This window comes from Bradyrhizobium sp. WSM2254, from assembly GCF_000472645.1.
GTDB lineage: Bacteria > Pseudomonadota > Alphaproteobacteria > Rhizobiales > Xanthobacteraceae > Bradyrhizobium > Bradyrhizobium niftali.
This window is the reverse complement of the sequence record NZ_AXAB01000062.1, coordinates 1-40,995: the sequence shown is the minus strand read 5'-3', so window position 1 is coordinate 40,995 and position 40,995 is coordinate 1. Positions and strand designations below refer to the sequence as shown.

At 65.2% G+C, this 40,995-nt stretch carries 42 protein-coding genes; 20 read left to right on the top strand and 22 right to left on the bottom strand.

What is annotated here, in order from left to right; genetic code table 11:
• Window positions 1-165 (bottom strand): helix-turn-helix domain-containing protein (locus A3M7_RS47600; RefSeq protein ID WP_156937067.1); only part of this gene is annotated, 165 nt, incomplete at its 3' end.
• 532 nt (window positions 166-697) lie between these two features.
• On the opposite strand from A3M7_RS47600, the gene A3M7_RS0134690 reads away from it, so the two are divergent.
• From A3M7_RS0134690 to modC, 4 genes are all read left to right on the top strand, one after another.
• The gene (locus tag A3M7_RS0134690; protein ID WP_027548032.1) at window positions 698-1,201 is read left to right on the top strand and encodes a hypothetical protein; all 504 of its coding nucleotides are present in this window, start codon (window positions 698-700) and stop codon (window positions 1,199-1,201) included.
• A gap of 210 nt (window positions 1,202-1,411) precedes the next feature.
• Window positions 1,412-2,194, top strand: coding sequence for a molybdate ABC transporter substrate-binding protein (modA, locus tag A3M7_RS0134685; protein ID WP_027548031.1), 783 nt, complete (start codon window positions 1,412-1,414; stop codon window positions 2,192-2,194).
• A gap of 13 nt (window positions 2,195-2,207) precedes the next feature.
• Window positions 2,208-2,903, top strand: a complete 696-nt coding sequence (gene modB, locus A3M7_RS0134680; RefSeq protein ID WP_027548030.1) for a molybdate ABC transporter permease subunit — start codon at window positions 2,208-2,210, stop codon at window positions 2,901-2,903.
• A gap of 2 nt (window positions 2,904-2,905) precedes the next feature.
• A complete protein-coding gene (modC, locus tag A3M7_RS0134675; protein WP_027548029.1) occupies window positions 2,906-3,568 on the top strand; it encodes a molybdenum ABC transporter ATP-binding protein in 663 nt (220 codons plus the stop codon).
• 146 nt (window positions 3,569-3,714) lie between these two features.
• Here the strand turns inward: modC and A3M7_RS0134670 are convergent, their stop codons facing one another.
• Complete coding sequence (locus A3M7_RS0134670) at window positions 3,715-4,443, bottom strand: GntR family transcriptional regulator (protein ID WP_027548028.1); 729 nt, start codon at window positions 4,441-4,443, stop codon at window positions 3,715-3,717.
• Between the two features lie 196 nt (window positions 4,444-4,639).
• Between A3M7_RS0134670 and A3M7_RS0134665 the strand changes: the two genes are divergently transcribed.
• The 5 genes from A3M7_RS0134665 to A3M7_RS0134645 are packed head-to-tail and all read left to right on the top strand — an operon-like array spanning window position 4,640 to window position 9,322.
• Complete coding sequence (locus tag A3M7_RS0134665; protein ID WP_027548027.1) at window positions 4,640-5,674, top strand: extracellular solute-binding protein; 1,035 nt, start codon at window positions 4,640-4,642, stop codon at window positions 5,672-5,674.
• The gene (locus A3M7_RS0134660; protein ID WP_027548026.1) at window positions 5,671-6,750 is read left to right on the top strand and encodes an ABC transporter ATP-binding protein; all 1,080 of its coding nucleotides are present in this window, start codon (window positions 5,671-5,673) and stop codon (window positions 6,748-6,750) included. Before A3M7_RS0134665 ends, A3M7_RS0134660 begins: the two co-directional genes overlap by 4 nt.
• Window positions 6,747-7,610: an ABC transporter permease gene (locus tag A3M7_RS0134655; RefSeq protein WP_027548025.1), complete on the top strand. Its 864-nt coding sequence runs from the start codon at window positions 6,747-6,749 to the stop codon at window positions 7,608-7,610. Before A3M7_RS0134660 ends, A3M7_RS0134655 begins: the two co-directional genes overlap by 4 nt.
• Window positions 7,607-8,407 (top strand): ABC transporter permease, encoded by an 801-nt coding sequence (locus tag A3M7_RS0134650; protein WP_245284385.1) that lies wholly within the window; start codon window positions 7,607-7,609, stop codon window positions 8,405-8,407. The genes A3M7_RS0134655 and A3M7_RS0134650 overlap by 4 nt, the downstream gene beginning before the upstream one ends.
• Window positions 8,408-8,410: 3 nt before the next feature.
• The gene (locus A3M7_RS0134645; protein WP_027548023.1) at window positions 8,411-9,322 is read left to right on the top strand and encodes a polysaccharide deacetylase family protein; all 912 of its coding nucleotides are present in this window, start codon (window positions 8,411-8,413) and stop codon (window positions 9,320-9,322) included.
• 170 nt (window positions 9,323-9,492) lie between these two features.
• On the opposite strand, the gene A3M7_RS0134640 is transcribed toward A3M7_RS0134645, so the two are convergent.
• On the bottom strand, window positions 9,493-11,286 hold the full coding sequence (locus tag A3M7_RS0134640; RefSeq protein WP_027548022.1) for a potassium/proton antiporter: 1,794 nt from the start codon (window positions 11,284-11,286) through the stop codon (window positions 9,493-9,495).
• A 215-nt stretch (window positions 11,287-11,501) separates the two neighbouring features.
• Between A3M7_RS0134640 and A3M7_RS0134635 the strand changes: the two genes are divergently transcribed.
• Window positions 11,502-12,818 carry a mechanosensitive ion channel family protein gene (locus A3M7_RS0134635; RefSeq protein ID WP_027548021.1) on the top strand — a complete coding sequence of 439 codons (1,317 nt, stop codon included), beginning with the start codon at window positions 11,502-11,504 and terminating at the stop codon, window positions 12,816-12,818.
• 107 nt (window positions 12,819-12,925) lie between these two features.
• A complete protein-coding gene (gene map, locus A3M7_RS0134630) occupies window positions 12,926-13,744 on the top strand; it encodes a type I methionyl aminopeptidase (protein WP_027548020.1) in 819 nt (272 codons plus the stop codon).
• A 97-nt stretch (window positions 13,745-13,841) separates the two neighbouring features.
• Here the strand turns inward: map and A3M7_RS0134625 are convergent, their stop codons facing one another.
• Both A3M7_RS0134625 and A3M7_RS47595 read right to left on the bottom strand, forming a co-directional pair.
• Window positions 13,842-14,975, bottom strand: a complete 1,134-nt coding sequence (locus A3M7_RS0134625) for a helix-turn-helix transcriptional regulator (protein ID WP_027548019.1) — start codon at window positions 14,973-14,975, stop codon at window positions 13,842-13,844.
• A 262-nt stretch (window positions 14,976-15,237) separates the two neighbouring features.
• Window positions 15,238-15,351 carry a hypothetical protein gene (locus A3M7_RS47595; RefSeq protein WP_371090233.1) on the bottom strand — a complete coding sequence of 38 codons (114 nt, stop codon included), beginning with the start codon at window positions 15,349-15,351 and terminating at the stop codon, window positions 15,238-15,240.
• On the opposite strand from A3M7_RS47595, the gene A3M7_RS47590 reads away from it, so the two are divergent.
• On the top strand, window positions 15,345-15,551 hold the full coding sequence (locus tag A3M7_RS47590) for a hypothetical protein (RefSeq protein ID WP_084302782.1): 207 nt from the start codon (window positions 15,345-15,347) through the stop codon (window positions 15,549-15,551). The two genes, A3M7_RS47595 and A3M7_RS47590, sit on opposite strands and share 7 nt — an antisense overlap.
• A 51-nt stretch (window positions 15,552-15,602) precedes the next feature.
• Here A3M7_RS47590 and A3M7_RS47585 read toward each other — a convergent pair whose 3' ends face one another.
• The gene (locus A3M7_RS47585; RefSeq protein ID WP_198033868.1) at window positions 15,603-16,043 is read right to left on the bottom strand and encodes an antibiotic biosynthesis monooxygenase family protein; all 441 of its coding nucleotides are present in this window, start codon (window positions 16,041-16,043) and stop codon (window positions 15,603-15,605) included.
• 281 nt (window positions 16,044-16,324) lie between these two features.
• Here A3M7_RS47585 and radC point away from each other — a divergent pair, with 281 nt between their 5' ends.
• Window positions 16,325-17,038, top strand: a complete 714-nt coding sequence (radC, locus tag A3M7_RS0134600; protein ID WP_027548018.1) for a DNA repair protein RadC — start codon at window positions 16,325-16,327, stop codon at window positions 17,036-17,038.
• Window positions 17,039-17,060: 22 nt separating this feature from the next.
• On the opposite strand, the gene A3M7_RS0134595 is transcribed toward radC, so the two are convergent.
• The 3 genes from A3M7_RS0134595 to A3M7_RS0134585 are packed head-to-tail and all read right to left on the bottom strand — an operon-like array spanning window position 17,061 to window position 18,627.
• Window positions 17,061-17,789: an alpha/beta fold hydrolase gene (locus A3M7_RS0134595; RefSeq protein ID WP_027548017.1), complete on the bottom strand. Its 729-nt coding sequence runs from the start codon at window positions 17,787-17,789 to the stop codon at window positions 17,061-17,063.
• Window positions 17,790-17,791: 2 nt separating this feature from the next.
• Window positions 17,792-18,127, bottom strand: coding sequence for a helix-turn-helix transcriptional regulator (locus A3M7_RS0134590; RefSeq protein WP_198033867.1), 336 nt, complete (start codon window positions 18,125-18,127; stop codon window positions 17,792-17,794).
• 32 nt (window positions 18,128-18,159) lie between these two features.
• Window positions 18,160-18,627, bottom strand: a complete 468-nt coding sequence (locus A3M7_RS0134585) for an SRPBCC family protein (protein WP_027548015.1) — start codon at window positions 18,625-18,627, stop codon at window positions 18,160-18,162.
• Between the two features lie 169 nt (window positions 18,628-18,796).
• Here A3M7_RS0134585 and A3M7_RS0134575 point away from each other — a divergent pair, with 169 nt between their 5' ends.
• Window positions 18,797-19,582, top strand: a complete 786-nt coding sequence (locus A3M7_RS0134575; protein WP_027548014.1) for a DUF4239 domain-containing protein — start codon at window positions 18,797-18,799, stop codon at window positions 19,580-19,582.
• A gap of 22 nt (window positions 19,583-19,604) precedes the next feature.
• On the opposite strand, the gene A3M7_RS0134570 is transcribed toward A3M7_RS0134575, so the two are convergent.
• Together A3M7_RS0134570 and A3M7_RS0134565 are read right to left on the bottom strand one after the other, a co-directional pair.
• Window positions 19,605-19,925: a YMGG-like glycine zipper-containing protein gene (locus tag A3M7_RS0134570; protein ID WP_027548013.1), complete on the bottom strand. Its 321-nt coding sequence runs from the start codon at window positions 19,923-19,925 to the stop codon at window positions 19,605-19,607.
• Between the two features lie 164 nt (window positions 19,926-20,089).
• A complete protein-coding gene (locus A3M7_RS0134565) occupies window positions 20,090-20,464 on the bottom strand; it encodes a hypothetical protein (protein ID WP_027548012.1) in 375 nt (124 codons plus the stop codon).
• 261 nt (window positions 20,465-20,725) lie between these two features.
• On the opposite strand from A3M7_RS0134565, the gene A3M7_RS0134560 reads away from it, so the two are divergent.
• Window positions 20,726-22,114 (top strand): peptidoglycan-binding protein, encoded by a 1,389-nt coding sequence (locus A3M7_RS0134560; RefSeq protein ID WP_027548011.1) that lies wholly within the window; start codon window positions 20,726-20,728, stop codon window positions 22,112-22,114.
• A 130-nt stretch (window positions 22,115-22,244) separates the two neighbouring features.
• Here A3M7_RS0134560 and A3M7_RS0134555 read toward each other — a convergent pair whose 3' ends face one another.
• The 7 genes from A3M7_RS0134555 to A3M7_RS0134525 all read right to left on the bottom strand — a co-directional run bounded on the left by A3M7_RS0134555 (window position 22,245) and on the right by A3M7_RS0134525 (window position 28,629).
• Window positions 22,245-23,531, bottom strand: coding sequence for an RNA polymerase sigma factor (locus tag A3M7_RS0134555; protein WP_027548010.1), 1,287 nt, complete (start codon window positions 23,529-23,531; stop codon window positions 22,245-22,247).
• Window positions 23,532-23,664: 133 nt separating this feature from the next.
• Entirely contained in the window at window positions 23,665-24,072 is a 408-nt protein-coding gene (locus tag A3M7_RS0134550) for a YciI family protein (protein WP_027548009.1), read from the bottom strand.
• 118 nt (window positions 24,073-24,190) lie between these two features.
• Window positions 24,191-24,883, bottom strand: coding sequence for an AprI/Inh family metalloprotease inhibitor (locus A3M7_RS0134545; protein WP_027548008.1), 693 nt, complete (start codon window positions 24,881-24,883; stop codon window positions 24,191-24,193).
• Entirely contained in the window at window positions 24,883-25,872 is a 990-nt protein-coding gene (locus A3M7_RS0134540) for a 2-hydroxyacid dehydrogenase (protein ID WP_027548007.1), read from the bottom strand. The genes A3M7_RS0134545 and A3M7_RS0134540 overlap by 1 nt, the downstream gene beginning before the upstream one ends.
• Window positions 25,872-26,690 carry an ABC transporter permease gene (locus tag A3M7_RS0134535; RefSeq protein WP_027548006.1) on the bottom strand — a complete coding sequence of 273 codons (819 nt, stop codon included), beginning with the start codon at window positions 26,688-26,690 and terminating at the stop codon, window positions 25,872-25,874. Before A3M7_RS0134535 ends, A3M7_RS0134540 begins: the two co-directional genes overlap by 1 nt.
• Window positions 26,687-27,502, bottom strand: a complete 816-nt coding sequence (locus A3M7_RS0134530) for an ABC transporter ATP-binding protein (RefSeq protein ID WP_027548005.1) — start codon at window positions 27,500-27,502, stop codon at window positions 26,687-26,689. Before A3M7_RS0134530 ends, A3M7_RS0134535 begins: the two co-directional genes overlap by 4 nt.
• 104 nt (window positions 27,503-27,606) lie before the next feature.
• Complete coding sequence (locus A3M7_RS0134525) at window positions 27,607-28,629, bottom strand: ABC transporter substrate-binding protein (RefSeq protein ID WP_027548004.1); 1,023 nt, start codon at window positions 28,627-28,629, stop codon at window positions 27,607-27,609.
• 150 nt (window positions 28,630-28,779) lie between these two features.
• Here A3M7_RS0134525 and A3M7_RS0134520 point away from each other — a divergent pair, with 150 nt between their 5' ends.
• From A3M7_RS0134520 to A3M7_RS0134510, 3 genes are all read left to right on the top strand, one after another.
• Window positions 28,780-29,586: a creatininase family protein gene (locus A3M7_RS0134520; protein WP_027548003.1), complete on the top strand. Its 807-nt coding sequence runs from the start codon at window positions 28,780-28,782 to the stop codon at window positions 29,584-29,586.
• A 139-nt stretch (window positions 29,587-29,725) separates the two neighbouring features.
• A complete protein-coding gene (locus tag A3M7_RS0134515; protein WP_027548002.1) occupies window positions 29,726-29,989 on the top strand; it encodes a hypothetical protein in 264 nt (87 codons plus the stop codon).
• A 405-nt stretch (window positions 29,990-30,394) separates the two neighbouring features.
• Window positions 30,395-32,365, top strand: coding sequence for a carbohydrate porin (locus A3M7_RS0134510; RefSeq protein WP_027548001.1), 1,971 nt, complete (start codon window positions 30,395-30,397; stop codon window positions 32,363-32,365).
• Window positions 32,366-32,573: 208 nt separating this feature from the next.
• Here the strand turns inward: A3M7_RS0134510 and A3M7_RS0134505 are convergent, their stop codons facing one another.
• Window positions 32,574-34,649: a methyl-accepting chemotaxis protein gene (locus A3M7_RS0134505; protein WP_027548000.1), complete on the bottom strand. Its 2,076-nt coding sequence runs from the start codon at window positions 34,647-34,649 to the stop codon at window positions 32,574-32,576.
• Window positions 34,650-34,893: 244 nt separating this feature from the next.
• Here A3M7_RS0134505 and A3M7_RS0134500 point away from each other — a divergent pair, with 244 nt between their 5' ends.
• Window positions 34,894-36,192, top strand: a complete 1,299-nt coding sequence (locus A3M7_RS0134500; protein ID WP_027547999.1) for a hemolysin family protein — start codon at window positions 34,894-34,896, stop codon at window positions 36,190-36,192.
• A gap of 134 nt (window positions 36,193-36,326) precedes the next feature.
• Here the strand turns inward: A3M7_RS0134500 and A3M7_RS0134495 are convergent, their stop codons facing one another.
• From A3M7_RS0134495 to A3M7_RS0134485, 3 genes are all read right to left on the bottom strand, one after another.
• A complete protein-coding gene (locus A3M7_RS0134495; RefSeq protein WP_027547998.1) occupies window positions 36,327-36,566 on the bottom strand; it encodes a PilZ domain-containing protein in 240 nt (79 codons plus the stop codon).
• Window positions 36,567-36,668: 102 nt separating this feature from the next.
• Entirely contained in the window at window positions 36,669-38,294 is a 1,626-nt protein-coding gene (locus tag A3M7_RS0134490; RefSeq protein ID WP_049823871.1) for an FMN-binding glutamate synthase family protein, read from the bottom strand.
• A 443-nt stretch (window positions 38,295-38,737) separates the two neighbouring features.
• The gene (locus tag A3M7_RS0134485; protein WP_027547996.1) at window positions 38,738-39,511 is read right to left on the bottom strand and encodes a ferredoxin--NADP reductase; all 774 of its coding nucleotides are present in this window, start codon (window positions 39,509-39,511) and stop codon (window positions 38,738-38,740) included.
• Window positions 39,512-39,885: 374 nt separating this feature from the next.
• Between A3M7_RS0134485 and A3M7_RS0134480 the strand changes: the two genes are divergently transcribed.
• Window positions 39,886-40,686 carry a RimK family alpha-L-glutamate ligase gene (locus A3M7_RS0134480; RefSeq protein ID WP_027547995.1) on the top strand — a complete coding sequence of 267 codons (801 nt, stop codon included), beginning with the start codon at window positions 39,886-39,888 and terminating at the stop codon, window positions 40,684-40,686.
• The last annotated feature ends 309 nt before the right edge of the window (window positions 40,687-40,995 follow it).

The window sequence follows — 40,995 nt, the reverse complement described above, 5'->3', positions numbered from 1 at the left end:
CTTGTAGCCGACCTGCCTGCCACGGTTCCGCCTCAGCTCCCGAGAGATCGTTGATGGCGGGCGATCCAAAGCTGCCGCGATTTGCCCGACCGAGTTGCCATTGGCCGAAAGGCGGGCAATCTCGCATCGATCGTCAAGGGAGAGCTGTTTGTAAGTCCGCCCCATGGCAACACCTCCAGTTGGAAGTGTTGCACTTCGTTTGTGAACTCAGGGGACCCATTACCCCAGGGAGCAGTTGTTGGGCGAAGCGGCGACTGCGAGTCTTCGCCAAACACAATCCTGGGGGTATGGGTCCTGGATCAGCGCTCGCTCTTGGACAACGCTACGCGTTGCCAAGCGCTCGCTTGTCCAGGACGACGGGCGGAGATTGACGCTGCCGCCTCACCCACCGCTGTCGTCCCGGGGCGCGAAGCGAGCCCGGGACCCATAACCACAGGGAGCTGTGGTTAGGCGAAGTGGTAACTCCGAGTCTTCGCCAAATTCCTCCCTGTGGCTATGGATCCCGAATCTGCGCTCCGCTTCGCTACGCTTGTCCGGGATGACGAATCAGGTGGTTGGTTCGCACCAGCCAAATGCGCTAGGATCGCCTTGCCGCCGTGCCGTAAGCCGCGCGGCCTCGTCGGGATGCGCATCCCGCCCTTCAACAAGCCTGTCTGCAAGCCCCGCATCTTTTACGTGGCCAACGATGAGATTTGACATGCGCACCCTCACCTTCCTCGCCGCGCTCATGCTCGGCGCGACCTCCGCTCTGGCTGCCGACGAGCCCAGCGGCTGCGACAAGTTCAAATGGCCGATCGAACGCGAGCGCGCCGCGCTGACGGCGCCGAACCGAGCGAAACTCGCCTCGGGGAGCGAACAGCCGGCCCTTCCCTCGACAGCCGTCACGCTGGGCCTCGTCGCGCCGGCGGATGCCAGGCTGCCCACGCCGCCGGAGCGCGCCCCGAAGGACGGCAGCTTCGCCGGCTTTGCGAGCTTCAAGACCGCGAAAGCCGGGCTCTACACGATCAGCCTGTCGGCCGGCGCCTGGATTGACGTGGTGCAGGACGGGCATGTCCTCAAGCCCGTGGCCTTCAGCGGCGCGACCGATTGCGACGGCATCCGCAAGACCGTGAAATACGAGTTGTCCGCACAGCCCTTGGTACTCCAAATCAGCGGCGCCAGGGAGAACTCGCTCTCGATCGCGATCCTCCCCAGCGAGTAGGCAAGGGTCGGACCAAAGGTCGCCTTTGACCTCAAAGGTCGCCTTTGACCTGTTCCCCCAGCCTGTTATGGTCGCGCCCAGCGATATCCCGAGGGACCGTAAGTCGATCGGGCTCACCGGAACAGCGCGTCCGCCGATCGCACCCCTGACTCAACCAACGCCGTCTTGCGTGCGCGATTGGCGCGCGCATGCGCGCATGGAGCGCTCCCGATGTCCCGCCTTTCCGTACTTTTTTCCGCCTTCGTCGTTCTGCTCGCGGCCTTCGCGCCCGCCGCCGCCGAGGACAAGACCATCACCGTGTTCGCCGCCGCCTCGATGAAGAACGCGCTCGACGAGATCGACGCGGCCTACACCGCGAAGACCGGCGTCAAGTTCAGCGTCAGCTATGCCGCAAGCTCGGTGCTCGCCAAGCAGATCGAGCAGGGCGCACCAGCTGACGTGTTCGTCTCCGCCGACACCGACTGGATGGACTACGCGATCTCCAGGAAGACCATCAATGAGCCTTCCAGAGTCAACCTGCTCGGCAACAACATCGTGCTGATCGCGCCGAAGGATTCGGCGATCGACAACGTCGCCATCGCGCAGGGTTTCGACCTCGCAAAACTCGCCGGCGACGGCAGGATCGCGACCGGCGACGTCAAGTCGGTGCCCGTCGGAAAGTATGCGAAAGCGGCGCTGGAGAAGCTCGGCGCGTGGCAGGCGGCCGAGCCGAAATTCGCCATGGCCGAGAGCGTGCGCGCCGCGCTGACGCTGGTCGCCCGCGGCGAGGCCAATCTCGGCATCGTCTACTCGACCGACGCCAAGGTCGAGCCCGGCGTCAAGATCGTCGGCACTTTCCCGGCCGACTCGCATCCCGCAATCATCTATCCGGTCGCGGCGACCACGACCGCGAAGGGCGAGACCAGCGACTATCTCGCCTTCCTGCGCTCGACGGCGGCCAAGACGATTCTGGAAAAATACGGCTTCAAGTTCCTGATCAGCCCCACGACGTGATATCTGCGACTTGATGTTCGAGATCTCACCCGCCGAATGGACCGCGATCCTGCTCTCGCTCAGGGTCGCCGTCGTCGCAACGCTGGTGGCGACGCCGTTCGGCATTGCGCTGGCATGGCTGCTTGCCCGCCATGACTTCTGGGGCAAGTCGTTTCTCGACGCGGTGGTGCATCTGCCGCTGGTGCTGCCGCCTGTCGTCACCGGCTATCTCCTGCTGCTCACCTTCGGCCGCAAGGGACTCGTCGGTGGATTCCTGGCTGACACGCTCGGCATCGTCTTCGCGTTCCGCTGGACTGGTGCTGCGCTCGCATGTGGCCTGATGTCGTTCCCATTGCTGGTGCGCCCGATGCGGCTGTCGATCGAGGCGATCGACCGCAAGCTCGAGCAGGCCGCTGAGACGCTTGGCGCGGCGCCGTGGAAAGTGTTCTTCACGGTAACGCTGCCGCTGGCGCTGCCCGGCGTGCTCGCCGGCATGGTGCTCGGCTTTGCGAAGGCGATCGGCGAGTTCGGCGCCACCATCACCTTCGTCTCCAACATTCCCGGCGAGACGCAGACGATTTCCTCCGCGATCTATTCGCTGATCCAGACGCCGGATGGCGACGCCGCCGCGGGCCGGCTTGTGATCGTCTCGATCATCCTGGCGCTGGGTGCGCTGATCGCCGCCGAATGGTTCGCCCGCCGCGCCACTGCGCGCCTGCACGGGAATTGACCATGCTGCGGGTCGATATCGAAAAACAGCTCGGCGAGTTCTCGCTGTCCGCATCCTTCACCAGCGAAGGCCGCGTCATCGGCCTGTTCGGCGCATCGGGCGCCGGCAAGAGCTCGCTGGTCAACATGATCGCAGGGCTGTTGCGGCCCGACCGCGGCACCATCGTGATCGACGGCGAGACCGTGGACGACACCGCGGCCGGCATCCATGTGCCGGCCTGGCGCCGCCGCATCGGCTATGTGTTCCAGGACGCCCGGCTGTTTCCTCATCTCAACGTCGCGCAGAATCTCGACTACGGAAGGCGGATGAACGGCCTGCCGTCAGATCCGGCGCAGCACAAGCGCATCATCGACCTGCTCGACATCGGCGCGCTGCAGGGTCGCCGCCCCGGAAAGCTCTCCGGCGGCGAGCGCCAGCGCGTTGCGCTCGGGCGCGCGCTGCTGTCCAAGCCGCGCCTGCTATTACTCGACGAGCCGCTCGGCGCGCTCGACGAGGGCCGCAAGCTCGAGATCCTGCCCTATCTGGTGCGGCTGCGGGACGAAGCCAACGTCCCCATGGTCTATGTCAGCCACGACGTCGCCGAACTGCGCCAGCTCGCCACGCAGATCGTGATGCTGAAAGAGGGGCGGGTGACGTCGTTCGGCGGGGTGAAGGTGCTGACGTAGGTCCGTCCGGGCTACGAACTTTCTCGTCACCACCACCGTCATGCCCCGCGAAGGCGGGGCATCCAGTACGCCGCGGCTTCTCGGTTCAATCGCTGGCGCCTCTGGAATACGGGATTGCCCGCCTTCGCGGGCAATGACAGCGGAGACTACCGCGCCTTCCGCCGCTTCGGCTTCACCGCGGCGAACACCGCGGTCAAATCCTCGCTCGCCGGCACCGCATCCTCGAGATGCAACCGGCTCTCCACGTGCAGGAAATGCTCGCGCGAGACCGCAATCGCGCGCGCGACGTCGCGGGCGCGCAGGGCTTCGACGATGGCGCCGTGCTCGTCGACGGCGCAGATCGAATCCGTCGCCGGCTCGTAGACCGAGACCATCACCGAGGACCGGCTGAGCAGGTCGGCGAGGAAGCGCGACAGCTCGGCATTGCCGAGCGCCTCGACCAGATGGACGTGGAAGGCGCCTGACAGCCGCACCGACGCGGCGCGATCGCCGCGCGTCGCGGCGGCGCGCTCCTCGGCGAGATGCGCGGTCAGCTTTTCGATCAGGGCATCGTCGACATGGCGGACGAGCTGCGTCAGCACGCCGGCCTCGAGCACACGGTGCGCCTCGTAGACGCTGCGGACGTCGTCGAGCGTCGGGCGCGGCACGCGGGCGCCGCGGTTGGGGATCATCTCCAGCCGCCGCTCCGCCCCCAGCCGGTGCAGCACTTTCCGGATGCGCTCGCGCGACACGCCAAAGATGTCGGCGAGCGGCGGCTCGGCGAGCTTGGTGCCGGCCTTCAGCTTGCCCTCCAGCAGCGCGTGCAGGATGGCCTGATAGACCGCCTCGTCCTCCGCCGGATTCGCCTTGCCGTTTCGCCTGCGCTGCGTCGCCATGGCGATAGCTAGGCCCAAAGGATGCGCAGCGTCACCTCCAAAAAATGTGCACATTTGCTGCGCGGCTGCGCAGGCCCCAAACTCGATCTTCTATCAAGATATTGAAATTATTATACTTTATAAAAATGTGCACATTTGGCATGGCGCTTGCTGCTGCCTCGATGCAAGCCTTACGCACAACCAACGGGACATGCCCATGCACACCCCCTCCCGACGCAGCGTTTTGAAGTGCGGCGCGGCCCTCGCCGCGGTTCTGGCGGCCCCGGGGCGCTTGCGCGCCGCGACCAAGGAGATCGTCATCGGCGGCCCGGCGGGCGCCGCAAAATATTTCAACGCCGATCTGTTTCCGGTGCTGGAGAAGAAGCTCGACTGCAAGGTGCTCTACGAGGGCACCAACTCGCTGACCAATCTCCAGAAGATGCAGGCCGACAAGGCCGCGCCGAAGATCTCGGTCGTCATCATGGACGATCCCGTGATGCTGCCGGCGTCCGCCGAAGGGCTGATCACGAAGATGTCGGCCTCTTCCATCGCGAACCTCGGCAAGCTCGTGGACGGCTCGGTGCACCAGGACGGCATGTGGGCGAACTATCAGCGGCCCTGGGCCGGCATCGCCTATTCGACCAAGCGGATGAAGGCGGCGCCGAGCAAGTGGTCGGACCTGTGGGACGCGAAATATGCCTCGCGGGTGATCGTGCCGTCGCTCTCGAATACCGAAGGATTCTGGACGCTGCTCGCGGCCGCGCATCTCGAAACCGGCAAGCCCTACAAGGAGGCACAGTACGAGATCGAGGCGGCCTTCAAGAAGGTGAAGGAGCTGAAGGCGAACCTGCTGAACGTCTATACCAACGCGCCGCAGGCCATCAATCTGATGGAGCAGGGCGAGGCCTGGATGATCGGCGGCCAGTTCTCGGCCTACACTCTGATCCGCAAGGCCGAGGGCTCACCGGTCGAACTCGCCGTGCCGCAGGACGGCGGTTTTGCGATGCCCTCCGGCATCGCGAAGGTGGCCGGCGCGCCTGGCGGCGATCTTGCCGACGCCGTGATCGACTTCTTCCTGAGCCCGGAGGCGCAGACCATCCTCGCCGACAAGGCTTTCGTCGCACCGACCAACAAGGGCACGCCGACGCCGGCGGGCTTCCCCGATCCCGGCTCGCTGTTCGCGCCGGACTGGGCGTTCGTCGCCAAGAACCGCGCCGCGTGGGTCGATCGCTGGAGCAAGGAGATGACATGAGCGAAGCCGCGCCGCATCTCGTCGTCCGCAGCGTCTCCAAGCGGTACGGGCCGACGACGGTCCTCGACCATATCGACCTGACCATCCGCCGCGGCGAGCTGGTGACGCTGCTCGGCCCCTCCGGCTGCGGCAAGACCACGCTGCTCCGCGCCATCGCCGGGCTGGCGCAGCCCGACTCCGGCAAGGTCGAGCTCGCCGGGCGCGACATCACCCACGTGCCGCCGCACAAGCGCAATGTCGGCGTCGTGTTCCAGAGCTACGCGCTGTTTCCGCATCTCACCGTCGCCGGCAATGTCGCATTCGGGCTGAAGGTGCGCGGCACGGCCAGGCGCGAGATCGACGCGGCGGTCGAGCGCGCGCTGTCGCTGGTCAAGCTCGGGCATCTCGCCGGCCGCCGCATCTCGGCGCTGTCGGGCGGGCAACAGCAGCGGGTGGCGCTGGCGCGCGCCATCGCGGTCGAGCCTGACGTGCTGCTGTTCGACGAGGCGCTTTCCGCGCTCGATCGCAAGCTGCGCGAGGAGATGCAGGTCGAGCTGCGCCGCCTGCTCCAGGACGTGAAGGCGACCGCGATCTTCGTGACGCATGACCAGGACGAGGCGCTGACCATGTCCGACCGCGTTGCAGTCATGAACAAGGGGCGGATCGAGCAGCTCGCCGAGCCGCGCGAGCTTTATTTGCGCCCCGCGAGCTTGTTCGCGCTCAACTTCGTCGGGCTGTCGACGCGGATTTCCGGCACCGTGCTGACGGCCGACAACGGCAAGGTCGATGTCGAGACCAAGGTCGGCCGCCTGTCGGCGCTCGGCAATTTCCAGGCGGGCTCCCCCGTGATCGTCGCGGCGCGTCCCGAACAGCTTCGCCTGGGCGAGCAAAGCGAGGCCAATTCCGCGGCAGGCCGCGTCCGCTCGGTGGTGTTCCAGGGCTCGCGCACATTGGTCGAGGTCGATGCCGGCGCGGGCGAGAGCCTGCTCGCCGAACTCTCTGGGCGTGACGGCGCGATCCCGCGCGTGCATGACGAGATCCGCCTGAGCTGGCCTGTGACCGAGACCTTTGCGTTTCCGATGGAGGCGCAGGCATGACCGAAGCCGCCCTTCCCGCGCCCGTCGCGGCGCCAGCGGTCGATCGCGAACGGCTCACCGCGATCGGCTTCCTGCTGCCCTCCTTCGTCATCATCGCCGGCGTGTTCGCGCTGCCACTGGTGCTGCTGCTCGGCGTCAGCGTCATCGACGCCAACGGGCTGACCTTCGCCAACTACAGGCGCCTGCTCGGCACGCCCTATTATCTCGGGGTGATCTGGAATTCGCTGAGGCTGGGGCTGCTGACGACCATCATCGCCTTCCTGATCAGCTATCCCGCCGCCTTCGCGCTGGCGCGCGCCCGCGGCGCCTTGCGCTCCGTGCTGCTGGCGACGCTGTTCCTGCCGCTCGCCGCCAGTGTCATCGTCAAGGCCTTCGCCTGGACGATCCTGCTGCGCAGCGACGGCATCGTCAACGAGACGCTGATGGCGCTCGGCATCATCGAAGATCCGATCCGGATGATCTTCACCGAGACCGCGCTGATCGTCGGCGCCGTGAACATCTTCCTGCCCTTCATGATCCTGCCGATCTACGCCATCGTGGCCCAGCTCGATCCGCGCTATGCGGAAGCGGCCTCCACGCTCGGCGCCTCGCCGATCGTGACCTTCCTTCACGTCATCCTGCCGCTGACGCTGCCGGGCATCATCGCCGGCGTCGCATTGGTGTTCTCGCTGTCGGTTTCCGCCTATGTGGTGCCGACGCTGCTGATCGGGGAAAAATATCCGACGCTGGCAACCACGATCGCAAAGGCCTATCTGCTGGCGCGCGAGCCCGGCTTCGGTGCCGCCGCCGGCGTCGTCCTGCTGGGACTCGCGATTGCCGTCGTCGCGCTGAGCGCGCGCCTGTCGCGGGAGCCGAAATGATGATTCGGGCCGCAATCGTCGTCTGCTGGGTCATGGCCATCGGCCTCGCGCTGTTCCTCATCGTACCACTGCTGGTGATTGCGGGCGCGAGCTTCTCGCCGACGCCGGTGTTCGATTTGCCGCTGACGGGCGCATCGACGCGCTGGTATGGCCGAATCGGCCGGCTCGACGGCTTCTGGCCGTCGCTGCTGCTGTCGCTCCAGATCGCGCTGCTGTCGACCGCGATCTCGCTGGTCTGCGGTACGCTCGCGGCCATCGCGATCGCGCGTGGAAAACTGCCGGGCGCGGGCATCTTTGCGACCGCGCTGGTGTCGCCGCTGATGATGCCGGGCCTCGTGCTCGGCATCGCGCTGCTGCAGGGCTTTCGCGCCGTCGGCTTCACCGCGCCCTGGGCGACGCTGCTGGTCGCGCATCTCGTGATCACGCTGCCTTACGTCGCCCGCACGATGATCGCGGGACTTGCGCGGTTCGACTTCACCCTGATCGAGGCGGCGCGGACGCTCGGCTGCACCTATGCCGGCAGCGTGCTGCGCGTGATGGTGCCGGCGCTGGCGCCCTCGTTCCTGATCGCGGGGATTTTCTCGTTCCTGGCCTCGTTCGACAATTATCCGGTCTCGATCTTCCTCGCCGACGTCCGCACCAAGACGCTGCCGATCCGGATGCTGCAATATATCGAGGAGGCGCCCGACCCGACGCTGGCGGCGCTCTCCACCCTCATCCTCGCCGGCACGGTGATCCTGCTGTTCGTCAGCGACCGCGTCGTCGGCCTGCACCGCATGGCCGGAACCTCGGACTGAACCATGAGCGAAGCAAAGCAAGCCCTCTCACATCGCGACTTCACTGGCTATCGCGGCAAGCCGCCAAATCCGCGCTGGCCGGACGGCGCGCGCGTCGCGGTGTCGCTGGTGGTGAATTTCGAGGAAGGCTCGGAATTCTCCGTAAACGACGGCGACGCCAGCAACGAAGCAATCTACGAGGTGGTCCACAAGCTCGACGGGCCTGATAGCTGCATCGACAGCCATTTCGAATACGGCACGCGCGCCGCGTGGTGGCGCATCATGGACCTGTTCGACGCGCACGGCGTCAAGGTGACGGTGAGCTCCTGCGGCCGCGCGGTCGAGCGCTCGCCGGAGCTGGCGCGCGATGCGATTGCCCGAGGACACGAAGTGTCTGCGCATGGCTGGCGCTGGCAGAGCCATGCCGACATGGACGAAGCCAGCGAGCGCGAGGTCATCGCGAACACGGTGGCGGCAATCGAGCGCGTCACCGGACAGCGCCCGGTCGGCTGGCACACGCGTTCGGCAACCTCGCCGAACACGCGGCGCCTGCTGGTCGAGCACGGCGGCTTTCTCTACGACAGCGACGCCTATAATGACGACCTGCCTTATTACCGGGAGGTTGCCGGCAAGCAGCATCTGGTGCTGCCCTATGCCTTCGACACCAACGACATGCAGTACTACAACGCCTCGCGCTTCAACGGCGCCGACTTTTCCGACTACGTCATCGATGCGTTCGAATGGCTGAAGCGCGAGGGCGAGACGGCGCCGAAGATGATGTCGGTCGGATTGCATCTGCGCATGATCGGCCGGCCGGGCCGGATCGGCGCGCTGGAGCGGATCCTGGCGCATATCACAGGAAGCGGCGCCGCGTGGATCGCGCCGCGCGCGGCAATTGCGCGGCATTGGATGACGGCGGTGCCGGCGGGGGTGTGAGTTGCGCCGGCCTGCGCCACATAGAAGGTGTCATGCCCCGGCTTGACCGGGGCATCCAGTACGCCGCGGCGTCTCGGCTTGGTCATGACCGCCTCTGGAATACTGGATCGCCCGCCTTCGCGGGCGATGACAGCGGAATTGAGGAAACGGCCCCCAACTCTCGCGAGCCCCTAAACCCCCGCCACCGAGGTCCATAGCTCCGCCAGCTTGCGCCGCAGCGCCTGCCGGCGCGTCAGCGGCGGCGGTGTCTCGTCGTCTTCCGGCAGACGCAGGCCCACGACATTGACGCGGCCGCCGGAGATGCTGCGGGCGACCAGCACGATCTCGTCCAGCGCAAGCTCAGCGCCCTCTTTCGGCGCGCGGTCAAGATGAACGTCGAAATAGTCGGCGAGCGTCAGCTTGGCTTCGTCCTCGCTCACCTTCACGCCGTAGATCTCGGCAAGCTCGGCCAGCGTGTGCTCGCCGGAGACCATGAAGTCGCCGAGCAGATGCGGGTCCGGCGCGGTGCTCGGCTGCATGTCGACGAAGAAGCGGTCGAGTGACTCGGCCTTTTCCGGCGGCGCCAGCAGATAGATGTAGTCGCCGGGCGCGATCGGATCGGCCTCCGTCGGCGTCAGGATGTTCTCGTTGCGGATCACCAGCGTCGGCTTCGACCAGGACGGGATCAGGCCGCGGCGGAAGTACAGGCTCTTGGGCCGCACCGAATAGCCGACGAGCTGCTGCTCGAGCTGGCCGGGCAGATCCAGTTCGACACGCCGCGGGCCGCGCTCGGCGCGCGGCAGCGCGACGTGCAGCTTGCGCGCGGCCGGCGCCAGGGTCCAGCCTTGCAGCAGCAGCGAGATGATGACGACGACGAAGGCGACGTCGAAATAGAGATAGGCCTTGGACAGGCCGACCAGCATCGGGATCGACGCCAGGAAGATCGCGACCGCACCGCGCAGGCCGGTCCAGGCGATGAAGATCCTTTCGCGCCAGTTGAAGCGAAACGGCGCCAGGCACACGAACACCGCGATCGGCCGCGCGACCAGCATCAGGACGAATGCGACCCCGATTGCCGGCAGCGCACTGGCGCCAAGCCGGCTCGGCGAGACCAGGAGGCCGAGCAGGACGAACATCACGATCTGCGCCAGCCAGGTCGCCGCATCCAGGAAGGCGACCACCGAATTGTGTGCGCGCGTCGGCCGGTTGCCGATGATGATGCCGGCGAGATAGACCGCGAGAAAGCCGGAGGCGTGCACGATCTGCGAGCCGCCGAAGATCACGAGCGCGGCGGTTGTGACAAACGGCGCATGCAGACCCTGCGGCAACGCCACCTGGTTGAGTGATATGACGACCAGGCGTCCGCCGATCACGCCGATGATGGCGCCCAGCACGGCCTCCTGGACGAACTCCATCAGCACGTGCCCCGCCGTGCCTGTTCCCAGCGAGATGTATTCGACCAGCATCAAGGTGAGGAAGATCGCGAAGGGATCGTTGGTGCCGGATTCCGCCTCCAGCGTCGCACCGACTCGCGGGCGCAGGCGCAGGCCCTGGGTATGCACGAGCAGGAACACGGCGGCCGCATCGGTCGAGGCCACCACGGCGCCGACCAGCAGCGACTCCGTCCAGTTGAGGTCGAGCGCGTATTTCGCGAACGGCGCCGTGATCAGCGCGGTCAGGAGCACGCCGACGGTGGCCAGCACCACGGACGGCGCAAGCACGGTGCGGATGCTGGCAAAGCGCGTCCGCAGGCCGCCGTCGAACAGGATCAAGGCGAGCGCCACCGACCCGACCAGATAGGTGGTGCGGACGTCGTCGAACTGGAGCTGCCCGGGGCCGGAATCGCCGGCGAGCATGCCGATCACGAGAAAGACGAGCAGCAAGGGCGCGCCGAAGCGCAGCGCAAGCAGGCTCGACAGGATACCCGCCATCACCAGGACGGCGCCGAGCAATATGGCGAGGCTGACAGAGTCGAGGGAGGCCATCCACCTTCCGGGTAAAAATCGCTGGATTTGCATCCTTATCGTCGCTGTACCGGCGCGCCAACCCATTTTCTCCCGCTCGCGGCAATCTGCCCGCATTTTGCGGCCTTAACGCACTTCACTTAGCGGTGTATCGATGGTCCAGCCGCGCCCTTTGTGGGATTCTGCGGCGCCCTCGAATCAAACCCTCCCGCCCGCTTCCCGACGAGACCGCCCCGATGGACATGGACCTCAAGGACTTCATGGAGTTCGTGCAGACCACCGCGCGCAGCGTCGGGGCGGAAGTCTCCTCACCCTGGTTCTATCTGCAATTCGGCCTCATTCTGGCCGCGGCCGGAATCGCCTATGCCGCGGAAGCCGGCGTGCGCAACCGCGTCGACATGACCTCGCTGGCGATGGGCTGGCCGCTGCCGCTCCGGCACTTCGCCCGCGTCATGGTCTCCAGTGCCTCGACGGCGGTGTTCACCCTGTTCGTGATCATCTCCCGCTTCGCGATGTACCATGCGACCTGGCCGAGCCGCAGCTATCTCCTGATGGTCGCCGCCAAGATGGGGCTGGCCTGGCTTGCGATCCGGCTGGTGACCTCGGTGCTGCGCAACGCCTTCATCGTCAAGCTGGTGTCGATCACGGCGTGGTTCGTCGCAGCGCTGTCCATCATCGGACAGCTCGACACGACGGTCGACCTGCTCGATTCCTTCGCGATCGTGCTCGGCGGCCTGCGGCTGACGCCGCTGCTGGTGATCAAGGCCGGTGCGCTCCTGCTGATCGCGCTGTGGGCCACCAACATCGCCAGCAATTTCGCCGAGAGCCGGATCAACTCGACCACCGATCTGACCCCGTCGGTGCAGGTGCTGCTGGTCAAGATCATCCGCATCGGGCTCCTGGCCATCGCAATCGTCATTGCGCTCGGCGCGGTCGGCATCGATCTCTCGGCGCTCGCGGTGTTCTCCGGCGCGGTCGGCGTCGGCATCGGTATCGGCCTGCAGAAGATCGTGGCCAATTTCATCTCGGGCATCATCCTGCTCGCGGACAAGTCCGTGAAGCCGGGCGACCTCGTCACCATCGGCGACAATACCGGGCGCATCAGCGCGATGAAGACGCGCTATATTTCCGTCGCCGCCGGCGACGGCCGCGAGTTCCTGGTCCCGAACGAGGATCTGGTGACGCAGAAGGTCGTCAACTGGACCTATACCGACAAGAACACGCTGGTGAAGATCGCGTTCGGCACCAATTACGACGCCGACCCCAGGCTGGTCTGCAAGCTCGCCATCGAGACGGCCATAGCCCATCCCCGCGCGCAGAAAGCCAAGCCGCCGAACTGCATCCTGACCGAGTTCGCGGAGGCCGGGATGAAGTTCTCGCTGACCCTCTGGCTGGCCGACCCCGACGGCATGGACAATGTCAAAAGCGACGTGATGCTGGCGCTGTGGGAGGCCTTCAAGCGCGAGGGCATCCGGGTTCCCTATCCGGTCCGCGAAATCCGCGTCCGCGGCGGCGCCCTGCCGGTGGAAACCACCGTAGAAGTCCCGAATTAGGCCCTGTTTCGGGCGCAAGAGCCACGCCCGACTTGCATGAAGGCCCATGATCATTAGATTATGGCCCTGAAATCAAGCCCTTCCGCCGACATCGAGACCAGCCCCGCATGAGCTACGTCGAAGCCACCGATACCTCCCTGCGCAAGACCGGACAGATCAAGCTGCATGGGCCGAGCGCCTTTGCCGGCATGCGCAAAGCGGGCGCGCTGGTGGCCAAGTGCCTCGACGAGCTCACCGACATCGTCGGGCCGGGCGTGCCGACCGAGCGCATCGACCAGTTCGTCCGCGACTTTGCCTTCAGCCATGGCGCCTATCCGGCGACGCTGATGTATCGCGGCTACCGCTACTCGACCTGCACCTCGCTGAACCACGTGGTCTGCCACGGCATGCCCGGCGACCGTCCGCTGAAGGAGGGTGACATCGTCAACATCGACGTCACCTTCATCGTCGACGGCTGGTACGGCGATTCCAGCCGGATGTATGCGGTCGGCCCGATCGCGCGCAAGGCCGAGCGGCTGATCGAGGTGACGTATGAAGCCATGATGCGCGGCATCGCGGCGGTGAAGCCCGGCGCCACCACCGGCGACATCGGCCACGCCATCCAGAGTTTCGTGGAGCCGCAGGGCATGAGCGTGGTGCGCGATTTCTGCGGCCATGGTCTCGGCCGCATGTTCCACGACGAGCCGAACATCATCCATATCGGCCGGCCCGGCGAAGGCGTCCAGCTCAAGCCCGGCATGTTCTTCACCATCGAGCCGATGATCAATCTCGGCAAGCCGCATGTGAAGATCCTCTCCGACGGCTGGACCGCGGTGACCCGCGACCGCTCGTTGTCGGCGCAGTTCGAGCACTCGGTGGGCGTGACCGCGACCGGCGTCGAGATCTTCACGCTGTCGGAAAGACACGGCGAGAAGCAGATCGGGTGATTTCAGGCTCGATCAAGACGTTCGAGCTTGCCGACCACGCGCCGCCATCCGACGGCGCCGTCGCTTGATGACACATCAGATGCCGAGGCGGAACGATTCAGGAGCGAAACGGATCCGCATGCGCCGCAACCAGTTTCACCAGATCGGCCTGGCGGTGCACGCCCGTCTTGGCGAACAGATGTTGCAGATGGGTTTTGACCGTGGTTTCGGCGATCCCGAGCGCCGCTGCGGTCTTCGACACGCCCGTGACACTCATCATGGCCTGAAGAACGCGAACCTCGCCGGGTGAGAGCTTGTAGCGCCTGGCGACCGTTTCGAGCGGCGGCGGTGCGTAGGCCGAGACCTTGCGAACGAAGATAGCGGCCACGGCCGAATGAACCCTTCCTTCCCGACGGCGGGCGCCCGAGGTGAGCGGCAGCACGTGGGCAAACCAGCCATGGTCCGACTGCTCCAACAGCGGCACCGCGATCCCGCTGACCCCGATCGCGCTGTCGCCGTCGTTCGCGGCAACCAGGAGGTCCCGCAGGATGCGGGCTGCGTGCGGATCGACGGCGGTCAGCACGTTTCGCGGGCGGCTCAAGACCGTTCCGCTGTCGCACAGCGCCTGGCCGGCCTCGTTGACGAACACGATCCGGCCAGAGCGATCGACGAGATAGACGCAGGAGCCGATCGCATCGAAGGCATCCGACAGGGCTGACGACCCGGCCCGGTGAACGTCGATCACGTTCCCGATCAGCACGGCGCGACGCATATGGGGGACCAACAGCCGCATCCGATGGCGCATGCCATCGTCGACCAGCCCCTGCCTCTCGTTGCGAAACACCCCGAAGAGGGCGAAGCCGTTGGCCGATTTGTCGAGGGTCGCGGCAAGATGATCGACCCAGCCATTGGGTTTCGCCCACTTCTGGTAGACCGGCGTGGCGACGAATTCCTCGTAGGGCATGAGATCAGCGATGCTGTAGATGTCCCCGACCTCGAAAAAGAACTGGCTGACGGTGACGGGATCGAAGCGCACATGATCGTTGAAATACGCGGTGAGGGCGTCCGCGGGCATGTTCCAATTGTATCGGGCCGCCCCTTGCCGCGCGACGACCTCCTTAGAGTAGAGCGATGCTGCCGTTCCGCCGACGAACTGACATGTCTGCTCGAGGACGTCGGTCCACAATGCTGAATCGAGGGCGGCATCGTAGATGTCCCCGATCAGGTGCGATACCCGATCTACGTCAACCATCGTCCGGCAGCTCCATCATCCGATCGGTTGATAGCGGTATCTTGGACGATCGACATCCTCCGAATGGAGGATGACATGGGCGACGAGACCTTCACGCTGTCCGAGCGGCACGGCGAGAAGCAGGTCGAGTGATCCCCAAAGTGTCATTCCGGGGCGCTCGCATCAGCGAGCGAACCCGGAATCTCGAGATTCTCAGGTGCGCAAATGCGCACCATTGTTCGGTGCTTCGCGCCGCCCCGGAATGACAGCGAAGTAGCGCCTCCTATCGCCGGCGGCGGAATGGCGAAGGCGGCCGCTTGTAGGTCGCGACAAATGCATCGTTGAATCTGCGAACGCTGCCGAAACCGGCGGCGAAGCCGATCTCCGTCAATGTCATGCTGGTCTGGTCGATCAGACGCTTGGCTTCCTGCACACGGCGGCAGCTATCTGCGCGCCGGCTTCGCCGTGGCGCTCGGCACGGCATGGCTCGGCGAACGCTTCACCTGGTCGGCCCTTACAGGCATGACGCTCATTCTCGCCGGGGTCATCGCAATCACGATGCCCCTGCCGGCGCAGCAGCGTGTTCTCGAACAGTGACGGCGCCCGCGGGGCGGTCTTTTGGACCGCCCCGCGGGCCGCCTTTGCCGATCAGGCGTGATTGACCTCGACGACCTCGCACAGGATCGTCTCGGCCTTCGCCAGCGCCGCAAGGCGCTGGACGTACGGCGCAAATCTCGGATCCTTGCGAAAATTCTCGATGTCCCCTGCACTTGCCCATTGCGAGTAGTTGATCGCGCGCTGGCCCTCCTTGCTGGCGTGGACGCTGGACGAGATGAATCCGGGCTGCTTGCTGAAGAAGCTCTCGGTGCCTTCCTTCAGGAGTAGCACCAGCTTGTGCTGGTTGTCCGGCTCGACCGTGAAGACATTGACGAGGGTCGTGACGTCGCTGCCGGTACGAATGGTCGCTTCCATTTTCGAGCTCCTGTTCTGGCCGTGGGACGGCGCTGCTTGCGCCGCGAGCAAGACGCCGGCTCCGAGGCCGGTGGCAACGAAGGTACGACGCGACGGCTCAGGTCTGGTCCGGGACATTGATGTTCTCCTGTTGCGGAAGATCGGCTGGCCACTCGACCGGCCAACAGCGCTGAGACGAACGAGGCAGGAGAACGACGACAGCTGGTGTGAGATTTTTTTCTTCCCGACCGTAGACGGCGCCGGGAATCCGGGCGGCAACATCCTGAGCGGCTCCCGGCGTTGCCGATGCGCGAACTCTGCTGGCCAGAGCGCGCCGAAAATGCCTGGCCGGATTGGTCAGCCCGGGGCCAGACACTTCGTGGTTGCAAAACGCGCGCCGTCCGGCATGGTTATGCCTGATGCCCGCCAAGACCGACCACGACAAGAGCAAGCCTGAGGACGCGCCGCACTATCACGGCCATCGCGAGCGGCTGCGCGAGCGCTTCTACAGCGCGGGGGCGGATGCGCTCAGCGACTACGAGCTGTTGGAGATGGCGCTGTTTCCGGCGCTGCCGCGGCGCGACACCAAGCCGCTTGCGAAGACGCTGATCAAGATTTTCGGCTCGTTCGCCGAGGTCGTGCACGCGCCGGTGGCGCGCTTGCGCGAGATCGACGGCATCGGCGAATCCGCGATCCACCAGCTCAAGCTGATCGCAGCCGCCGCGCATCGCGTCGCCAAGGGCGAGGTCAACAGCCGCAACGCGCTGTCGTCCTGGAACGAGGTGATCGACTACTGCCGCACCAGCATGGCCTTTGCCGACAAGGAGCAATTCCGCCTGCTCTTCCTCGACAAGCGCAACCAGCTGATCGCCGACGAGGTGCAGCAGACCGGCACCGTCGACCACACCCCGGTCTACCCGCGCGAGGTGATCAAGCGCGCGCTGGAGCTGTCGGCAACCGCGCTCATCCTGGTCCACAATCATCCCAGCGGCGATCCCTCGCCGTCGCAGGCCGACATCCAGATGACCAAGGCGATCATCGACATCGCCAAGCCGCTGGGGATTGCCGTGCATGACCACATCATTGTCGGTAGGAACGGGCACGCGAGTTTGCGGGGGATGAAGCTGATATAGTCGTTCGCGAAGCGAACGTCCCTCAGTGGAAGAAAGCTCGGGCAGCTTCCGAAATAGCTTCGGACGCCTGACGATCGTCGATCGAAGGCCGGCCATCGCCAGACTGAGGTCCGTAGTTCCCGAACTGGCTATGGACCATGCCTGCGACTCGAACAATTTGCGCATCGGCCGGCAATTCCACCGCGTGCTGCTCGATCGTCTCAGGTGCCATGATGCCATCCCGATCCGCCACGATAGCAAGCGTCGCAAGTCGGGACTTCGAAATATCGGAGCCACAATAGGTACCGAACAACACAATCCCCTGAAGATCGTCGCGGTGTTTGCTCGCATAGTAACAAGCTGCCGCGCCTCCAAGTGAATGCCCGCCCACATACCAACGCTCGATCCCGGTCAACTCCTTGCGCATATCGTCGGCTTGCCCGATCGAGAAGGCTGCGATGTTGAGTCTCGGCCGGCCAATGACGATATTCACCCGGGCTTTGCTGGATAGCGCGACAAGCTTTGAGAGATATGCCCTCGGCTCGATCCGGAGGCCCGGATAAAACAAGAGTCCAATCGCTGACCGGGCAGCGGACGGGCGAATGACAATGAAACCATCACGCTCGCTGATCACAACGCGAGAATCGTTCAGGGCGCGGGCCTGCGCCAGAGGGTCGGCTCTGTACGCATCGAGCGCCCATGCGATGAAACCGCCCCCCAGGAGCGTGGCAAGTCCTGTGCCCACGCCGATCGCAATCAGCAGCTTCTTCACGTCTAATCCTCCTCCAGGAGGCTGCCGAGTCGATCGAGACGACGCTCCCACGACGTCCGGTGTTCTCTGATCCAGTGCTCCAGGGTCTCGAATCCCGACGTATCCAGGCTGCACATACGTACGCGCCCCTTCTTGTGGGACTTGAGCAAGGCACAGGACTGAAGAATGCGCAGATGCTGGGTCACGGCCGTGACGGTGATACCGAGCGGCCTGGAAAGGTCCGACACGGACATTGGACCGGCACTCAAAAGACGAATGATCCGACGGCGCGTAGAATCACCAAGGGCATCCAGGATTCGATCGACCCTGCCGATGCGCAAGGCCATGGACGTGGCCATTGACACGGTCCTCCGGTTTTCTGTGCAGGTGTCTAGACAACCGGCTCAAGTCGATCGAGCAGAGCGCGCCATCCGGCCTCGCGAATTTTGGGACCGTCCGCACCCTCGAAGAAGACGGCCTGATGGGTCAGGACCAACAGTGTCCCCGAGTTCTTTGGACGGAATTCCGCGGTCACGAGGGATGCGGATATGCGCCGCTCTCCTAACGTCATCGTGGACGCCGTAACAACGCGGCGATCGGCAACTACATCCAGAAAGTGCCCGTCGTAGGTGAGCGCGACCGGGGCGAAAGGCGTGCCCTTCTTGAAGCGGTATTGGGCGCGCTCTCGCCCTCCAACGGCAAAATCCATGCTGAAATGCTCGACGTCATGGTCAGGGCCTTCAGCAAACCAGCGCCGCTTCTTGGACGCGTCGGAAAAAGCCGCGAACACCTGGATCGGCGGCCTGAGATACATGCGCTCGATGACAAACGTGTTGTCGACGATGGATTGATCGGTCATTGCCACCCCGCTCATTAGTGAAGTCTATACTTCAGTATAAGCGTGCGGCGCGATAGTCAAGTGGCGACTTCAGTATCAGAACCGTCCGCATGGAGAAGCCGGCGATTTGCGCACGCTGAAGCGCGGGATGCGGTTGATCTGAAGCTTCGAATCGAGCGACAAGAACAGCATGAGCGACTGGCTGCACAATCTGCCGCTGCCCTTGATGGCGCTGGTGATCTTTGGCTTCACCTATCTTCTGGCCGTTGCCATCTTCGCGGGCATCGCGCTTGTCGCGACCGGCGAGCGCGCCAAATCGCTGAAGGCGATCTCGCCGGGCATGCTGCCGGTGCTCGGCATCATCTTCGGCCTGTTCGTCGCCTTCACCGCGGCGCAGGTCTGGGGTGACAGCGACCGCGCCAGCGCCGCGGTGAGCCGCGAGGCCAGCGCGCTGCGAAGCGCCGTGCTGCTGGCCGCAGGTCTGCCGGCGGAGCAGGAGACGCGACTGCGGGGCCTCGTCCGCGACTATGTCGGACAGGCCGTCACGGTGGAATGGCCGATGATGGCGCATCAGGCGGTCTCGTTGAAAGTCACGCCGCCTGCGCTTGCGGAAGCCTTGCAGCTCGTCGTCGCGATGACGCCGCAAGGCACGGGGCAGGCGAATGTGCAGCGCGAGCTCATCGCAGCGCTGGAGCAGGCGCTGGATGCGCGGCGGCAGCGGATCATCGTCAGCCTCGCCGCAGTGAACCCGGTCAAGTGGTGGTGCCTGTACCTCCAGGCCGTCTGCGCGCTGCTGGTGATCGGCCTCGTTCATTGCGACAACCGCCTGGGATCGGCGATCGCGATGGGCCTGTTCGCGACGGGAGTAGCCACCTCCGTCCTGCTCATCGCCGCACATGACCGGCCGTTCGCCGGCCAGATCTCGATCCAGCCCGAGCCGCTGCTCCAGATCATGCCGGCGGCAGCAAAGAGCTAGCGCGCGAGCGCTCCGTCAGGCCTCAATAGCAATATCGGGGATCGACCGGGACGTAGCGGCCGTCGGGGCGCTGCATGTAGCAGCCGCGCTGATAGGCGTAGTAGCCGGAGCGGCGGCGCTCGCCCTCGGAGGCGATCGCGGCGCCCGTGCCGGCGCCGACGACGGCGCCGATTGCTGCACCGCGGCCTCCACCGATCGCGCCGCCGAGGATCGCCCCGCCAACACCGCCGATGATCGCGCCGCCGACGGCGTCCTGTGCTGCCGCCTCATGCGCCGGCATCGCCATCGCAACCGTCAGACACGCGGCGATCCCAAGACTTCCAATGCGAAGACCTCGAAGCATGCTCGACCTCCCCTGTGGTGAGCTGTGTCATAGCGCCGGAAGCGAATTCGAGCCAGACAAATTGCCGGCGACGCAGCCTAGGACGCTCCGCGATTGCGCCGGAGGCACTGCGCGACGGCAGCCGGATCATACCGCGTGCGATGCACATGCAGGCCGTCCAAAGGTCAGGGCTCCATCCAGCGCTGCACGGCCTCGGCCGTGTCGGCGGGCGTGGTGTTGAAGCAGATCGCCGCATTGGGTGCCAGGCGGTGGACGAGGTTGAGCACCTTCTCGAACAGCAGCAGGCGCTCCTTCGGCTCGCGCAGGCCCGCGCCGATCACGATGCAGTCGAAGCTCTCGTCGCGCAACGCCGCCGTCACCGCGGCTTCCGCTGCCGCATCGACATCGATCAGGCAGCTCGTGACCTGGTAGCCGACATCGCGCAGACGCAAGAACTGCGCCTCGATATAGCTGCGCACGAGTTCCGGCGTGATCTGCGGGAATGCGCTGTAGTCCGCAACGCCGGGTTCGATGCCGATCGCGAGGACGCGCTTGGCCATGCAAGCCTCCTGGGCAAGCCTCCTGACCGTGTGCGTTGCTAACGGGCGGAGGACCCCGCGGGTTCCCGCATTGTCGGACGCCCTGCGATGCCGGTCCCGCCGCTGATTTTCCCGCTGGAGCTGTAAGCCATTTCACATGCGCCTAGCCGGCAACCTGCCACATTTGCGCCGATCACGCTGGAGTCACGCCCCGATCACGGGGCCTGGTTCATTCTGACTTTCATACAATTTCGATAATTCATATTTTTTCGGGAGCGGGAAATGGTCTCATTCGAGAATCTGAAAAGCGAATACGAGCGAAACTGGTCCAGTCTTGAGATCCGGCCTTCACGCGTTGCCGACGCCAATGCCGTCGCACGCAAGGCGATCAACGGCAAGGCGACCTATCAGCAGATCGAGCGGCTGACCGGTGTTCCCTGGTATTTTGCCGCCCTCTGCCACTATCGCGAGTCCAATTTCGATTTCGACACCTATCTCGGCAACGGCGAGTCGATCCATCGCGTGACGACCATCGTTCCGAAAGGGCGCGGCCCGTTCGCCACGTTCGTGGACGGCGCCGTGGACGCATTCAGAATCGAAAATTTCATCGGCGCCCAGGACTGGGGCATCGAGCGGATGCTGTTCCGGCTCGAGGCGTTCAACGGCTTCGGCTATCACGCCAAGGGCTGCAATTCGCCCTATCTCTATGGCGGCTCGACACTGTACGGCCCGCCCGAGGCGAAGGGCGGCAAATTCGTCCGCGACCACGTGTTCGACTCGAACCACGTCGATTCCCAGCTCGGCACCGCCGTGATCCTGCATGCGATGATGTCGCTCGATTCCTCGATCACCCTCGACGGCAGCCCGCAATTCGTGGGCCGGGCCGAGCCCGAGGACGACATCGCCTCGACGGTCGTTCTCATGCAGCAGGCGCTCAACAAGCTCGGCGCCAATCCGCCGCTTGCGGAGGACGGCATCAGCGGACCGAAGACCAGGGCTGCGGTCTCCCAGTTTCAGCAGCAGAACGGCCTGAGGGATAGCGGGCTTCTCGACGGAGCCACGGTCGCCGCCATCACGCGCGCGGCGCAGTCGGGCACCGCCGGGCAGACCCGCGATCTGTCCCACGCCCTGAAGCGGCTGGAAGACCTCGCGCAATTGCTGCGACCGTCCGCCGGCGGCGTAACGCCGGGGACGACGACACCGGGCAACACGCTGCCCGCCACCAACGACCCGATCAGCCTGTTCGAACGGCTCTTCTCCCTCATCAACAAGACGGCGCCCATGCCAGGACCAGTCACCCCGACCAATCCCGCCCCCGTCGATCAGCTGAAGCAGGTCGTCGACCTGCTCAGCGCCCTGCTCAACAAGGACGGCAAGCCCGTGCTCGGCCAGGTCAATGGCGCGCTCGGCGAGACCATCGGCAAGCTGCTCGACGGCAAGAAGACCGCACTCGGCATCGGCGGCTCGGTGCTCACCGCGCTGCTCTCGTCGGTGACGGCGACCCCCAACGCAGGCGGCATTGCCGGATTGCTCGGAACGATCGTGTCGGCGGTGCCGGGGCTCGGCCAGTTCGCGATGCCGATCTCGCTGGCACTCACGGCCTGGGGCGTGCTCGGCAAGCTGGAGAAGTGGGCGCAGGGCACTGCGCCGCCGCCGAAGCCGACGACGTAATCTGCGGCCATCCTTCGAGACGCCCGCCTACGGCGGGCCCTCAGCATGAGGTCGCGTTTCGCGGCAAGATATCGGCCCCTCATGGTGAGGAGCCCGCCAAAGCGGGCGTCTCGAACCGTTTCAGCGCGCCTCAAGCCATGCCGCCGGCATCGGCAATGTCTGCCGCACGTCGTTCCATCAACCCGCGCTCGCGCGCATTGGTGGCAAGACGGGCGGCGGTCTCGAACGATACCCGTGCCTCGGCGAAGCGGCCGAGCTTTTGCAGAAGGTCGCCGCGCACGGCCTGGAGATGGTGATAAGTCCTCAGCGCCGGCTCGTCGGCGATCAGTTCGACGAGATCGAGCCCGGCCTGCGGCCCTTCGGCCATGCCGAGCGCGACCGCGCGGTTGAGTTCGATCACAGGCGAGCGCACCAGCGTCGCAAGCTGGCCATAGAGCTCCGCGATGCGCCGCCAGTCGGTGCTTGCGGCCGTCTCCGCGGTGGCATGACACGCGACGATGGCGGCCTGCAGCGTGTAGAACCGGCCGGCGCCGCCGAGCTCGCGCGCGCGATCCAGCGCCCGAAGGCCGCGGGTGATCTGGAGCCGATCCCACAGTCCGCGATTCTGGTCCATGAGCAGGATGGGCTCGCCATCTTGGTCGGTGCGGGCATGCATCCGCGCGGCATTCAGGTCCATCAGCGCCATGAGGCCGTGCACCTCGGGCTCGAGCGGCGCGAGCCCGACCAGCACCCGTCCCATGCGCAGAGCCTCGTCGCAGAGCTGCGGCCGCAGCCACTCCTCGCCGCGAGAGGCCAAATAGCCCTCGTTGAAAATGAGATAGACGACCTCGAGCACCGAGGCGAGGCGCTCGGAAAGCGCCTCGCCGCCCGGCGTTTCGTAGGTGAGGCCCGACCGCGAAAGCGTACGCTTGGCGCGGACGATGCGCTGGGCGATGGTTGCCTCCGTGACCAGGAAGGCGCGCGCGATCTCCTCGGTGGTCAGGCCGCAGATCATACGCAACGCCAGCGCTGCGCGGGCCTGCCGCGGCAGCAGCGGGTGGCAGGCCGTGAAAATCAGCCGCAGCCATTCGTCACCGATGTCGTCGTCGAGGGCGGTGTCGAAATCGGGCATCGCGTCCTGTTTCTGCATCAGGTCGTGCGTCAGCAGGTCCTGCTTGCGGGAGAGCATTTTCGCACGGCGCAGATGATCGAACGCGCGGCGCTTGGCTGTCGCAACCAGCCAGGCGCCGGGATTATCCGGCACCCCGCTGAGCGGCCAGGCTTCCAGCGCGGCGACCAGTGCGTCCTGGGTCAATTCCTCCGCGAGCGTCACGTCCCGCAGCATGCGCGACAGCGTCGCGATCAGCCGCGGCTGCACAACGCGCCAGGCTGCATGAATCGCGGCGCGGATCGCGTGATCGATGTCGGCGGCCGTCATCGCCGCCGACCAGAGCCCTTTCCGTTCCGACGGAATCGGAACGGGGCTCTAGATTCTAGTTTTGACGCGTTTTCTTTACGCGAACCGGTATCCACTTCGCTCGAAAACACTCTAGGACAAGCGGTGGTGTTCATCAGCCGTGGGCGGCGACCCTGGAACGCGCGTCGATCTCGCACGCCACGTCCACGCCCGGCGTCGCAAATGCCCGCAATTCGCAGGTACCGTCCCATCCCGGCATGTGATCGAGATGCAACTGCATGAATTCCTTCGCCATGGCCAGGGCTTCCGCCTTGTCGCGCAGCTCGAAAATGGCGTAGCCGCCGATCACTTCCTTGGCCTCGACGAAGGGGCCGTCGATGACGCTGAGCTCGCCGTCGACGATCTTCACCCGTGCGCCGGTCGCAAGCGGCATCAGGCCGCCATTGTCGATCATTCGACCGGCCTTGATCTCCCGCTCTGATATCTTCTGCATCGCCTCCGCCAGTGCCGGGGACGGGCCTGCCATCGGCTGGCTGGAGGTCACGATGTACATGAAGCGCATGGAAAAACTCCCTTGGCGCGAGCAGCGACCGCTCCGGCCGCAAACCGGCTCGCTATGGATGTGACGATTGAGCCTCGGCTAAATCGACATCCCGAGAGAATTTATTGGCCGGGAGAAATTATTGCCGCAGCATGATCAGGGGATCGGCGGTATCAGGAACCCGCCGCCACTGCGCGTTGTCGTCGGCCTCGAACTGCCAGATATCGCCTGATTTCGACATCAGGATGATCTGGCCGCGTTCGAGCCGCCATTGCGTCGGGTTGAACTGCGCGATCGCCGCATCGCATCTCGGCTTCAGGAAGACCTGGAAATTGTCGGGCCCGGCCTCGGTATTGGTCAGCGTCAGCCCGCAGACCGGCTGGCCGTTGCCGCGCACCATCGACCAGTCGCCGATCATCTGGTCCATCGACTTGGCCATCGAACGGGCGGCGGCGAGGTCTTGCAGGATGTAGACGCCCTCGCCCTGCCGCAGCCCCTCGAAGATACCGGCCTCGACCTCGGTGAAGTCGATCACCGATTCCCCGGTCGCATCCTGCAAGCGAACGATGTCGAGACCCCTGACGCTCCAGGCGACGATGTCCTTGGTGAAGGGCAGCGCGGTCTTGCAGGCCGGCTCCAGCTCCAGCTTGAAGCCCTGGCCGGCGGCGTCGGCCTTCATCGTGACGACGCAGGTCTTGCTGCGCTCGGTGGTCGAAAGCTCCCACTGCCCGGGCATCTGCTTCTTCAGGGTCGTCGCATCCTGCGCCAATGCAGGGCCGACCGCGGCGACACATGCCGCGATGGCCAATGCAACGACCCGAAGAACGGTCATCAGCGCCCCTTGAACGGCGTTTCCGCAACCGGGGTCAACGGCGCCTTGCCGGCGAACCAGGCCTTGAGATTGTCGACGACGAGCTGGTCCATCGCGTTGCGCGTCACCACCGAGGCCGAGCCGATATGCGGCAGCAGCACGACGTTCTGCATGCTCTTGAGCTCGTCCGGCACGCTCGGCTCGGCCGCGAACACGTCGAGACCGGCGGCGAGGATGGTGCCGGACTTCAGCGCCTGCACCAGTGCCGGCTCGTCGACCACCGAGCCGCGCGCCACATTGATCAGCACGCCGCGCGGGCCGAGCGCCTTGAGCACCTCGGCATTGATCATCTTGTTGGTGCTGGCGCCGCCGGGCACGATCACCATCAAGGTGTCCACCGCCTTCGCCATCTCGATCAGATCGGGATAGTGCTTGTAGGAGACGTCCTTGGACGGGTTGCGGGAGTGGTAGACCACCGGCACCAGCGACGCGTCGAGCCGGCGCGCGATGGCCTGGCCGATCCGGCCCATGCCGACGATGCCGACCTTGCGGTCGCGCAGCGAGCCGACGCTGAGCGGATAGTTCTGCGTCTGCCAGAGCCCGGAGCGGACGTAACGGTCGGCCTTGATGAACTCGCGCACGGTGGAGATCAGGAGGCCCATCGCGACGTCGGCGACCTCCTCGGTCAGCACGTCGGGCGTGTTGGTGACGATAATGTTGTGCTCGGCCGCGTATTTGGCGTCGATATGGTCGTAGCCGACGCCGAAGCTTGCCACCATCTCGATCTTGGGAAGTTGCGACAGCGAGTCCTTGTCGGCGCGCACCGTGTGATAGGTCACGGCCACGCCGCGGATCTTTTCACGGATCGCGGGCGTCAACCGCTCGAGGTCGCCTCGCGTCTCGGCCTTGTGCACGACGAAATGATCGGAAAAACCGTTCTCGAGGATCGGCCGCACCGGCCCATAGATCAGAAGGTCGGTCTTTTCGGACGAAATCGAACCGGCGGTCATCAGTTTTCCTTTCCAAGCGCGCTTTCATGCCAGCGCCGTAAAACGAAGTGGGAAACTAGCGCCAGCACCCCATAGATGACAATCCCGGCCAGCGACAACAACAGCAGCGCGGCGAACATGCGGGGTATGTTCAATCGGTAGCCTGACTCGGCGATCCTGTAGGCGAGCCCGGAGCCGGCGCCGGCCGTTCCGGCCGCGATCTCCGCCACGACGGCGCCGATCAGCGACAGCCCGCCGGCGATGCGCAGGCCGCCGAGGATATAGGGCAGCGCCGCCGGCAGCTTCAGGAAGCGCAGGGTTTGTGGTGGCGAGGCGCCATAGAGCTGGAACAACCCTGCGAGGTTGCGGTCGACCGAATTGAGCCCGAGCGTGGTGTTGGAGAGCACCGGGAAGAAGGCGACGATGAAGGCGCAGACGACGACCGCGGTCTGCTGCTCCAGATAGATCAGGAGTAGCGGTGCAATCGCGATGACAGGCGTCACCTGGAGCACGACGGCGTAGGGGAACAGCGAATATTCCACCCATTTCGACTGGTTGAACAACAGCGCCAGCGCGATACCGCCGACGCTCGCCGCCACAAATCCTTCCAGCGTGGTCAGAAGCGTGGTGGCGAGCGATTGTGACAGCACCGCCCAGTCCTTGATCAGCGTCAGGAAGATGACGGAGGGCGCCGGCAGCACGTAAGGCGGGATCTCCCTGATGCGGACCACGAGTTCCCAGGCGAGAAGCCCGGCCGCAAGCACGACGACGGGAAGCACGAAGCGCACCGCGCGGTGCGCGCCGGACGGCACGGCGGTGACGGAGGGCTGCGCGCTCATAGCGCCGGTTGCCCCGAATAGGACGGCGCCAGCGCGGCCGACACCTTCCGGCAGTAATCCGAATAGGCGGCCGAGGTGCGAAACTCCTCGGTCCGCGGCTCGACCGTCTCGATGCGGATGTCGGCCTGGATCCGGCCCGGCCGCGCCGTCATGACCACCACGCGCTGCGACAGATAGACGGATTCGAACACCGAATGGGTGACGAAGATGACGGTCTTGCGCAGGCTGCGCCACAGCGCGAGCAAATCGTTGTTGAGGCGGAAGCGCGTGATCTCGTCGAGCGCCGCGAACGGCTCATCCATCAGGAGGATATCGGGATCGGTGACGAGCGCGCGCGCCAGCGAGACCCGCATCTTCATGCCGCCGGACAGCTCGCGCGGATAGGCGTCGGCGAAATCGGCAAGCCCGACGCTCGCCAGCGCGTCGTCGGCGCGCGCGCGTGCGTCCGCTTTCGCCACGCCTGCGAGCTTCAAGGGCAGCCGCACGTTCTCGCGCACGCTGGTCCAGGGCATCAGGGTCGGCTCCTGAAACACGAAGCCGATGCCGTGACCCGGCTGTGCAGGTCCCTCGTGACGCGCCATCCGCACGATGCCTGATGACGGCGCGCTGAGCTCCGCGATCAGCCGCAGCGCGGTCGACTTGCCGCACCCCGACGGCCCCAGCAGCGAGATGAACTCGCCCTTGCGCACGGCGAGATCGAGCGGCCCGAGCGCCACGACGCCGTTGTCATAGACCTTCGTCACGCCGCGCAGGCTGACGGCGAGAGCCGTCAGGCTGGCCTCGACCCCGGACGAGGTTTTGCGCTCTACCATCGAACGCTGGCTGTGATGTGGTGGGATCGATCGGCAACCTGCACCTCTCCCCAGCGGGGAGAGGTGAACCGCGCCGCGACATATCGATCTAACTCCGGCATGCGTTACGGCTTGGCCGGGCGCAGCTCGACGCCGACGCCCTTGTTGACGAAGCGCAGCGTGTAGGACTTGCGGAAATCGAGATCGGCCTTCACGACACCCGCCTTCACCATCTTGTTGAAGAAGGAGGTGTAGCGCTCGTCGCTCATCGCGCCGATGCCGTTCTTGAGCGACTCGCCGGAATCAACGATGCCGTGTTCCTTCATCTTGGCGACGGAATAGGCCAGCAGATCGTCGGTCATCTCGGGATTGAGCTGCTTGATCATGGCATTGCCGGCGGAATTGTCGCGGTAGATGTAATTGTACCAGCCGATCATGGAGGCATCGACGAAGCGCTGCACCAGATCGGGCTTCTTCTCGGCGATGTCGCGGCGCGTCTCGATCAGGGTCGAGTAGGTGTTGAAGCCGTAATCGGCGAGCAGCAGCACGTTCGGCTTGAAGCCGGCGGCCTTCTCGACCGCGAAGGGCTCGGAGGTGACGTAGCCCTGCATCGCGCTCTTGGGATTGGCGATGAAGGGCTGCGGATTGAAATTGTAGGGCCGGACGTTCTTCTCGTTGAAGCCGTATTCGGACTTCAGCCACTGGAAGTAGCTGGTCATGCCTTCCTTGGAGACGAACAAGGTCAGCGGCTTGAGGTCCTCGATCTTCGCGACCTTGGCGTCCGGCTGCGTCAGCATCACCTGCGGATCCTTCTGGAAGACCGCGGCGATGGTGATGACGGGGACATTGTTGGCGATCGCGTCGAACGACATCAGCGTGTTCGCGGCCATGAAGAAATCGATCTTGCCGGCGATCAGCAGCATCCGGTTGTTCTCGTTAGGACCGCCGGGGACGATGGTGACGTCGAGCCCGTACTTTTTATAGGTGCCGTCGGCGACCGCCTGGAAGAAGCCGCCATGCTCGGCCTCGGCGACCCAGTTGGTGCCGAAGGTGACCTTGTCCAGGGTCTCGGCGCGCGCCGGGACGACCGAGACCAAGGCGGCCATCAAGCCCGCCGTTAACGCTCGCCGCAGATGAGAAGGGCTCATGATGGGACTCCGTCGATCGTGGCTGGCCGATGCCAGTCCAACGCGATAAAACCGCAAGACATCGGGGACGCGAGCCGGCCAGGCCCGCGTCCCCTCCATACCCCAAATTACGTGACAAATTCGGGCAAAGAAACCTCCAAGGAAAACTTGATGACGCCGTCCCGCGACTGGACCGAGATCCGCTGGGCCGATGCCGGCCCAACGGACGCGTCGCGCTGGATCGCGGTGCTGCCGCTGGCGGCGACCGAGCAGCACGGGCCGCATCTGCCGCTCGCAACCGACGTGCTGATCGCCGACGCCTATCTGGCGCGCGTGCGCGAGCTTTTGCCCGAAAGCGTTCCGGCCAGCTTCCTGCCCGTCGAACCAGTCGGGATTTCCACCGAGCATATCGACTATCCTGGCACGCAGACGCTGCCGACCGATGTGGCGCTGAAGAGGTGGACCGCGATCGGCGAGGAGGTCGCGCGTCGCGGGGTGAAGAAGCTCGTCATCATCACCAGCCATGGCGGCAACAGCGCGGCGATGATGCTGGTCGCGCAGGATCTGCGCGCACATCAGAAGCTGTTCGTGGTGACGACGTCATGGTCGCGGCTGTCTGGCGCGGACAAGCTGTTCCCGGCTGAAGAGGTGCGCCACGGCATTCATGGCGGCGCGGTCGAGACCTCGATCATGCTGGCGCGCTATCCCGACCAGGTGCGCACAGATGCGATCGCGGATTTTCCCGCGAGCAGCGTCGCGATGGAGACGCAATATCGCTGGCTGTCGACGCAGCGGCCCGCGCCATTCGCCTGGCAGGCGCAGGATCTCAACGCCAGCGGCGCCATCGGCAACGCGACGCTGGCCGTGCCCGAGAAGGGCGAGCAATTGCTGGATCAGGGCGCGACGGCCTTCTGCGAGCTGCTCACTGAGGTCGATAACTTCGACGTGAACAGGCTCGCCAAGGGCCCTCTCGGCTAGCCAACATCCTCCTGGAATCATTGAGGAAAGAACCTCTACCCGGGGTCGCATCCGCGGTCTTCGAACCGGACGCGCGGAGCCTCCGTCCAACTGGGCACGCGGGCCACAACGGACCGCCTCAACCCGGATGGAGTTTCACATGTCGATCAAGACCAAGATCGCCGCCGCAGCTCTCGCTGCCCTCGCCGTCACCGGCAGCATCATGTCCACCACCTCCTCGGCCGAAGCCAAGCAGCCCGGCTGGGTCTGGGGTGTGGGTGCCGGCATCGCCACCGCCGCTGTGGTCGGCTCCGCGATCGCCGCCAGCAACGACCCCTATTACTACGGCTATCACCGCTGCGGCTGGGTCGCCCAGTACAACGCCTTCGGCCAGTACGTTGGCCGCGTTCGCAGCTGCTACTGATTTGAGTACCTGAGGCCGATCTCACGTGGATCCCGCGTCCGACACGGGCGCCTCATCCACCCCGTGTCGTGCCCCCGACCCCGCCCGGCTGTCCCCCCGGGCGGGGTCAACCATTTTTGGGGCCTGAGAACTTGTTGCAGTCCCGTCACACAGCGGTGCGAACCATCACCTGCGGCAATCCGCTTCAGTTGCTATTGCGAATTAATCGCAATAAGGTTTGCAGCAAGCACGGGGACTTGGGAAGAAATCGCGTCGAATCGAGATCATCTCGGCCGATCGCGTGACCAACCGGAACCTGGTGACAGGATCGTCGCGAATCGGCAGGGATGTCGGTTGCGGCGGATGGGGCGTATTCGCGTTTTGGGGGCGTGCGTTTTGACGTTGAGGGGTCACCGATACCGATATTTGCGGACAGCGGCAGCGATCGCCTCCGGCGTGCTGGCTTTTCCCGCCGCCGGCCGCGCGGCCGATCTGCCGCTGAAGGCACCGGCCTTGAGGGCAGTCTATGACTGGACCGGGCTCTACATCGGCGCGCATGCCGGCTATGGCCACGGTTCGTCCCACTCCGCACTGAACGACGGCACCGCGATCAGCGACAGCGGCGTCTTCAGCGGCATGATTGGCGGCGTGCAGGCCGGCTACAATTACCGGCTCAATTCCGGCTGGCTCGTTGGCGTCGAAGGCGATTTTTCGTTTCCGAACTACATCACCTCCAACTCGATCGTCTCCTCTCTCGCAACACCGGCCAATACGGTCACCCAGCAATGGGACTACACGGCCAGCCTACGCGGCCGCGTCGGCTACACCAGCGGTCCGTGGCTCGTCTACGCCACCGGCGGCTTCGCCTGGATGGGCGAGCGCTATTTCGACACGCCGGCCTCCGGCGCCGAAGTCCCGAAGATCCTGAACACGCGGCCCGGCTGGATCGCAGGTGCCGGCATCGAATACGGCTTCGCACCGCATTGGAGCGCACGGCTCGAATATCTCTATAGCCGCTTCGACGGCGCCAACGTCGCCTTCTCCACGGGGGCCCAATACACCTCCTCGTCGCTCGACTTCCAGCAGGTCAGGCTCGGCCTCAACCGCAAGGTCGATTGGCCGGGCATGCCGAGCTACAATCCGAAGAGCTCCCTGATCGACACGGAATCGGATCGCTGGGAGATTCACGGTCAGAGCACCTATCTGCCGCAGGGCTATCCGTCGTTTCCCGCTCTCTACAGCGGAACGAACTCTCTCTCGCCGTCGGCGCAGGCCAAGGCGACCTGGAGCAACAGCCTGTTCCTGAACGCGAAGCTGTGGGACGGCGGCGAGGTCTATTACAATCCCGAGCTGCTCCAGGGATTTGGACTGAACGACACGGTCGGCGCGGCCGGCTTCCCCAACGGCGAGGCGCAGAAGTCGAACTTCCCCTATCCGCACTACAACACCTCGCGCCTGCTCGTGCGTCAGACCTTCGGCTTCGGCGGCGAGCAGGAAGAGCTCGCGAGCGGCCAGTTGCAGCTCGGCCAGAAGGTCGACGTTTCCAGGCTCACCGTGCAGGCCGGCAAGTTCGCGGTGGTCGACGTGTTCGACGGCAACGCCTACGCCAAGGACACCCGCAAGGATTTCATGAACTGGTCGCTGTGGGCGCCGGGCGCCTTCGACTATTCCGCCGACAAGGTCGGCCTCACCTATGGCGTCACCGCCGAATTGAACCAGAAGCAATGGGCGCTGCGCGGCGGCTATTTCCTGATGGTCGCGGAGCCCAATTCGAATCACTTCGACACCAAGGTCGGGGAGCGCGGCCAGTACGTGCTCGAGCTGGAGACGCGCTTCTCGCTGTTCGGCCAACCCGGCAAGCTCAGGACCATGGGCTGGGTCGACAGTGCCAATATGGGCAGCTTCCGCGAGACGCTGGACAATCCCGCGCTCAACCTCGACATCGCGCAGACCCGGCGCGGCCGCCTCAAGGTCGGCTATGTCGTCAACCTCGAGCAGGCGATCACCGACGACGTCGGACTGTTCGGCCGCTGGAGCTGGAACGACGGCAAGAGTGAAACGCTCGCCTTCACCGACATCAATCGCAGCCTGTCCGGCGGATTGTCGATCAAGGGCACGAAATGGGGCCGGCCCGACGACGTGATCGGTATCGGCGGCGCCGTCAACGCAATCTCCCAGGACTATCGCGACTTCCTTGCCGCCGGCGGGCTCGGCGTGCTGATCGGTGACGGCGCGCTCAACTACCGCAAGGAGCGTATCCTCGAGACCTATTACGCCTATGCGCTGAACAAGGCGCTCACCTTCACCGCCGACTACCAGCTCATCGTCAATCCCGCCTACAACGCGGATCGTGGCCCGGTGTCGGTGTTCTCCGGGCGGCTCCACGGCGAGTTCTGATCGCGGGCGCGCGCCTCGTCCTTCGAGACGCCCGCTTCGCGGGCACCTCAGGATGAGGCTAAGCAGCATTGGTGCCCGTCGAAACTGCTGCCGCGCACTCTGTCCTCATCCTGAGGAGCCCGCCAAAAGCGGGCGTCTCGAAGGATGGGCCACAGGGACGTCGCTCTGCAAATGCGATTGCGCCCCCAGCGGGAGAGACGTTCGCTTTCTATGCGGCCCGGATCGCGTCCAGGAATTTTCCGACCTCGGCCTTGAGACGCGTGCTCTCGCCCGATAGCGATTTGGCTGCCGCGAGCACATTCGAAGATGCCGATCCGGTCTGGCTCGCGCCGCGCTGCACGTCGACGATGCTGGCGGAGACCTGCTGGGTGCCGCGGGCCGCCTGCTGCACGTTGCGGGAGATCTCCCGCGTCGCCGCGCCCTGCTCCTCGACCGCCGAGGCGATCGCAGACGCGATCTCGGACATGCGGGTGATGGTGTCGCCGATCGCCTTGATGGCGCCGACGGAATCCTCCGTCGCCGTCTGGATTCCCGCGATCTGCTGGCTGATCTCGCCGGTGGCCTTGGCGGTCTGCTCGGCCAGCGCCTTGACCTCGGAGGCGACGACGGCAAAGCCGCGGCCGGCCTCGCCGGCGCGCGCCGCCTCGATGGTGGCGTTCAGCGCCAGAAGATTGGTCTGGCCCGCGATCTGGCTGATGAGCTCGACGACGTCCCCGATCCGGCCGGCGGCCTTGGCCAGCTCGCCGACATGGTCGTTGGTCCGCCCCGCCTGCTGCACCGCCTCGCCGGCGACACGCGCGGAGTCCTGGACCTGCCGGCTGATCTCGTCGACCGACGAGGCCATTTCCTCCGCCGCCGCGGCAACGGTCTGCACGTTGGTGGAGGCCTGCTCGGACGCGGCCGCGACGGTCGCAGTGACCTTTTCCGATTGATCGGCCGTGCTCGTCAGCGTTCCCGCCGAGGCCTCCAGCTCCGACGATGCCGACGCGACGGTGTTGATGACGTCGCCGATCATCGCTTCGAAGTCGCGCGCAATCTGGTCCACGCGCTGGCCGCGACGGAGCCTCGCCTCGGCTTCGACCGCGGCCGCCTCGTCGGCGGCCTTCTTGGCGACGAGCGAATCCTTGAAGTGCCGCAGCGAGCCCGCCACCTGGCCGATCTCGTCGTTGCGGCCTGTCGCGGGGATCTCGACTTCATGCTGTCCGGCGGCGAGCGTCCCGATCACGTCCGCGAGCCGGCTGAGCGGCGTCACCACGCGACTGCGCAGCATCATGGTCACGCCACCGAGCGTCCCGAGCAGCGCCAGCACCGCCACGCCCGCGAGGGCGAGCATCGCCAGCGCGCCATCGCGCGCGGAGGCGGCGCGCTCGGCAGCTTCGGCCAGCGCGGCGTCGCGCACGCCGTAGAACATCTGGATGGCCGGCACGATGACACCGGCCAGCTCATCGGCGTTGACGCCGTACTTGCCGTCGCTACGGGCCGCGGGCATTTCCTTGTCCACGACGAGCGCAGCTTTCCCGAAATAGGAGTCCGTCGCCGCCTTCAGCGCGGTGGCGATGCGGGGCGGGTTTCCGAGCTGGTCGATACCGGCCTCGATGCGCTCGCGGTCGGCTTCTACACGCCCCTGCATACGATCCATCAGCGATATCTCGGCCGCCGCGAGCGGGCGGCGTGCGCTCAGCGCCGGCGACAGCGTGGCGGCGCGGCTGCCGGCCGAGACGCGCAGATCCTGCGCCGTCCGCGCCAGGCTCAACAGCGCCGCAAGCGAGGAATCGGCATTGACGACCTTCGCCTCGAGCCGGTTCATGACCGGTTCGATATTGCCGAGCACCTCGGCAACACCGGGCAGGAAACCCTTGATTGCGGCGCTGTCGCGCGCCGCCAGCGGAACGCTCATCGCGCGATCCGCCGCGATGTGGATCTCCTTCAGCCGCCGCGCGGCGCGGTCGAGATGCTCGGCAATCGCTCCGCCGTCATCCAGCACCATGATGGCCCGCCTTGCGCTCTCGAAGGCGGTCTCGGCGGCTTTCGCGGCCTTCGCGGCAACGTCGATCTGGGCCTGCGTTGCAGCGGCTTCCTGGAAGATCGGTCCAATGTAGGGGGCACGAAGGCTGGCGACTTGCTGGCTGACCATCAGGGTCGCACCAAAAGCGTCAACTGTCTTGATCGCGTCGGAGCGGTTCGAGAAGATGCGCGCCTGGGGTATCAGCACCTCGGCGCCGAGGATGACTGCAAAAACCGTCACCGTCAGCATCGACAGCGCGAAGAGCTTCCCGATCCGCATCCTTGGGTCCCCCGAATACATTGCTACAAATGTCGAAAACCTAGCTGTCGGCCACTAAGGGCCCGTTAAGCAAAGGCCCGTAGTTCCGCGGAGTGCCATGGGCCGCGCGGGTCTGCCGAACGCTGTCGTCGCCAGGTTCCCCGTGGTGCGAGATGCGACAGAATTGCCGGGATTTTCCCCGCAAAATACCTATATCAATGCTTGCGTCGCCATCCGGCCGCACTCGCATACCTCCGGAACATCAATGCTCTCGGTCGAACTCGTCATCGTCGTCGTCCTGATCGTCATCAACGGCCTGCTATCCATGTCCGAGCTGGCGGTGGTTTCGTCCCGCCCGGCCCGCCTCTCGCTGCTCGCGGCCAAGGGCGTGCGCGGCGCCGACCGCGCGCTGACGCTGGCGGCCGATCCCGGCAAATTCCTCTCGACGGTGCAGATCGGCATCACGCTGGTCGGCGTGCTCTCGGGTGCATTCTCCGGCGCGACGCTCGGGCAGCGGCTGGCGCAATGGCTGGTCGAGCTCGGCCTGTCCGCCGGCATCGCCGACATCGTCGGCGTCGGCGTCGTCGTCACGCTCATCACCTACGCCACCCTGATCGTCGGCGAGCTGGTGCCGAAGCAGGTCGCGCTGCGCGACCCCGAGAGCATCGCGGTCAAGGTCGCGCCCGCGATGCACGTTCTGGCGCGGGTTTCACTGCCGCTTGTCTTCCTGCTCGATCTCTCCGGCAAGCTGATCCTCACGCTGCTCGGCCGCGGCGGCAAGGCCGAGGAGAAGGTCTCGGAGGACGAGATCCATCACCTCGTCAGCGAAGCCGAAAACGCAGGCGTGCTCGAACCCGGCGAGAAGGAAATGATCGCCGGCGTGATGCGGCTCGGCGACCGGCCGGTCGGCGCCGTCATGACGCCGCGCACGGAGGTCGACGAGATCGACCTGAACGACGCACCGGAAGCCATTCAAGCGATCATCGCCAAGAGCCCGCATTCGCGCTTTCCGGCCTCGGACGGCGAACGCGACAAGCCGATCGGCGTGCTCCAGGCCAAGGACCTGCTGGTCGCGTTCATGAACGAACGCACGCCCGATCTGCGGGCGCTCGTCCGCGAAGCGCCGAGCATTCCCGCCTCGGCGGATGCCCGCGACGTGCTCGCGATCCTGAGGGCCGCTCCGGTCCATGTCGGTTTCGTCTATGACGAGTACGGCGCCTTCGAAGGCGTGGTCACTGCGGCCGACATCCTGGAATCGATCGTCGGCGCGTTCCATTCCGAGGAAGGCCCGCCGGAGCCGGCCTATGTCAAGCGCGCAGACGAATCGCTGCTGGTCGCCGGCTGGATGCCGGTCGACGAATTCGGCGAGCTGCTCGGCATCGAGCTGCCGCCGCACCACCGCTTCTACACCGTGGCGGGCCTCGTGCTGCAACACTTCAACGTGCTGCCCAATGTCGGCGACGCCTTCGACCTCGGCGACTGGCACATCGAGGTGGTCGATCTCGACGGAAGAAGGATCGACAAGATTCTGGCGAGCCGCCGGGATGAGCAGGTGGCGGCGTGAGTTGCGCGCGCTTGTGTGTGATTGTGCGGGACGTCGCACCAATCTCCACTCGTCGTCCCGGCCTAGTGCGCAATTGCGCACTAGGCCGGGACGACCGCGGAGCAAGAGGCGCGAGCTTGCCTCAAGCATAGACCTCACCCGAACTTCACGCCGATCCGCTTTTCCTTGCGCCAGACCACGGTGCACGCCAGTTGCTTTCCGTCGGCCTGGATGAGCAGGGTGAAGTGTTCGGGAATGCCCACCGGGCTGGTGACGTCGAGGGCTGCGCCGGTGTCCGAGAAATTACGGACGGTGCAGTCGATCGCGCCGCCGCCGAACTCGATCGTTCCGGCCTTCAGCACGCGATGTCTGGCTTTGTCGCGTCGCTCGTCCATGGGATGAATCTATACCCAAAGTTGAATCAGACGTTAAGCCATCGCTCTGCTCGCGACAATTCTCTGGCCTCGCGCGGCCGCTTCATATCGTGGCCCGGCGCTTCACAGCGCCGGCTGGAACGTCTCCGCCCGCGCCATCCGCCAGGCGTCGCGGAAGCGCGGGTCTTCCGTGCCTTCGAGCAGTTCGCCCGGACGCAGCGCCGGATAGAGCTGCGCAAATGATTGCACCTGGGTCGTCGACGTCCGTTGGCTGAAGTGGATCGGGCGCAGCTGCTGGGGATGTTCGAGACCGGCCGCGGCGATCAGCTCGGTCAGCGAGTGCAGCGTCGCATGGTGGTAATTGTGCACACGGTCGATCTTGAGCGGCACGTAGAGCGCGCGCGCCCGCGTCGGATCCTGCGTCGCGACGCCGGTCGGGCAACGGTCGGTATGGCAGCTGAGCGACTGGATGCAGCCGAGCGAGAACATGAAGCCGCGCGCCGAATTGCACCAGTCGGCGCCGATCGCCATCGCCCGCGCCATGTCGAAGGCGGTGGCGATCTTGCCGGAGGCGCCGAGCTTGATGCGGTCGCGCGCATTGATGCCGATCAGCGCGTTGTGGACGAAGTTGACGCCCTCGCGCATCGGCATGCCGAGATGGTCCATGAACTCCAGCGGCGCCGCGCCGGTGCCGCCCTCGTTGCCGTCGACGACGATGAAATCGGGATAGATGCCGGTCTCCAGCATCGCCTTGCAGATCGCCAGGAATTCCCAGGGATGACCGATGCACAGCTTGAATCCGGCCGGCTTGCCGCCGGAGAGGCGTCGCATCTCCGCGATGAACTTCATCATGCCAACAGGCGTCGAGAAGGCGCGGTGCGAGGCTGGCGAGATGCAGTCCTCGCCCATGGACACGCCGCGGATCTTGGAGATCTCCTCCGAGACCTTCGCCGCCGGCAGCACGCCGCCATGGCCGGGCTTGGCACCCTGGCTGATCTTGAGCTCGACCATCTTGATCTGGTCTTCGCCGGCGACCCGCGCGAACGCCTCGGGATCGAACGTGCCGTCGAGGTGACGGCAGCCGAAATAGCCCGAGCCGATCTCCCAGATGATGTCGCCTCCCATCTCGCGGTGATAGGGGCTGACGCCGCCCTCGCCGGTGTCATGGGCGAAGCCGCCCTTCTTCGCACCGGCATTCAGCGCACGCACCGCGTTCGGGCTGAGCGCGCCGAAGCTCATCGCCGAGATGTTGAACACCGATGCCGAATATGGCTTTGCGCAATCGGGGCCGCCGATGGTGACGCGAAACTTCTCCTCGGCATGCGTCTTCGGCGACACCGAGTGATGCATCCACTCGTAGCCCTCGCGGTAGACGTCCTCCTGGGTGCCGAACGGACGCTTGTCGAGCTGCATCTTGGCGCGCTGATAGACCACCGCGCGGATGTCGCGCGAGAACGGCATGCCGTCCTTCTCGCTCTCGAAGAAATACTGCCGCATCTCGGGGCGGATTTCTTCCAGCAGGAAGCGGATATGCGCCGAGATCGGGTAGTTGCGCAGAACCGCATGGCCCTTCTGCATGAGGTCGCGGACGCCGAGCAGCGTCAGGGCGCCGAAGATCAGGATCGGGATCAGCAGGATGTCGAAGATCTTGCGGTCGGCGATGCCGAAGCCGATCAGGAGCGCGGTGACGACCGCGCAGATCGTCAGCACGATGAAGCGCGGCGAGAATGGAATCAGCAGGGTTTCCATGGCCCCCTCTTCCAGGGGCCCACGCTTCGATTTTGGCGCTTTGCTATTTTCGTCGGCCACGATTCCCATCCTCTCGCCAGCTTGAGGCGGTACGATACGCCCGCGCCTGTCATACGGATATGACGCGGCGCTTGTTTCAGGCTAGCGAATTCGGCCGCGGCAAATCAATCCGCCGAGAGGTTAGGCTTTTGCAGTGCAGCAGAGGGAGTGGGGATGGGAGGAGGCCGCCGGCGGCCACAAACCGAGCTGTCATCCCGGGCAAGCGTCAGCGCAGACCCGGGATCCATAACCACAGGATTTCGTGACAGAGAAAGCTGTCACTACGAGTCTTCGCCAAACCACGTCCTGTGGTGTGGGTCCCGGATCGGCGCTCCGCTTCGCTGCGCTTGTCCGGGACGACGAGTTGAATGGGACGCGAGATCGCGCCACCCATTCAAGAGGACTCAGCGCTCGACGAACGCCTTCTCGATCACGAAATGGCCGGGCTTGTTGCCGCTGCCTTCGACGAAGTCGCGGCCTTCGAACATCACCTTCAGCTCTTCCAGCATCGCCGGGCTGCCGCACATCATGATGCGGTCGGTCGCGATGTCGAGCGGGCCCTGTCCGATGTCGTTGAAGATCTGCTCGGAGCTGATGAGGTCGGTGATGCGGCCGCGATTGCGGAACGGCTCGCGGGTCACGGTCGGGTAGTAGACGAGCTTGTCAGCGAGCAGCTCCCCGAACAGCTCGTCCTCGCGCAGATTGGCGACGAGCTTCTCGCCATAAGCGAGCTCGGAGACCTGGCGGCAGCCATGCACCAGCACGATGGTCTCGAACTGTTCGTAGACGTCGGGGTCCTTGATCAGGCTCGCGAACGGCGCGAGGCCCGTCCCGGTCGAGAGCAGCATCAGCCGCTTGCCGGGGATGAGGTTGTCGGTGATCAGCGTGCCGGTCGCCTTGCGGCCGACCAGGATGGTGTCGCCTTCCTTGATCTTCTGGAGGCGCGAGGTCAGCGGGCCGTCCTGAACCTTGATCGAGAAGAACTCGAGCTCTTCCTCGTGGTTGGCGCTCGCCATGCTGTAGGCGCGCAGCAGCGGACGGCCGTCGACCTCGAGGCCGATCATCGCGAACTGGCCGTTCTGGAAACGGAAGCCGGTATCGCGCGTGGCGCGGAAGCTGAACAGCGTGTCGGTCCAGTGCTGGACGGAAAGAACCTTCTCTCGGTAAAACGCGCTCATGATTTTCGATATTCCGAATAATTGCGGTTTTAGGGCAAAAGCATTGCCCGGCCCTGAAAGCGGGGCGGACACCATTGCCATGGCGGAGGATTTCGCGTGTGTGATCTACGCCATTGAGACCAATAATCAACCTCGTTTCGGGTGCAATTGATGCCGATCAAACCGGCATTTGCGAGGGAATTGGCCGCGCCATTAACGAATCTGCTGCGCGGCGCGCGCACAGGGCAATTTCTTTTCCCTTTCGGGCTCGACGGCAGCACTTAATTTCCGTCGCGCTCGCGAGAATTTCATTAAGAATAGCTCTGATTTTCACCCCGGCCTGGCGCCGAACCCCGCATTTTTGCGGCTTTTGGCGACAGAAGTGACTGAGACCCATGGCCAGCAGCGAACGCATCTTCGTCCAGGCAATCCGGCGCTATTGCGCCCGCCATGGCATTGCCGTCGACATCCGCTCCGGCGGCTGGCTGATCGCGATGCGCCGGGGCAAGGCGCGCCACTTCGCCTTCGGCTACGACATCGGCCTCAACAGCGCCATCGCGCATCGCCTCGCCAACGACAAATCGGCGACGGCCGAGGCGCTGACGCTCGAGGGCGTGCCCTGCATTCCTCATCATCTCTTCCTCAACCCGAAGCTGGGCAAGGATGTCGTTGGCGCCACCTGGCGAGAGGCAATGCTCGTGCTGCTTCACGACCATCCGCAAGGTGTGGTGGTGAAGCCGAACGAGGGGACATCGGGGCGATCGGTGTTCAAGGTGACGACGGAGGCGGAACTCGACCACGCGGTTGGCGAAGTCTTTTCGATGAGCACGGGGCTCGTGATCTCACCCTATGTCGCGATCGAGCAGGAGATCCGCGTGGTGCTGCTCGATGACGTGCCACTTGTCGTCTACAGCAAGCAGCGTGGATCGGATTGGCGGCACAATCTCGACGCCGGCGCACGGCCGGTGCTGATGGAGGACGGCGAGGTTCGCGCGGCCTGCGTCAGGCTCGCCGCCGACGCCGCCAATGCCATCGGCATTGCCTTCGCATCGATCGACGTGGTCCGCGTCGACGGCTCCTGGCGCGTACTCGAGATCAATTCCGGCGTGATGATGGAAGCGCTGGCGAAGCTGCATCCGGAGCTGGTGCAAGCGACGTATCACGCGGCGCTGGACCGGGTGTTTGGCAAAAATTAGCAGCCACGGGCACGCTGCACCCTCTCCCCTTGTGGGAGAGGGTGGCTCGCCGCCTTGGCGGCGAGACGGGTGAGGGGTCTCTCTCCGCGAGCACACCTCACGCAGCAGCATTCGAGGATAGAACCCCTCATCCGGCGCTTCGCGCCACCTTCTCCCACAAAGGGCCTGTTGCGTTATTGGCTTTTGAGGCTGAAGACGTCACGAGAGAAGGCCTTGGTCGCGGCAATTGCCTGCCAATATCTGTAGTTGTCGCCCTCGGAGGGCGGCTCACGCGGCGATCGTGGCCCACCGCCTCATGTTGAAGGCGAT

Bases quoted from the DNA above. Each gene is read 5' to 3' on its own strand.
- A3M7_RS0134660 (WP_027548026.1), top strand. From the start codon at position 5,671: ATGAGCGAAGCCGCGCCGCATCTCGTCGTCCGCAGCGTCTCCAAGCGG.
- A3M7_RS0134690 (WP_027548032.1), top strand. From the start codon at position 698: ATGCGCACCCTCACCTTCCTCGCCGCGCTCATGCTCGGCGCGACCTCC.
- A3M7_RS0134535 (WP_027548006.1), bottom strand. From the start codon at position 26,690: ATGAGCGCGCAGCCCTCCGTCACCGCCGTGCCGTCCGGCGCGCACCGC.
- A3M7_RS0134670 (WP_027548028.1), bottom strand. From the start codon at position 4,443: ATGGCGACGCAGCGCAGGCGAAACGGCAAGGCGAATCCGGCGGAGGAC.
- A3M7_RS0134480 (WP_027547995.1), top strand. From the start codon at position 39,886: ATGGCCAGCAGCGAACGCATCTTCGTCCAGGCAATCCGGCGCTATTGC.
- A3M7_RS0134550 (WP_027548009.1), bottom strand. From the start codon at position 24,072: ATGCGCTTCATGTACATCGTGACCTCCAGCCAGCCGATGGCAGGCCCG.
- radC (WP_027548018.1), top strand. From the start codon at position 16,325: ATGCCCGCCAAGACCGACCACGACAAGAGCAAGCCTGAGGACGCGCCG.
- modB (WP_027548030.1), top strand. From the start codon at position 2,208: ATGTTCGAGATCTCACCCGCCGAATGGACCGCGATCCTGCTCTCGCTC.
- A3M7_RS0134665 (WP_027548027.1), top strand. From the start codon at position 4,640: ATGCACACCCCCTCCCGACGCAGCGTTTTGAAGTGCGGCGCGGCCCTC.
- A3M7_RS0134585 (WP_027548015.1), bottom strand. From the start codon at position 18,627: ATGACCGATCAATCCATCGTCGACAACACGTTTGTCATCGAGCGCATG.
- A3M7_RS0134640 (WP_027548022.1), bottom strand. From the start codon at position 11,286: ATGGCCTCCCTCGACTCTGTCAGCCTCGCCATATTGCTCGGCGCCGTC.
- A3M7_RS47585 (WP_198033868.1), bottom strand. From the start codon at position 16,043: ATGTCCCGGACCAGACCTGAGCCGTCGCGTCGTACCTTCGTTGCCACC.
- A3M7_RS0134650 (WP_245284385.1), top strand. From the start codon at position 7,607: ATGATGATTCGGGCCGCAATCGTCGTCTGCTGGGTCATGGCCATCGGC.
- A3M7_RS0134515 (WP_027548002.1), top strand. From the start codon at position 29,726: ATGTCGATCAAGACCAAGATCGCCGCCGCAGCTCTCGCTGCCCTCGCC.
- A3M7_RS0134540 (WP_027548007.1), bottom strand. From the start codon at position 25,872: ATGACCGCCGGTTCGATTTCGTCCGAAAAGACCGACCTTCTGATCTAT.
- map (WP_027548020.1), top strand. From the start codon at position 12,926: ATGAGCTACGTCGAAGCCACCGATACCTCCCTGCGCAAGACCGGACAG.
- A3M7_RS0134570 (WP_027548013.1), bottom strand. From the start codon at position 19,925: ATGCTTCGAGGTCTTCGCATTGGAAGTCTTGGGATCGCCGCGTGTCTG.
- A3M7_RS0134590 (WP_198033867.1), bottom strand. From the start codon at position 18,127: ATGGCCACGTCCATGGCCTTGCGCATCGGCAGGGTCGATCGAATCCTG.
- A3M7_RS47590 (WP_084302782.1), top strand. From the start codon at position 15,345: ATGTCATGCTGGTCTGGTCGATCAGACGCTTGGCTTCCTGCACACGGC.
- A3M7_RS0134555 (WP_027548010.1), bottom strand. From the start codon at position 23,531: ATGACGGCCGCCGACATCGATCACGCGATCCGCGCCGCGATTCATGCA.
- A3M7_RS0134655 (WP_027548025.1), top strand. From the start codon at position 6,747: ATGACCGAAGCCGCCCTTCCCGCGCCCGTCGCGGCGCCAGCGGTCGAT.
- A3M7_RS0134520 (WP_027548003.1), top strand. From the start codon at position 28,780: ATGACGCCGTCCCGCGACTGGACCGAGATCCGCTGGGCCGATGCCGGC.
- A3M7_RS0134490 (WP_049823871.1), bottom strand. From the start codon at position 38,294: ATGGAAACCCTGCTGATTCCATTCTCGCCGCGCTTCATCGTGCTGACG.
- A3M7_RS0134565 (WP_027548012.1), bottom strand. From the start codon at position 20,464: ATGGCCAAGCGCGTCCTCGCGATCGGCATCGAACCCGGCGTTGCGGAC.
- A3M7_RS0134545 (WP_027548008.1), bottom strand. From the start codon at position 24,883: ATGACCGTTCTTCGGGTCGTTGCATTGGCCATCGCGGCATGTGTCGCC.
- A3M7_RS0134505 (WP_027548000.1), bottom strand. From the start codon at position 34,649: ATGCGGATCGGGAAGCTCTTCGCGCTGTCGATGCTGACGGTGACGGTT.
- A3M7_RS0134525 (WP_027548004.1), bottom strand. From the start codon at position 28,629: ATGAGCCCTTCTCATCTGCGGCGAGCGTTAACGGCGGGCTTGATGGCC.
- A3M7_RS0134625 (WP_027548019.1), bottom strand. From the start codon at position 14,975: ATGGTTGACGTAGATCGGGTATCGCACCTGATCGGGGACATCTACGAT.
- A3M7_RS0134645 (WP_027548023.1), top strand. From the start codon at position 8,411: ATGAGCGAAGCAAAGCAAGCCCTCTCACATCGCGACTTCACTGGCTAT.
- A3M7_RS0134635 (WP_027548021.1), top strand. From the start codon at position 11,502: ATGGACATGGACCTCAAGGACTTCATGGAGTTCGTGCAGACCACCGCG.
- A3M7_RS0134500 (WP_027547999.1), top strand. From the start codon at position 34,894: ATGCTCTCGGTCGAACTCGTCATCGTCGTCGTCCTGATCGTCATCAAC.
- modC (WP_027548029.1), top strand. From the start codon at position 2,906: ATGCTGCGGGTCGATATCGAAAAACAGCTCGGCGAGTTCTCGCTGTCC.
- A3M7_RS0134560 (WP_027548011.1), top strand. From the start codon at position 20,726: ATGGTCTCATTCGAGAATCTGAAAAGCGAATACGAGCGAAACTGGTCC.
- modA (WP_027548031.1), top strand. From the start codon at position 1,412: ATGTCCCGCCTTTCCGTACTTTTTTCCGCCTTCGTCGTTCTGCTCGCG.
- A3M7_RS47595 (WP_371090233.1), bottom strand. From the start codon at position 15,351: ATGACATTGACGGAGATCGGCTTCGCCGCCGGTTTCGGCAGCGTTCGC.
- A3M7_RS0134485 (WP_027547996.1), bottom strand. From the start codon at position 39,511: ATGAGCGCGTTTTACCGAGAGAAGGTTCTTTCCGTCCAGCACTGGACC.
- A3M7_RS0134495 (WP_027547998.1), bottom strand. From the start codon at position 36,566: ATGGACGAGCGACGCGACAAAGCCAGACATCGCGTGCTGAAGGCCGGA.
- A3M7_RS0134530 (WP_027548005.1), bottom strand. From the start codon at position 27,502: ATGGTAGAGCGCAAAACCTCGTCCGGGGTCGAGGCCAGCCTGACGGCT.
- A3M7_RS0134575 (WP_027548014.1), top strand. From the start codon at position 18,797: ATGAGCGACTGGCTGCACAATCTGCCGCTGCCCTTGATGGCGCTGGTG.